Source organism: Collinsella sp. HCP3S3_E5 (assembly GCF_052067635.1).
Taxonomy (GTDB): Bacteria; Actinomycetota; Coriobacteriia; order Coriobacteriales; family Coriobacteriaceae; genus Collinsella.
Genome location: NZ_JBQHQF010000006.1, coordinates 1 through 57,671, shown reverse-complemented (window position 1 = coordinate 57,671; position 57,671 = coordinate 1). Strand labels below are relative to the sequence as shown.

Below are 57,671 nucleotides of genomic sequence, written 5' to 3'. Positions count from 1 at the left end.
CACTGCGGGCGACCCGGCCTATCTGCAAGCGCATCACGAGGAGATGTATGCGCCCTTTACTCAGACGCTTTCGGGTATGTTTACGGCCGACTGGTACTTTGAGTTTACGGCGTCCGGTATCGACAAGGCCCGCGCGCTCGAGGGTGCCCTGCCCAAGCTCGGCATCGATGCCAGCGAGGTCGTCTCTTTTGGCGACGGCCAGAACGACAAGTCCATGATTGAGTGGGCCGGCACCGGTGTTGCCATGGGCAACGCGGTTGACGAGGTTAAGGCCGTGGCTCAGATGGTGACTGCCAATAACAACGAAGACGGCATTGCGGTGGCGCTGGATAAGCTGCTGGGTTAGAATCGCCGATTAATGCATGGTTCGGGCGCCTGCTTACAGGCGCCCTTTTGTTAGGGAGGGTGCCGTGTCCGCATTTCCGTTCGACGCCGTTATCTTTGACATGGACGGAGTCATTGTCGATACCGAGTATTACTACCTGGGCGAGACTGCCGCGTTTGCCAAGGAGCTTGGGCTTAACCTGACTCAAGAGGAGTTGAACGGGCAGGTCGGTACCTCACATCAGTTCTTCCTGCATATGCTGGTCGATTGGTTTGAGCGCGCCGGTAAGGGGCATTTCACTGGCGAGGAAGCGTTGGCCCGTTGGGACGAGTGGGCGCATAAGCGTCCGCGCGACTATCAGGCTTTGATTAACCCAGGCGCCGTGGATACGATTCGAGAGCTGCCGCGCCGCGGCGTTCGCGTGGCGCTTGCCAGCTCGTCTCCCATGGATAGCATCGAGGAAGTGCTCAATGCGTGCGGGCTGTCGGATGCCTTTGAGTATGTGGTGAGCGGCGAGCAGTTTAAGGAGAGCAAGCCCGAGCCCGACATCTACCTGCATGCGCTGGACCTGCTGGGACTGCCCGCGAATCGCTGCTGCTGCGTTGAGGATTCGGTGCCTGGTATCACTGCCGGCAAGCGAGCCGGCCTGACGGTCATTGCCAAGCGCGAGGAACGCTTCGGCTTTAGCCAAGATGCCGCGGACAAGATTATCGACCAGCTGCCGGAGCTGCTGGAGCTTGCGTAGGACTTGGACGGCACGTCTACCGTCATAATGGTATCGTTGTCGTCTTTTTGCCCACAGGGGTTAGCGAAGGCCAAAAATAGAGTGCGCATTTGCTAAAACTGCCGATTCGATGCGCTTTGCGTCACAATTTTTGAGCGAGGCGATGCGCATCGAGGTCCTTGTGAGCGATTTGATGAGCGACTGCGCGCTTGTTTCTGTGTTTGCCTCCGCTGGTGCATCGGTCTCGAGCAGTAAACGATCGAGTGGAATCTGTCGTGCGTATTCGCGTCCTCGTTTAGACGCGAGCATGCGTTCGTTGACGGAAAAATAACAGCCCACATTACGCGCGCGGACGAGTTCGTCCGAAGTACCGCTAAACCAGTGGAAGATGATAGCGGGGGAGTCGGGGTTTGGGATGAGTAGACCATGCGATTCGAGGACGTCCAGTACGGTTCCTGCCGAACGAACGGCGTGAATCGATATTACGCGCCCGGCAAGAGGACACTGCACGAGCGCATCGCAGAGCCGGTCAAGTGCCTGCATTTGAAGCGGTTCGCTTCCGGCAAAGCGCGCGGAAAAATCGAGCCCCACCTCGCCGACGTAGCGCTCTTGGGCAGCAACTTTGCAAAGCAGATTGACTTCGGCAGGACCGCAGCGGCCGTCGGCGAGCCACCAGGGATGAAGGCCGACGCCCGCGATAATGTTTGGGTAACGGCTGGCCCGCTTTTTTGCTGCCGCGAAGTCGCGCGGGTCGACCCCGCAATCAAAGACCTCCAGCCCTATAGCCGCAGTTTCGTCGGCAACAGCATTCGGGTAAGCCATCAAATCAAGATGGCAGTGTGCATCAAATAACCGGGGCTCCATCTCGGCGCACTCCGCTAGTCCAGGCGCTGGCCATCGTCGCGCACGCGCTCGGTGCCGCGCCCACTGATCTGGCGGATAACCTCGCCGGCAATCATCTGACCCATGATGGGCGGCATAAAGCTGGCGGTTCCGAGCTCGGTACGCTCGTGGATATTGGAAGGGTCGCGGGGCTGTGTCTTAACCGATTCCTCGCAGCTAAACAATACATGTAGGCTCTTGATTCCGCGCTTCTTACATTCTTTGCGCATAATGCGGCTCATGGGGTCACGTACCGTATCGAAGATGTCGGCAAAGCGGAGGCACTCGGGATGGAGCTTGTTGGCCCCGCCCATGGAGCTAACCAAACGAATGTCGTGGTCCTGAGCATATTTGGCAATAGTGAGCTTGGCCGAGATGGTGTCGATGGCGTCGACGACGTAGTCGAGCTTGCCGCCCGTCTGCTCAAAAACGCTCGCAAAGAACTCGTCGATGTTGTCGCTCAACAGGTATTCGGTGCGCTTGATAACGGTGGCGGCGGGATTAATATCGCGAATCATGGCTTCCATCACGTCTACCTTGCGCTTGCCGACGGTGCTGTGGAAGGCGATGGCCTGACGATTGATATTGCTGGGTGCGATGATGTCCTTGTCCAGAATGACGAAATGACCGATGCCGCCGCGGGCGAGTGCCTCGCAGCAATTGGAGCCCACACCTCCGCAGCCGAGCACCAGCACCGTAGCATCGGCGAGCTTATCGAGTGCCTCGCGGCCCATGATGATCTCGAGCTTGGTGTCGCGTGTCTCGATGGCGGCTGCGGCAACGGTTTCGGTCATAGATATCCTCCGATGGGGAAGCGAATCGTGTTTTAGCTATCGCCATTATAGGTATTATCACGATTCCATTTGAACCCTTGGGGTTTGTTGAAATGGGATCGGGATTCGCATAAGATTGAAGCAGATGGCGCCCGTTGCCGCGGGTTAGCCAACTCCGAAACACGTTTATGGCGTGAGAAGTGGCCGTCTTCGCATTACGCGGGGCTGCTATTTTTTTGAGTACAAGATTAGATAGTTAGACAAACATCTAAATATCGAGTATAGTGTGCGTGTCATGAGAGTTGCTGAGGGGAGGTCCTATGCCGGGAGAGGGTTTTAAAGCGCTGGCCGATCCTACGCGGCGGCGCATTTTGGAACTACTACGCGAGGGCGACCGCACGGCTGGGGAGCTTGCCGAGCATTTTGACATCAGCAAGCCGTCGTTGAGCCATCATTTGGCGACGCTCAAAAACGCCGGGTTGGTGACCGATGAACGTCATGGCCAAAACATCGTTTACAGCTTAAACACCACCGTCATGCAGGACTTGATCGGTTGGTTTATGGGCTTTACAAACACTGAAGGTGATAAGGATGAATAACGAAAACAAGGGCATTCACGCCACGGGGGTATCGCCACGCGTGTGGATCGCGCTGGTCGCTCTGTGCGTCGCCAATATCGTAGCGCACCTTATGGTGATGCCGAGCTTGCCTGCGCAGATTCCCACGCACTGGGGCGCGAACGGCGTTGACGGTTGGGGTCCCAGCTGGATGGCCTCCGCGCACGGCGTGCTGCCCCTGGTGCTTCTCGCAATGTTCTGCGTGGTGCCGCGCATCGATCCCAAAGGCGAGGCATATCGAACCTCGGGCAAGTTCTATCAGGGCTTCGTAATCACCTTCACCTTGTTCATGTGCGCCATAAGCTGGCTGGGAGAGCTTACGGTCTGGGGCGTGGTGCCGGCGGTCGGTTCGGTCAACGCGCTGATTTCCGGTGCTGTCGGTTTGCTGTTCATTGGCGTAGGCAACTACTTGCCGCGTGTGAAGCAGAACTATACGCTCGGTATCAAGACGCCCTGGGCGCTTGCCGATCCCGAGAACTGGCGCCGTACGCAGAGTTTTGGCGGTGCCTGCTTTATGGTGCTGGGTGTTGGTCTGATTGTGATGGGCGTTGCGGGTAGCGTGCTTTCGAGTGAAGTTGTCGCCGCGGTGATTGCGGTTCTGGCGTTTGGTTCGGTCGGAGTCGTCTACGTCTACTCGTATCTGCTGTGGCGCAAATCGCAGCGAGCCGCTCGTTAAGGTTGCGGAAAACTAGCGTACGCAGTTCATAGTATGTTCCGGGGGACTTTTCCCAGGTAGTATTAGGGGGTGTGGGTAACCGTGCCCCTTTTTCGTTACGTTTTAGAGCTGGTTTTCTCATCTCGTTTCCACTAAAGCGAAACAAGAATAGGGAAACAGCAGGTAGAAAGGATAAAACAGGCAAATGGCAGAGTTTATCTACCAGATGTATCAGGCTCGCAAGGCTCATGGCGACAAGGTGATCCTTGACGACGTGACCCTGAGCTTCTATCCCGGTGCCAAGATCGGCGTCGTGGGCCCTAACGGCATGGGCAAGTCGACCCTGCTCAAGATCATGGCCGGCATCGAGGAAGTCTCCAACGGCGATGCCAGACTTACCCCCGGCTACACCGTGGGTATCCTGCAGCAGGAGCCGCCGCTCGACGACGACAAGACCGTCATCGAGAACGTGCGCATGGCATTTGGCGACATGATCGCCAAGGTCGATCGCTTCAATAAGATCGGCGAGGAGATGTGCGACCCGGACTGCGACATGGATGCCCTCATGGCCGAGATGGGCAAGCTCCAGGACGAAATCGATGCCGCCGACGGCTGGGATATCGATTCCAAGCTCGGCCAGGCTATGGATGCCCTGCAGCTGCCCGATTCCGACATGCCGGTCAATGTGCTTTCCGGCGGAGAGCGCCGTCGCGTGGCCCTGTGCAAGCTGCTGCTCGAAGCTTCCGACCTGCTGCTGCTCGATGAGCCCACCAACCACCTGGACGCCGAGTCGATCCTGTGGCTCGAGCACTTCCTGCACAACTACCAGGGCGCGGTGCTTGCCGTCACACACGATCGCTACTTCCTGGACAACGTTGCCGAGTGGATCTGCGAGGTCGACCGCGGCCACCTCTATCCCTACAAGGGCAACTACTCCACGTATCTGGAGACCAAAGCCGCCCGTATCGAGGCTCAGGGTAACCGCGACGCCAAGCTCGCTAAGCGCATGGAGGCCGAGCTCGAGTGGGTACGCTCCAGCCCCAAGGCCCGTCAGGCCAAGAACAAGGCCCGTCTGGCTCGCTATGAGGAGATGGAGGCCGAGGCCCGCGCAAGCCAGAAGCTCGACTGGACCGACATCCGCATCCCTGTGGGCCCGCGTTTGGGCAACAAGGTGCTCGAGGCCCATCACCTGCACAAGGAGTTCGACGGTCGCGTGCTCATCGACGACCTATCGTTCACCCTGCCGCGCAACGGCATCGTGGGCGTCATCGGTCCCAACGGTGTGGGCAAGACCACGCTGTTCAAGACCATCGTGGGCCTGGAGCCGCTGACTTCGGGCGAGCTCGAGGTGGGCGAGACCGTCAAGATCTCCTATGTCGATCAGAACCGCTCCGGCATCGACCCCGATAAGAACCTGTGGGAGGTCGTCTCGGACGGCCTGGACCACATGATGGTCGGCGAGACCGAGGTCCCCAGCCGCGCGTACGTGGCGAGCTTTGGCTTTAAGGGCCAGGACCAGCAGAAGCGCGCTGGCGTACTTTCCGGTGGCGAGCGCAACCGTCTGAACTTGGCACTTACGCTCAAGCAGGGCGGCAACCTGCTGCTCCTCGACGAGCCCACGAACGACCTCGACGTCGAGACGCTGTCCTCGCTCGAGGCGGCACTGCTCGAGTTCCCGGGCTGCTCGGTGGTCATTAGCCACGACCGTATGTTCCTGGACCGCGTCGCCACGCACATTCTGGCGTGGGAGGGCACCGACGAGAATCCGGGCAACTGGTATTGGTTCGAGGGCAACTTCGAGGCCTATCAGGCCAATCGTATCGAGCGCCTGGGCGAGGACGCAGCCCAGCCGCATCGTATTCACCGCAAGCTGACGCGCGATTAGTCGAGCTCAGGTGACCTAACGAGAAAGGGACGATAACCTTGAGGGTTATCGTCCCTTTTTTACTTGGTAGAAGGCTCGACTTTGTCGATGGTCCAGGTGGCTCCGAGACCGCCGGTGGTGTTGCGGCGGATGCGCACGGTGACTTCGTGGCGCTCGCCGGCCTGCGTGTAGCGCAGGGGGAAGCTTGCGCGGTTTCGCGCGGCCTCGATGGTACCGCGCTCGCGGGCGATCCAGTAGTACTCGCCGACGATGCCGAGCGTGTCGGCGCCGTAGGGGAGATAGGTCGACAGCTGGTGTAGCAATGGGCCGGGACAGAAGACCTCGGTTGTGAAATCGACGGGGAAGTCCTCGGGGATGGCGGGCGCTGCAAGTGCGGGGGTTGGGACCGCCGCGGGTGCCGAAGCCGGTGCCGGTGCGGGAATTTGGCCGCAAGCAGCGGCGGGCACGGACTCGATGACGGGTGCAGGCTTTGGCGTCGCTTCCGGCTTGATCGTAGAATCTGCGGGCTCCACGGTGACGGGCGCGTCTGCGGCTGCGGTTTCAACCTCAACCTGCGTCGCGTTCTCGTTCTCGACGCTCGACTTTGCCTCGGCTGGCGTGGAGGCCATGGTGGTGATGCCAGCGTTTGCGTTCTCGGGGTCATAGACGACCGTGAGCGAGATGGCGGGCTGCGGTGTCTCGGGCTCTGGCGTCGACTCGGTAGCGTCTTGATCCGCGGGCTCGTTGGACTGATCGTCCTCGGCCTCGTCGCCAAAAACATCGCTGTTTTGGAACGCAGACGCCTCGGGTTGGTTGGCGGCTTCTTCGGTTGTCGACTTGGGAGTCTCGTCGAGCTCCGCAGTGGCTTCCTGCTCTGATATGACTTCGGGATCGGTCGTGGCGTCGATTTCGGTTTCGGCTTCTGCCGTTACCTCAATAGCGACTTCGATCTCTGTCTCGGGCTCGGGTTCCGGTACGGCTTCAACCATGGCTTCGGGCTCGGGACGCTTAACATGCTTGGGGCGCACGGCCTTGAGGTCCTTCTCGCCGCGCTTTTTCTTTTTGTAGGACTGCTTGGCGCCCTTGGCAGCCTTGGGCTTGTCCTCGCCTTTGGCAAGGGCGGCATCCCAGGCCTCGTTGGCGATGACGGTGGCATACAGACGGCCGCCCTTAAAGACGGTCAGCTTAATGCAGTCGTCGAGCTCCTCGAGCAGCTCGCGCGTGGACTCGAAGCCCAGGTCATAAGCGGCCATGTCGCCGGCGGCGAGTGCCTCCTCGACCTGCGTCATAAACGTTTGCTTGCCGCATCCAATCGCATCGCGCAGCAGGCGATACAGATAGATGTGGTTGCCCAGCGATAGTGTGGGCTTAACTATTGTCTTGCTCATGGCAAATCTCCTCTATACACACCAAAGCATCTTACCATCGCATGGGGCTTGCCATCTCGTCGCCCATGGCAAACGGGCGCGACCGTTGCCGGTTCGCGCCCGTTATGCAGGTCGGTTATCTGTGAGAGGCAAACGTGCCTAGTTGCCCGATGCCGTGCCTTGGCTCGAGCTGTCAGATGGCGTGCCGGACGCGGATCCGCTCGAACTGTTCGAACTGTTCGAGCTATTGGTGTTGCTGTTGTCGGTGGAGCTTGTGCCCGATGTATTGCCGCTCGTTTGGTCGCCCGTGCTCGGCTGAGAGCTGTCAGTCGTTTGGCTTGAGTCAGTCGTGCCGGATTGCGTGCCGCTGTTGTTCACAGAGGAATCGGCGCTCTGCGATTGATCGGGGGCGTTCGAGGACGAATCGGTGGATGCGGAGGTGTCCTGCGAGTCGTCCTGCTGGCTTTGCGATTGATCTGAGCTATCCGCATTGTGCTCGGTTGTGCGCAACGAAAGGATTGACTCGGGACGCTCGCCCAGACCTTCACCGGCGGTGGTGATAAGGATGGCGCCAGCGCAGGCGATGACCGCGACGATGGCGATGGCGATCGAGAAGACGATGACCTTCTTTTGCGTCTGGCTGCGCTCTGCCGCCGCCTTGGCACGCAGACTGTTGGGGGCGACGCGCGCCGTGGTCGCGCGCCCCGCAACCTGGCGCATCTCCTGCGTAGTCGCGGCGCCGCCCAGGTGCTCCTCGGCATTAAGGTCAACGGGCTCATAGGCGCCGGCAGGGTAGTCGACGGCGGCGTGCGTGCCTTTGAGGGCGTTGGCGCTGGCAGAGATAAAGTGGCGGTAGACCTGCGAGGACACAACGGTGATGACCGAGCTCACGGCGGCACCGATCACCGATCCGGCGATGCCGATCTTGGAAGCAAGTGCGACGCTCGTGGCGGCAGCTGCGGCGCCGGCGATGATTTGGGGAATGGAAATGTCGTCGAACAGGCCCTTTTTGGGCGCGATGGCCATGGTCTGTCCGATGGAATGGTTTTCGTGAACGCCGTTGTTGAGCGATGCCGGTGTCATGACGCGCGTGCGCGGCGCGTCGGTGTACTTGGTTGTCATACGGGGTCCTCCCGGTGTAAATCTGCTTCGTTTCGTGTAGCCATCAGGGTACCCACCAGATGTGAATCGTACGTGACATTTAACAGATACCATCAACTCATCAATAGCTCACCAAATTGGTGGGATGCGGTTACACCCGGCGGTTGAACTACAATAGGGCTTGCTAATTGTTGTGAATGGCGTCTACGCACGGGAGCATTCTTATGAATCTTCACCTTTCTCAGTCTGATGGCTTTTTGCGTGTGGCGGCGGCCTCGCCGCGGATTCGCGTGGCCGATGTCGAGGGCAATGCCGAGGTTGCGCTGGCGGCTGTTCGCGAGGCGGTCGAGCGCGGTGTCCGTGCTCTGGTGCTGCCCGAGCTTAATCTGACTGGCTATACCGCGGCTGATCTGTTCCATAACCGCACGTTACTGCATACCTGCGAGACTGCACTGGCACATATTCTCGATGAAACCCGCGAGCTGCCGATTGTCTTTACCATCGGTCTTCCCGTTGCGGTGGCCGAGAATATCTACAACTGTGCCGCCGTGTGCTGCGCGGGCGAGCTTTTGGGCCTCACGGCCAAGAAGTATCTGCCCAACTATGGCGAGTTCTATGAGCGCCGTTGGTTTGCTCCGGCGCCCGCCGATCCCGTGTGGGTTGAGTTTGCCGGTCAGGGTCCGGTTCCGCTGGGTTCGGGGCTTGTCTACCGCTGCTGTGATGAGGGCGCCGAGGGTTTGGTACTCGGTATTGAGGTCTGCGAGGACCTGTGGGTGCCGGCGCCCCCTTCGACCGAGATGGCGCTTGCCGGTGCGACGGTGATCCTCAATCCGTCGGCCTCGGATGAGATTATCGGTAAGGCAGATTACCGTCGCAGCCTTATCTCTAACCAAAGCGCGCGCCTGTACTGCGCCTATGCCTACGCGGACGCGAGCGAGGGCGAGTCCACGACCGACATGGTCTTTGCAGGGGAGAACCTTGTCTACGAAAACGGTTCGAAGCTCGCCGCCACGAAGCTCCTCACCTGCGATATGGCGGTGGCCGACGTTGACCTCGACCGTCTGGTTGCCGAGCGCCGTCGCTCGACGACGTGGACGCGCGCGGATGATGCGCCGGAGGCCACGACTGTTGAGTTTTCGTTTGAGGGCATGCTGGCCGAAGAACCTGTCCTGCGCGATGCGCTCGACATCGACCGTGTCTTCCCCCGCGCGCCCTTTGTGCCGGCCGACCATGGTGACCTGGCCGGGCGCTGCGAGACGATCCTCAATCTGCAGACTGCCGGCCTCAAGACTCGCCTTGCCCATACGGGTACCAAGGCTGCAGTCATCGGTCTTTCGGGCGGCCTGGATTCCACGCTGGCACTGCTTGTGACCGTGCGTGCCTTCGATGCACTGGGACTGCCGCGCACGGGTATCACAGCCGTGTCCATGCCCGGCTTTGGCACGACACATCGCACCAAGTCGAATGCCGAGTCACTCGCTCGCGACCTGGGTGTGAGCTTCCGCGAGGTTTCGATCCACACGGCCGTGGAGCAGCACTTCAAGGACATTGGGCACGATCCGGCAGTTCAGGACGTGACCTACGAGAACAGCCAGGCCCGCGAGCGTACGCAGATTCTGATGGATCTGGCCAACCAGGCTGGCGGTTTTGTTATCGGCACGGGCGACCTGTCGGAGCTGGCGCTTGGCTGGGCTACCTATAACGGCGACCACATGAGCATGTACGCCGTCAACGCGAGCGTGCCCAAGACGCTTGTGCGCCATCTGGTACGTTATGCCGCTGATGTCTTTGGCGGGCGTATTGCCGAGGTCTTGCTCGATATCCTCGATACGCCGGTATCCCCCGAGCTTCTGCCGCCCACGGGCGACGGTGAGATTGCGCAGAAGACCGAGGATTTGGTGGGCCCGTACGAGCTGCACGATTACTTCCTCTATTACCTGCTGCGTTTTGGCTTTGAGCCGGGCAAGATCTACCGTATGGCGCTCAAGAGCTTTGAGGGTGTCTATGACGCCAAGACCGTCCACACGTGGTTGCGTACGTTCTATCGTCGCTTCTTTGCCCAGCAGTTTAAGCGCAGCTGTCTGCCCGATGGTCCCAAGGTGGGCTCAGTGACGCTCAGCCCGCGCGGCGATTGGCGTATGCCGAGTGACGCCAGCTCGCGTCTGTGGCTTGCGCGGATCGACGCGCTCAATCCAATTGACTAAGGTTGGCTAAATTGAACCAATACGGGGGTTGCAAGCGTTACAATTTTGCAATCTGATGGCCCGTATCGCGCGGCGCTCTTGTCGGAGCGCCGCATTTTTTATATCGAAAGGTGGCACCATGCAGGCATCGCAGCGTCTCGACCGCTTTGGCGCGGAGGTCTTCGCCTCGCTCAACAACAAACTTCTTGCGCTGAAGGCTCAGGGCAAGACCATTTACAACATGAGCGTGGGCACGCCCGACTTTAAGCCGTACGACCACGTGGTCGAGGCGCTCACGCAGGCCGCCCAAAATCCCGAGATGTGGAAGTATTCCCTGCGCGACCTGCCCGAGCTTAAGCAGGCCGTGTGCGATTACTATGAGCGTCGCTTTGGCGTTTCGGGCATTACGCCGTCCATGGTGCAGTCGTGCAACGGCACGCAGGAGGGCGTGGGTCATTTGGGTCTGGCCCTGCTCGATCCGGGTGACACCATTCTGGTTCCCGATCCGTGCTATCCGGTCTTTGAGGCGGGCGCCAAGATCGCCGATGCCAAGCTCGAGTACTATCCGCTGGTGGCGGAGCACAATTACCTGCCCTATGTGGCGGGCATCGATCCCGAGGTGGCCGATCGTGCCAAGTACATGATTGTGTCGTTGCCCGCCAACCCGGTGGGCTCGGTGGGCACGCCCGAGGTCTACGAGGAGATTATCGCCTTCGCCCGCGAGCACGACCTGCTGATCGTCCATGACAACGCGTACTCCGACATCGTGTTTGACGGCGAGCCCGGCGGCAGTTTCTTGCAGTATCCCGGCGCGCTCGAGGTGGGCGTGGAATTCTTCTCGCTTTCCAAGTCGTTTAACGTCACCGGTGCGCGCATCGGCTTTTTGGTCGGCCGTGAGGATGTGGTCTCTGCCTTTGCCAAGCTGCGCAGCCAGATCGACTTTGGCATGTTCTTCCCGATTCAGAAGGCCGCCATCGCCTGCCTCAATGGTCCGCGCGATGAGGTCGAGGCGCAACGTCTGAAGTACCAGGAGCGCCGCGATGCCCTGTGCGACGGTCTTGAGGACCTGGGCTGGGAGCGTCCCAACGCGCATGGCTCTATGTTTGTGTGGGCCAAGCTTCCCGGTGGCCGCACCGATTCCATGGCGTTTTGCGAGGAGCTTATGGAGAAGGCCGGCGTTGTGGTGACGCCGGGCGCGAGCTTTGGCCCTTCGGGCGAGGGGCACGTGCGCATGGCGCTGGTCCTGCCGCCCGATCAGATCGCTTTGGCTGTCGAGGCCATCCGCGAGGCGGGCCTGTATTAGAAGACTATTTGGGCTCGTCAATAGCTCGAAACCGATTTCGTGCAGTTATTTTACGAATCCTGCAAACAATTTCGGTAAACGGTCGATTTTTGGCTGCGTATAGGAGCATAATCAAAGTCCCGATTGGATGTATTGGGATTACGGCAAGCCGCTCGGGTCGTTCCCGGGCGGCTTGTTTGTGGAGAGAGATGGGAGTTTCTAATGGTTAACGAGAAGAAGGTCGCTATTGTCGGCTGCGGTTTCGTCGGTTCGTCTTCGGCGTTCGCGCTGATGCAGAGTGGTCTGTTCTCCGAGATGGTTCTCATCGACGTGGACAAGAACCGCGCCGAGGGCGAGGCCCTGGATATTGCGCACGGCATGACGTTTGCCGAGCCGATGAAGATCTACGCCGGCGATTATTCTGATGTCGCCGACGCCGCCATGATCGTCGTCACCGCTGGCGCTGCTCAGAAGCCCGGTGAGACCCGCCTGGACCTGGTCAACAAGAACGTCAGCATCTTTAAGTCCATTATTCCCGAGATTAAGAAGTCTGGCTTCGACGGTATTCTGCTCATCGTCTCCAACCCGGTCGACGTTCTGACCTACGCCGCCATCAAGATGTCCGGCCTGCCCGAGGGCCATGTCATCGGCTCCGGCACCGTGCTCGACACCGGCCGTCTGCAGCAGATGCTCGGCGCTCACGTCGAGGTTGACCCGCGCGACGTTCAGGCCTACGTCATGGGCGAGCATGGTGACTCCGAGTTTGTCGCCTGGTCCAGCGCTCAGGTTGCCGGCGTGCCGCTGAACACCTTCTGCGAGCTTCACGGCCATCTGGAGCACGAGGCTGCCGAGAAGCGCATCGCCGAGGACGTCAAGAACTCCGCCTACACCATCATCGAGAAGAAGCACGCCACCTACTACGGTGTCGCTATGGCGGTAAAGCGCATCTGCACTGCCGTCATGCGTGACGAGCAGACCGTTCTGCCCGTCTCCTCGCTCATGGTGGGCGAGTACGGCCTGTCCGATCTGGCCATCTCCATGCCGACGGTCGTTGGTCGCGACGGTGTCGTCTGCCGCGTTCCCGTGCCGCTGAACGATGACGAGCAGCATGAGCTCACCGTCTCCGCAAAGGCCCTCAAGGACATTATCGACAGCGTCGACTTTTCCTGCTAAATTCGGCTCGTTTAAGCAACAGGTCTACAACGAAGGCGTCCGGGCCCATGTGACCCGGGCGCTTTTTTATGCAAAAGGGACAGGCTTGTTTGCACCAATCTTCGATGCGCCTGGGGCGGACTCGACCGCTATACTGGTTCGTGCCAAAAGCGATCTAGAACGGAATGCCGTATATGAAAATCAATCACGCGATTCTGCATATCCTGGACTTTGACTCTGCCGTCAACGTCATGAGCCAGCGCGAGCTGGATATCGAAAGCCGTACCGTGCGCAGCTTTGTGACCACGCATCTGCGCCGCGCTCGTACCTCGGCCGACAATAAGCGCGCCACGTTTGCGGAGAACTCTGCGTTTGGCGGCGAGCTCAAGGGCTATTTCTTTGGTGAGCGTGAGTTCGTGGACTTGTCTCAGCAGATTGCGGAGTTCATCTCTTCCGAACTCACCAAGGCCGAGAAAGCCGAGTCCACTGACGTGCTCGTGGCCGATTTTGACGATGATGAAGATGCCCGCTGGTTTGCCGTGATGCTGCTGGGCTCCAAGCAGGCATTCATGCACGAGGTGGGTCGCGAAGAGGGCGAGGTTCGTAACGACATCGCGCGCCACTACGCCATTTTGCCAAACCCCTCGCAAAAGGTGCCGAGCTATGCCATCGTGCGTGCAAGCACCATGGAGATCGGCTACGTGGACAAGAAGCGCAAGATTGCCGGCGAGGATCGCATGCTCATTCCCGACGGCCTGCTGCAGTGCGATACGGGGGTTTCGGGTAAGGAGGTCATCGACACGGTGACGCGCGTGGTCGAGGAAGTCGCCGAGGAGCACGGCGCCAACACGGCCGTAGCGCTCGCCAAGGTCAAAGCCGCCGTTGCCGAGAAGGTTGAAGACGACGAGGAGCTGCCGCCTTGGGATATCGTCGATGAGGTCTTTGAGGACGAGCCGGTCATCAAGGAGAGCGTGCGTGCGGCGCTGACCGAGGAGAAGGTGCCCGAGCGCGTGCCCGTGGAGCGCAAGCAAGTCGAGCGCGCGGCCGTACGCAATCACAAGATTCGTACCGATACGGGCATCGAGATCAGCTTTCCGGCCGAGATGGGTTCGAATTCCGAGTACATCGAGTTTGTCAACGAGCCCAACGGCCTCATCTCCATCGAGCTCAAAAACATCGGCAGCATCGAGAACCGATAAGGCTTTTTGCTTTTGAATAAAAGTCTGGATTATATTTTGAAGTATACTTTGAAATATAATCCAGATTATTTTTTGGAGGTCAAAATGTCCCCATTTGTTCTGGAAAAACCGGTGTTTACAAAAGACCAGGTTGTTTCTGCTACCGAAGCAAGCAAGTCCTTATCCACCATTCGTAAACGCGCAAAACGCGCGCCTCAGTTCATTGCTGATCATAATGATATCGATACCGTGATTATCGACTATGCTGCCTATGAGGAAATGTACGGCGCGCTGCAGTATCTGCGTGAACTTGAGATAAATCGCATCGCTGCGGATCGAGTCAAGCATGGTCCGCATGAGTTTGTTCCGTTTGAGGACGCCTTAACTGCCGAGGAGCTCGCGGAGCTTGAGTCGATGGATCCGGACGCGATTCCCGACGAGGATCTTTTCGAATGAGCGGGCATTTTGTTGTCGGCTTTTTGAATCGAGACGTCGAGAAGGATTATCAAAAACTAGATGGATCCCAGCGCAGGCTCGTCCGTATTGCCGTCGCAAAATTAAAGACGCGCGCTGATGAAATCGGAACGCCGCTTCACGGCGAGCTCGACGGCTGCAAAAAGATTAAATGGCGGAATGCGGGACTCAGAATGGTTTTCCGAATCCGAGAGGACGGAATGGTTGAGATTGCCGAGATTGTGGCAATAGGGCGGCGCGATCGTTTCGAGGTCTATAAGACGGCCGTAGGGCGCCTGTCAAAGCAACTCGCCATGGTTGAATACGACGGCACCCTGAGATAGGGAAGGCCGAAGCCTCGGACGAGGGCTTCGGCCTTTTTACTTGGGGCTTAATCACGTTGCAGGTTGAGCATAAGTCAGCGAAAACGACCCAGAGCGAGCAAGGTGACGTGAAAGAGGAGGGCATTGACCTTCTGGTCATGCCCGACGATTGAACGTCAGATTGCCGCTCTGGGTCGTTTGGAGCGTCGACAAGTTACGCGGTTTGGTAAAACCGCGTAACTATTAGAGCTGGCGCAGGCCTTCCTCGAGACCGGTCTTGCTGTCGGTCTTCTCGTCGCGCATCTTGATAACGCGGGCGGGGACACCGGCGACCACGGCGCCGGCGGGGACGTCCTCGACGCACACGGCGCCGGCGGCAACGACAGCACCCTTGCCCACGCGCACGCCTTCCAGGACCACAGCATTGGCGCCGATCATAACGTCGTCCTCGATGATGACGGGGGTGGCGCTGGCGGGCTCCACGACGCCTGCCAGCACGGTGCCGGCGCCGATGTGGCAGTTCTTGCCCACGGTGGCGCGACCGCCCAGCACGGCGCCCATATCGATCATGGAGCCTTCGCCAATGACGGAGCCGATGTTGATGATGGCGCCCATCATGATGACGGCACGGTCGCCGATCTCGACGCGGTCGCGGATGATCGCACCCGGCTCGATGCGGGCGTTGATGCCCTTGAGGTCGAGCATGGGCACGGCGGAGTTGCGGCAGTCGTTCTCCACATCGTAGTAGTCGATGGAATCGACGTTGGCGTCGAGGATTGCCTTGAGCTCATCCCAGTCGCCAAAGACGGTCTTGCCACGGCGGCCGCCATAGACATGCGCATTGCCCCACTGGACCTTCATGCCCGGCTTTTCGCGCACGTACAGCTTGACGGGCGTCTTCTTGGGCGCGGTAGCGATATAGTTGATAATCTCCTGTGCATCCATTTCGGCTGCGTTACTCATTTGCGGTCTCTCCTTTGGGTGGATCCGGTTGATACCTGGTTAGGCAAACATGACCTGGTCGAACGTATAGAAGCCGTGCTCGCGGGTGATGAGTTTCTGCGCGGCTGCCAAGGCGCCGTTGACAAAGATCTGACGACTCGTGGCGCGATGCGTGAGCGTGACCTCCTCGTCCTGGCCAAAGAAACTCACTTCGTGCACGCCGGCGACAGTGCCGCCGCGCAGCGAGTGCACGCCGATCTCCTTGGGGTCGCGCGCTCCGCACATGCCCTCGCGGCCATAGACGGGGTGGTAGCCTGCCTCGGGCTCGGCTTCGACGACGGCGTCGAGCAGCAACTTGGCAGTGCCGCTGGGGGCGTCGACCTTTTGGTTGTGGTGCGTCTCGACGAGTTCGCAGTCAAAGCCGGGCAGCTCTCGCGTGGCCTGTGCCACCAGATGACGCAGGGCTGCGATACCGATGGAGTAATTGCCGGAGTGCATGACGCAGGCGCTCTGACCCAGCTCGCGCAGGCGATCCATCTGCTCGGGCGTATAGCCTGTGGTGCCCGAGACCAACGCCGCACCCGTGCGCTCGACATAGGCGACGACGGCGTCGAAGGTCGCAACGTTCGAGAAGTCGATGATGACGTCGGCTGCCGGAGCGTTCTCGAGCTCTGACAAGTCGAAGCCGATCTGGGCGACGATGTCAAAAACGGGCTCTCCGGCAGCGTCGACAATACCCTCGGCGGTAGTGCGGATGAGCGAGCCCATGCGGCCCGTTCCCATAATGACGGTCTTAATCAAGCAGACCAGCTCCCTTCAGAGCATCGGTAAGTGTAGCGCGCGTGTCGTCTGCCATGGGGCACAGCGGCATGCGGTAGTTTGCCTCGATCATACCCATCTGGGCGAGCGCTTCCTTGACGGGGATGGGGTTGACCTCACTAAAGAGGGCATTGATGAGCGGCTGGCCGGCAATCTGGATATCGCGGGCACGTGCCACGTCACCGTCCAGATAGGCGCGGCACATGTCATGTACGAGCTGCGGCTGCACGTCGGCCCACACGCTGATGGTGCCCGAAGCACCCAGGCTCATGAGCGGCACGGTGAGCGCGTCCTCGCCCGAGTACATGCGGAAGTCGTCGGACAGCAGGTGGGCGATCTTGGCAGCGTAGGCGACGTTGCCCGAGGCTTCCTTAATACCCATGATGTTGGGGTGCGCGGCCAAGCGCTCCACGTTGCGCTCGCTGATGCCGCAGCCACAGCGGCCGGGGATGTTGTACAGGATGCAGGGGATGTCTACGGCATCGGCGACGGTCTTAAAGTGCTGGTAGATACCCTCTTCGTTAGATTTGTTGTAGTAGGGGGTAATGAGCAGCAGGCCGTCGGCTCCCAAGCCCTGGTAAGTGAGCGACTTGGTGAGCATGGTCTGCGTGGAGTTGGAGCCCGAGCCGGCGATGACGGGGACGCGTCCTGCAACTTGCTTGACCACCGCGGCGACAACGGAGTTGTCCTCGTCGTCGGTCATCGTGGCGCTCTCGCCGGTGGTGCCCAGGGCGAGGATGGCGTCGGTGCCATTTTGCAGGTGGAAATCGATAAGGCGCTCGAGCGCATCAAAGTCGACACTGCCGTCCTTTTTAAACGGCGTAACCAGGGCGACGATTGAGCCCTCGAGATTGCGGATATCCATGTTCTTCTCCTTCGCTTCGGCGATCTGGATGCGCTTGTTCCATTGGGCGGCGACTGCCAGGCGCTCGTCTTGGGCGCGGCGGCGGGCACTTTCGGCGCGCGACTTGGCCAACAGTTCTCGGCCGCACGGCAGCACGTCGAGCGTGGCAAAGTAATCGCCCGGGCGCTCGGCGCGGCGGATGAGGTCGGCCGCGCCATCGGGGCGCAGCAGGACCTCGGCGGAGCGCAGCCGTCCGTTGTAGTTGTAGCCCATGGAGTAGCCATGCGCACCGGTATCGTGGATTACAAGCAGGTCGCCCATGTCGATATGCGGTAGCTCGCGATCGATGGCGAACTTGTCGTTGTTCTCGCACAGATTGCCCGTGATGTCATAGGTGTTCGTGACGGGCGCTGTGCCCTTGTCGGCGCCGCCCGGCTGACCCATCACCGTAATGTGGTGGTAGGCACCATACATGGCGGGGCGGATCAAATCGACGGCGCTTGCATCGACACCGATATAGTCCTTGTAGATCTGCTTCTCGTGGATGGCCTTGGTGACCAGGCAGCCGTAGGGGCCCATCATAAAGCGGCCCATCTCGGTGTAGATTGCCACATCGCCCATGCCTGCGGGGACCAGGATCTCGTCGTATGCCGCGTGCACTCCCTCGCCGATGGCGTGAATGTCGTTGGCCTGCTGCTCGGGCAGGTAGGGGATGCCGACGCCGCCGGATAGATTGATGAAGGCGACGTGTGCGCCGGTCTCGCGCTCCAGGCGCACGGCAAGCTCAAAGAGGATGCGCGCGAGCTTGGGGTAGTAGTCGTTGGTGACGGTGTTGCTGGCAAGGAATGCGTGGATGCCAAAGTCCTCGGCACCCTTGGTCTTGAGCATACGGAAGGCCTCGAAGAGTTGCTCGGTGGTCATGCCGTATTTGGAGTCTCCGGGGTTGTCCATGATGCCGTTGGAGAGCTGGAACAGGCCGCCCGGATTAAAGCGGCAGCTGACCGTCTTGGGGATGGGCCCCGCAACACGCTCAAAGAACTCGATGTGGCTGATGTCGTCAAAGTTGACGATGGCACCCAGCTTGTCGGCGAGCTCAAAGTCCGCAGCCGGCGTGTCGTTGGACGAGAACATGATGTCGTGTCCCGTGATACCCAGCGAGCGGGCGATCATGAGCTCGGTATAGCTCGAGCAATCGCAGCCGCAGCCGTATTCGTTGAGAATGGAGATGAGTGCCGGGTTGGGGTTGGCCTTGACGGCAAAATATTCCTTAAAGCCCGGGTTCCACGCAAAGGCGTCGCGCACCTCTTGCATGTTGCGGCGGATGCCCGCCTCGTCGTATAGATGAAACGGCGTGGGGAATTGCTCGACGATATGCTCGAGCGTCTCCTTGTCCACAAACGGCTGCTTGGCCGCATATGCCTCGTTGGGGGTCAATGCCATGTCCCGTAAACCTCGCTATCCAGACGGCGCCATCTGCGCATCGAATCCGCATAGCGTGGACCCAATGTCCGGATAGCGCTCCCGCATTGCTGCAGACAGTCCTGTGGGTGTTTCCCACAGGCCCACCAGGTTGTTCGTGCCCGAAAACCCAGTTCGGCGGGTTTCGCCTCCCCGCGGGGTCAAAGCCTGCCGGCTCGCCCGCGGCTCTTCGTGCCCGCGCCTCTATCAAGTGGTAAAGACCCTATCACGTTGCACTTTACCAAACAAGAGTATTCGTATATAACGTTTAAAAAATGCAGGGATATGCTGGAAACATGTGCGCCACAATCCTGTATCACAATAAGTTGCAACAGATGTGCCTCACGAAGGGATCCTCTATGACCGAGCTCCAAGAACTCCGTCGCTATCGCCGCGATCTCCATCGCATTCCGGAGCTCGATTTCGATCTTCCGCAAACCATTGCCTATATCGAGGGCGTGCTGGCACCGCTCACCTGCGAAGTGACCCATCCGTGCTCCAGCTGCGTCTGCGCTTTCTTCGACGCCGGCGTTGATGCCGCGCATGCCACGGCGATTCGCGCCGATATGGATGCGCTGCCCATTGAGGAGGCGACAGGGGCGGCCTTTGCCTCGACCCATCCCGGCAAGATGCACGCTTGCGGACATGACGGTCACATGGCCATGGCACTTGCCGCCGCGACGTATGTCGACCGTACGATTCGCGAGCAGCCGGGCGCCATGAGGCGCAACGTGCTCTTTGTGTTCCAGCCGGCCGAGGAAACGACCGGTGGTGCCAAGACGGTATGCGAGAGCGGCGTGTTCGAGCGCTATGGGGTCGACCGCATTTTTGGCTTCCATGTGTGGCCCGATCTGCCTGCCGGCACGTTGGCGAGCTGTTCCGGTCCGCTGTTGGCGCGTTCGAGCGAGACGCATATCTATATTCACGGTACGAGCATCCATATTGCTAAGACCTATGGCGTGCCGGTCGAGGAGTCGCACGATGCCGCGTTGGCGGCAGCGAAGTTTTTGGTTGCCGAGCGCGAGCTGATGGACGAGCTGGGCGGCGACGAGCCCTGCATCGGCAAGTTTGGTCTGCTGCAGGCCGGTACGGTTTGCAACGCGGTGGCGGGGGAGGCCCATGTGGCCGGAAGCCTGCGTGTGTTTACGGACGGCATGTTCGACCGGGCGCGCGAAGGCGTGCGTCGCGTGCTGGACGATGCCTGTGCCGCAACGGGCTGCACGTACGATCTCGACTTTGCCGAGGGCTATCCGCCGGTCGACAACGACCCCGAGTTGTTTGCCAGCGTCGCGCCTGCCTTGCCCGGCCTGCAGCTTGTGGAGGAGCCGCTGTTAATTGCCGAGGACTTTGCGTTCTATCAGCGCCATCTGCCGGGCGTGTTCTTCTTGCTGGGCACGGGCGTGCCAGAGGCGCAAGAAAACCCGATCGACGCAGACGGCTGCCCAGCTTATGCGATGAGCGCCCTTCACACCGATACCATGCTCTTTGACGAGGAAATCCTACTCAAGGGCCTCGATGTCTACAAACGATTGCTTGGCTTGGGGTGACGATGGAACGACGCCGACAGTCTGCCATATATAGTCCTGGTGGGTGCGGGTGCGGGTTGATGCACTGCCAGCAGACGGTCGCGCAAAGTGCGTTTGCCCGGCGTTTGGATAACTGCATTGGCCGTTTACCGCGGCCTTAGCTCTCAGCTAATGAATTCAAGTTTAATCCTTCCTACGATGTGCTGTGTACCGGCGCGGTAGCCGGATCGTAGGAAGGATGCATAATGAAAAAGCTCGAAAACGAAGTGCTGCTGAGCCGTCGCGCTGCACTTGGCGCATTCGCCACCGTCGCCTTGGGGACTGCCGGTCTTCTTGCCGGTTGTGGTAGCGATAAGGCGACCGTCACCGAGGACGCTGGCGATGGCGACAAGAAGGAAGAGGCGAAGAAGGAAGAGCAGCCTACGACTGACCTGGCGGTTGGCACGACGGTGACCACAGCTGCCGGTCTTTCCGTCGTTGTCGATTCCGTCCAGCCCGGCCTTACAAATTATGACGGTTCGACCATGACGGGCATTCACGTCACGTACGTCAACAATGGCGATGAGGGCGCAGATTACAATGTCTACGACTGGAAGGGCGAGGACGCCAACGGCGCCCAACAGAATCAGGGTTACTACAGCGAGGGCTCCGATGAGCTGCAGTCTGGTACCCTTTCCGCCGGTGGCTCCGTGGCGGGCAATATCTACTTTGATGGCGATATCAAGAAGGCACTGTATTTTGCCAACATGTTTGATAAGTCTGCCACTGCAAGCTGGGTGCTGGCCTAGCATGTCGCTACCGTTGCGCCGGATGGGAGGTGAAGTCGTATGCCCGATAAAAAGCTGACCGAGGAGCTGCTCAATGAGCTTCTCGATGCGCCGAACATCGATGGCTATATCAGGGAGCACGACTTTGCCGCCCCGTCGCTTTCGGATTACCTGAAGCAGCTACTGCAGGAAAAGGGCTTGGAGCGCTCGCGCGTGGTTCGTATGGCCGATCTCAATGAGACCTTTGGCTATCAGATCTTTACCGGAGCGCGTCATCCGAGTCGCAATAAGGTGCTGCAGATTGCCTTTGCGATGGCGCTGACGCTCAAAGAGACCAACCGTGCACTGACGGCTGCCGGGGTAAGCGTCCTTAACTGCAAGGACCGCCGCGATGCGATTATCATCTTTTGCATCGATCGCGGGTGCAGCCTCCAAAAGGTCAACGAGGAGCTGTATCGCTTTGGCGAGGAGACGGTGAATTAGCCGCTGATATCTGAGCCGGCGGAGCTGTCGAACAACGATGCAAACGAACGGGGCGCGGATGCCATGGGGTGTCTGCGCCCTGCGCTATGATGGAGGCTATGGATACTCAGACCCCAACATATTCCAATGACGAGCTGACCGCAGCGCTTGCCGAGCACCTGGCGTCGCTCGATCGCGACGACAGCTATCGCGTGGAGCGTGTACTTAAGCGCTCGTCCGTTGAAACAACCGAGCTCGTGTACTTTGAAGGAACCGGCGGTGGTTCGCTCGGTCCCTTTGTCCGTAAACGCATCGATGCTTCGGCTCAAATCGGCGGGGCATACGAGCGTCTGTTTGCCGCTCAGCGGGCAGGCAGGCGTTTTGAGCACCTGCCCAGAATCGTCGATTGTCGTCGTTCGGGCGACGAGCTCAACGTGGTTATGGAATACATAGAAGGGGAGACACTCGGGGCACTGGTGGACCGTCTGGGATCCGCTCCCGATTATGCGCGTGAATTGTATCCTGTCCTTTGCGAAGCCGTTGGCGAGCTCCATGCCGGTTTTGCAATGGCGGGGGAGGCTTCGGCGCCGGTGATCCATCGCGACCTCAAGCCGTCGAATATCATCGTGACAGGTGCCAACTATACGCCTGATGACGGCCTGACGTTTTCATCGCTGGTGATTATCGACTTGGGGATCGCGCGCGTGTGGCGCGATGGCGCCGATGCCGATACTGTCAAGTTTGGGACACGGCCCTATGCGCCGCCCGAGCAGTATGGGTTTGGACAGACGAGCGTGCGAAGCGACGTCTACGCACTTGGCGCCCTGTTGTTCTTCTGTTTGACGGGGACCGACCCCAAGCCGGGTCGGGACATGCGCGAACAATGCGAGGCATGCGGCGTTCCCGGCCCATTGGCCGATGTCGTTTGCATGGCGATGGCGCTCGACCCGGCCAAGCGTTTTGCGAGTGCGGAAGCATTGGGACGGGCGACGCGCGCGGCATACGATCTGAGTCGCCCCGTGCGGCCTCCTGCGCCTGCGCCTGTCCGTACCCCGGCCTCGGAGACGTTGTTGACGCCCCAAGGGCTCCAGAACCCCGCAAGGCTTCCTAGGCCTGCCACCTCCGCTGCATGCGGTCTGCTCTCTCGCGTTCCGGAGTCCCTGGGGCGCATTTGGAATACGCTCGTCTGCTTCTCGCTGCTTGTGTTCTTTGCCGGAAGTCATTTTGCCGTCTTTCAACCCACGGGAGCAAACCAAAGCTACCCGACGTGGCTTCTCATAATCGAGTATTTTTTCTTTGTCGATGGCCTTATGGCGCTTATGCATTTTGCGCTGCTCGATAAGCGCCGTCTACGTCGGCGATTCGCACTGCTCGACAGCTATCGCGGCAAGAAACTCGCGAAACTCTGGCTCAAGGCATTGGGTGTGCTGCTCCTATGCATGATCGTCATAGTCGCGGTTGCCAATGCGACCAGCGTCGTTGATACCTCCGCTACCTAAAAGAAAAGGGCCCCATTGGGGCCCTTTGCAGTTGCATTTAGATGCGGTTCATCTGAGCGGCGACTTTGTTGTACCAGTCCTGCCACGTGGGTGGGCAGTACTTTTTGGCCGCAGCCGGGGTAAGGGTGGAGCCGTAGTTGGCGCCCAGATAGGCAACGTGAGCGAAGATGCCCTCGCTCCAGCTGCCAAAGCTGCGCCAACCGCCGCCACGTGCACTCCAGCCCCAGGCGTTGTAAGAATTGGCGCAATAAGCACCCTTGGTGCTCTCGATGCAAGCGATGGCGGGGGACCAACGGGGGTCGACACCGGTATTCCAAGCGGCGACGGCAAAGTTATAGCCCTGGCCTGCCATAGGGGAGCCGGCGAGGTAATTGTCGATGCGGCTCGTCCACTCATTAATGAACGAATCGTAATCGGAACTACCGGTGTTGGCGTTGTTCACCGTGGTGTCGATGGTGGTGTTGGCGTTGGTGGCCTGGCTGCTGGAATTGCTGCCGCTCACGCCCTCGCCCGAGAGCTTCTCGGCGGCAGCGGCCTTATCGGCCTCAAGCTTGGCAAGCTCGGCGGCATTTTCCTGCTCGGCTTTTGCCTGTGCCTCGCTGCGGAGCTGCTGGGCCTGCGCCAGCGCATCCTCGGCGTTTTTCTGCTCTGCCTCAAGCTGAGACTTGGCCTGCTGGAGCTCGGCCTTGTTCTGCTCGAGTTCGGTTTGCATGTTATTGAGCTCTTCGATCTCGTCGACGCTCGAGCTTGTGATCTGGTTGGTGTATTTGCAGGTCGTGATGAACTCACCCAGGCTCTGTGCGTTGACCAGGAAGCTCACGATGGGGTTGGTGCCCTTCTGGTACTTGTACAGATCGCGCATGGCGGTGCATGCCTTTTCCTGCTGATCGGGAAGCTTCGCCTCGATCTTTTCGATACTTGCCTCGTTGGCGTCAATCTGCTTCTGCAGATCGCCGAGCTTGGTGCGGGCATCGTTGTAGGCGCTCGTGGCGGCTTCGATCTTCTGCTGGGCGGCGGCAAGCTGATCCTGCGTTGCCTGCGAGGCGGCATACGCCGCGACGGGGGAGAGCATCTGCGTGGCCGTCAACGCAACGGCGAGCGCGGCGCTCGTGATGATACGAGCCGGCTTCGACGCGATGAGCGCTGCGGTGCGATGATTCGAATGCTGCATCCAGTCCCTCTGCAATCAATCGTAGGTTATTGTTCCTCAGGTATTCTACTACTGCTTTCTACCTCAACTTGAACCTTAAAGGTTTTAAAGGGTCAAGTTGAACTTGAGACTTTGGCTTTGACCTGCAGTTATATCGAATTGTTGAGAAACCATAGAGTTCAACTTTAACGTTACGGGGGCCTGTTTGGGACGGGCTTTGGACTGTGAAAGCTATCTCAACGTTGGGGTTTGTGGCTATAAGGTTCCATTGCGGCGAGCTTGCCCTACTTCGTTGAGCGCCTGGGCGGGGGTGAACGAACAGGTGCCGTCGCCGAGTTTGATTACCCTGATGTTGTCCCCGGCGTGGGCATCGGAGACGAGGCCAAACTGCTCGATGGCGGTATCGTGTCCGCCGGCGACGGGCGTCTTGCGCGTGCCTTTGTGCGCCGATGTATCGATGGAGGTGATGTAGGCGGCACCGTCGTAAGCGTCGTTTGCGGTGCGCAGAGGAGCAGTCGCTTGCGCGCGCGGCGCCAACTCGCGTTTTGCGGCATCGAGGATGGGGTTATCGGTTGGAAGTTCCTGGAGCACGCGTGCGCCTTTCACTCGGGGGTATCAATATGCTGAACCCTACAACAACGGTGGGTTCATTGCCGTTTGTCATACGGCGGTGAGCGCGGCCTTCATGCTGGATAATTGCGTTGATTGTCATAGATACAGTGGAGCTTTAGGAGGAAACGGTCCGGCACGCTAAAATAAACGGGTTGCATAAAGACCGCCCGTCGTGGGCAGTTCTAGATAGGAAGTTTCCATGGCATTGCAGTTTACAGAGCGCGAGTTTATCCCCGTGCTGCTCGGTGGCGACATCAACGCCTATTCGGTGGCGCGCGCCTTTTACGAGGAGTATCAGGTCAAGAGCCTGGTCTTTGGCAAGTACCAGACCGGTCCTGCGTACCGCAGCCAGATTATCGACTACACGCCCAATGTTGATATCGACACCATGCCGGTCATGATCGAGACCATTAACGGTGTCGCGCAGGCCAATCCCGATAAGAAGATTATTCTCATGGGCTGCGGCGACAACTATGTCGCGCTTGCCGCACAGGCTCAGGATGCCGGCGAGCTTGCCTCAAACGTCATCGCGCCCTATGCGCCCTACAGCATGCTCGAACAGTGCCAGAAGAAGGAAATCTTCTACGAGCTGTGCGAGAAGCACGGTGTTCCCTATCCGCATACGTTTACCTTTACCATGGCCATGCTCAACGCCCGGGGCGAGGCTCCTGCCGAGGTGCTCGACCAGATCGATTTTCCCTTCCCGATGATCCTGAAGCCTTCCGACGGCATCATGTGGTGGGAGCATGAGTTCGAGGGCCAGAAGAAGGCCTACGAGATCGCCGATCGCGCCGAGCTGGAGCAGGTCATTCGCGATGTATATGCGAGTGGCTACACCGATGATCTGATCCTGCAGGATCGCGTGCCCGGCAACGACGAGTACATGCGCGTGCTTACCAGCTATTCCGACCGTAACGGCAAGGTGCGCATGATGTGCCTGGGCCACGTGCTGCTCGAGGAGCACCAGCCCCATGGTGTCGGCAACCACGCCTGCATCATCACCGAGCCCAATGACGAGCTCATGGGCGGCGTGCGCAAGTTGCTCGAGGACCTCAAGTTTACGGGCTTCTCCAACTTTGACGTCAAATACGACAAGCGCGACGGTTCCTTCAAGTTCTTCGACTTCAACACTCGCCAGGGCCGCAGTAACTACTACGTCACCAACAGTGGCTTTAACGTTGCCAAGTACGTAGTGGACGAGTATGTGTACAACCGCCCGTTTGAGCCCGAGTTTGTGACAGCGCAGGACGAGGCGCTGTGGATGGTTGTCCCCATGGGCGTGGTCGATAAATACGTCAAGGATCCCGAGCTGCGCGCTAAGGCGCATCGCCTGGTCAAGGAGGGTAAGGCCGCCGACCCCTCGTTTATGAAGGGCGACTTTGTCTTTAACCGCTGGCTGCGCATGTGGCACACCAAGCTGCGTCACTTTAAGCTGTTTAAGACGTATTACAAATAGGATGAACGTCGCGCCCGCCCGGTTTGTATCGGACGGGCGCGGGTATGATACGCGCAATGGTGCGAGCGTCACCAAGGAGGCGGCGATGGAAAAGCTGGGAGTTATCGGCGGTATGGGCGCCGAGGCCACGTCGTATTACTACGACCAGGTGGTGCGTCACACGGCGGCTGCCCGCGACCAGGAACATATTGACATGGTGGTGCTCTCTAAGTCGACCATGCCCGACCGCACGCTGGCCATTAAGACCGGCGACCATACCGAGCTGCTGGCGACCATGAAGGAATGCGCGCAGGCGCTCGAGACGCTGGGCTGCGCGCACATTGCCATTCCCTGCAACACGTCGCACTACTTTTACGATCAGATTCAGTCGTTTACCTCGGTCCCCATCATCCATATGCCGCGCGAGTCGGTGCGCTATGCGCTTGCCGGCGTGGTGATGGGGGAGTGTGAGTTCGACCCCAACTTGAGCATGCCGGCCGAGCCGGTGCGCAAGATCGGCATCATGGGTACCGATGGCACCGTGGGTGCCGGCGTCTACGGTCGCGAGTGCGAGGCGGCGGGCGTCGAAGTCGTTTATCCCAGCGAGAAGCGCCAGGCCGATGTGATGTCGCTTATTTACGACGATGTGAAGGCGGGACGCGAGCCCGATATGGATAAGTTTGATCGTGTGATGTGGGAGTTTGCCCGCAGCGGCTGCGACCGCGTCATTCTGGCCTGCACGGAGCTTTCGGTGCTGCAAAAGTATCGCGAGATGCCCGAGATCACCCTCGACGCCATGGACGTTTTGGTACGCGAGTCCATCATCCGCAGCGGTGCCCCCTACCGCCTGTAGCCCTCGACCTGCCAAAAAGGGACAGGTTTATTTTGGTAGGTTTTATCTGGGAAAACAGTAAAGGCCTCGGCTCGTTTGTGCGAGCCGGGGCCTTTTGCATTTTGCGGTTGCTGCCAGCGATTGCTAGAACAGGAAGCCGATGGCGATAAGGGCGATGCTGACGATAAGTACGGCAATGTCCAAGCCTTTGATGGGGTAGCGCTTGTACGAGCTCGCACGCGTGCGCAGGTAGAAGCCGCGCTGCTCGGCGGCAAGCGCGGTGGCATCGGTCTTGCCCACGCTCGAGATCAATAGCGGCACGCACAACGGCAGCATGAGCTTGAGCTTCTTGATGGGATTCTTGGTGTCGTATTCGACGCCGCGTGCAGTCTGCGCCTCCATGATGGCATTCATCTCTTGGCCAAACACCGGCACAAAGCGCAGCGCCGTGGTAAAGGTAAAGGCGTAGCGATACGGCACGTGCAGCACCTCCACGCAGGCATTGGCAAGGTCGTTGAGCTTGGTCACCATGAGCATCAGGATGAGTGGCAGCGCTACGCCCAACAGGCGCAGACAGGCCTTCGAGCCGGTGATGAGGCCTTCGTCGGTGACGAAGCCCCACACCACGTTGCCATCGCGCATGAAGGCCAGCTGCAGCGCTAACATGATGAGTGCGAGCGGAATCAGCAGCTTGAGCAGCGAGAACAGGCGGTCGACGACGCCGGCGTAGGCTCCCAGCGCGAGCGTGAGCGCCAGAAACCCCAACAGCGCCACGTAGGTGTCGGACAAAAAGATGCCGATGATGATGGCGGCGGCGAGGCCCAGTTTGATGACGGGATTCAGACGATGCAGCAGCGTGTCGCCCGGCATATAGTCGATGACATTAACCACGGCGGACCATCTCCTCGGTAATGCGAACGATATCGGTGACCTCGCTCACCTGTGCAAAGGCGGGCGAGACGGAAGATGCCAGACGGCGTGAGAGTTCAATAACCTGGGGCGGTTCAACATAGGCACGCTGCATGAGCTCGATGTTCGAGAACAGCTCGTGCGTGCGGCCGCGATCGAGGATGCGACCGTCGGCCATCACCACGATGCGCTCGGCAAAGTCCGAGACAACTTCCATGTCGTGGCAGACTATGATAACGGCGCAGCCGCGCTCGGCCATGGTGCGCACCGTTTCCATCACGGTCATGCACTCGCGGTAGTCCAGGCCACTCGTGGGCTCGTCGAGAACCACGATCTTGGGCTCTACGACCACGACGGAGGCGAGCGCCACCATCTGGCGTTGACCGCGCGAGAGCGAGAAGGGCGCATCGTAGGGCGGCAAGCCAAAGCGGTCGATGACGAGCTGGGCGCGACGCAGCGCCTCGGCGCGGTCGATGCCGGCAAGCTCTAGACCAAAGGCGACCTCGTCGAGCACGGTGTCCTTGCAAATCTGGCGGTCGGGGTTTTGGAAAAGGGTTGCGACTTCGCGGGCGATGCGGCTCGTGGGAACGGCTGCGGTATCCAGTCCCGTGACGCGCACGCTGCCCGAGGTGGGCTTAAGCAGGCCTGTGAGCAGCTTGGTGAGCGTGGTCTTGCCGGCTCCGTTTTGGCCGACAATGCCCACGAGCTCGCCGGGATAGAGCGTCAGGTTGAGGTCGTGGACGGCGGCGCCACCATGGGGGTAGGAAAACTCAACGTGGTCAAACGTGAGCACCGGCTCGGCGTCTTTCGCATGCGGGCGCAGCGATGGTGCGTGCGGGGAGCCTGTGGGCGCCTGGGCGTCGCTTGTCGCGCGGTCGGGGTCGACGATGCCCGCGATCAGGCGTTCGGCCTCGTCGACATCCAGGCAGGGGGTGCCGCTTGCCAAGCCATCGGCCTCGAGGCTGTTGAAAATGCGCGTGACGCGCGGGCAATCGACACCGATGGCGCGGAGCTCGTCGGTGTGCTCAAAGACCTCATGTGGCTCGCCTTGCAGCGCGATCTGGCCGTGATTGAGCACGAGCACGCGGTTGCAATACTCCGAAAGCAGGGCGACCTTTTGCTCAACGACGACGATGGTGATGCCGAGGTTACGGTTTGCCTCGCGCAGCGTTTCGAAAACCAGTGTGGAGCTGACGGGATCGAGTGCCGCGGTTGGCTCATCGAGCACCAGCACGCGCGGGCGCATGGCGAGGATGGCAGCGATGGCCACCTTTTGCTTTTGGCCGCCCGAGAGGGTGGCTATCTCGCGGTCGCGCAGGTCGCTAATGCCGACGGCCTTAAGCGTCTCGCTCACGCGCTGCTCGATCTGGTCATGCGGAACGCCAAAGTTCTCCAGGCCAAAAAGCATCTCGTCCTCAACGACCGAGGCGACCATCTGCGTGTCGATGTCTTGCAGCACGCTGCCGACGATCTGCGATATGTCGGTGAGCGAGACCTCGCAGGTGTCGTGCCCGTCAACGAACACGGAGCCAAAGAAGGTTCCGCTGTAGTGGTGGGGCACGGCGCCCGACAGGCAGGCGGTAAGTGTTGATTTGCCGGCACCCGAAGGCCCGATGATGCCGATGAAATCTCCCTTGTTCACGCTGAGCGAAACGTGGCTAAGCGCCTGCTCGGCCTGCGTGCCATAGGCGAACGAGACATCGTCGACGTTGATGATCGTTTCCATGGATACCTTTCATAGTCATTGGGGATGTTCTTACATGACTAGTCGTTTAAGGACGTCCCCAATAGCTCGTTGTTTGGGACAGTCTTTGCTGGTGAAGCACGTAGACGGCTTTACGAGGTGCCCCAGGTTGGCGCGAAAGAGGAGCGAAGCGTACTTGGGTACGCGAGCGACGAATGAACGCCAATATGGGGTGGCTCGTAAAGCCGAGCGGGTTAGTTAAGCCTAAGGGCCTTCTGGATGGGCAGATAGAGCGCGCCGACCAGAATGGCGTTGAACACAGCGGTCATGGCGACGACGGGCAGCATAGCTGCGGCGAGTTCGCCCACTACGCCGAGCATGGCCATCTTGATGACCATGAAGATGACGCCCGAGACAAAGGTGGTCACGAACGTAGCGACGATGGCGACGGCAGGCTTAACTTGGCCATCCTTGGCGGCAGTGTTGACAATGACGGCCATAAGCATGGCGGCGATGCCCTCGGCGGCAAAATCGACAAACGGCGAGGTAGTGGTGATCTGGATTACGGCCGCCGAGATGAGACCGATGACGAGTGCCTGACCAATGTTGGGACGAACGACCAGGATGGTGAGGCAGAAGGCCGAGATGATGAACTCGGGGCTAATCATGCCGCCGGAGATACCCGAGATTGCCTTGCCGACGGTAAAGTTGAGGATGAAGCCGGCGGCAAGCAGGATGGCGAGCAGGACGAGGGCGCGGATATCGAGTTTGCCGCGGTCGGCGGTCTGGACGGTGCGGGGCTGGGCGCCGGCGGTGGTGTTCTGAGACATGGTGAAGGTCCTTTCAGAAAGGGGAGTGTAAGAGAAAAGCGGAGGCGCGTGATGCGAATGCGATCGGGCTCGAGATAGAAAAAGGCCCCCGGTCGAAACCGGAGGCCTTCCAATCACCTAGAGCGCAAAAACAGGCATGAGGGACTCACCGTCGACCGATCGTATTCGCATCACGCCACCACCAGTTGTTGAGAGACGTCATCGTGTTCTTCATGTTGGTGGCTCCTTTCGTGATGCCATGGCGCGGTCGCACCCAGTTGCTGTTGCGCTGCACTATAGCACAGCGAAGTGTGTGCGGGGAAATCTTTTTTGAAAAGAATTTCGGCGACGTTTCCTCCTATTAAGAAGAGCGGGCGGGGCAGCTTGTGCTGTCCCGCCCGCGCCCTGGGAAGTGTTACTTCCTGCGAGGAGTGTTACTCCTTGTTGCGGCGATAGAGGGCATAGCCGCCAGCGGAGATGACGACGACGCCAGCAGCGGCGAACGCGGCAACCACGCGGCCGTCAAAACGGTCACCGGTGGTGGGCAGGTTGCCCTTGGTGTTCTTCTTGTTGGTGGTCACCGTGGTAGAGGTGCTCGGCTTGGTCGGCTTCTCGGGGGTAGTAGGCTGCTCGGGGGTAGTAGGCTGCTCGGGGGTAGTAGGCTGCTCGGGGGTGCCGGGCTGCTCGGGCTTCTCGGGGGCCTCGGTGGCGAGGGCATCCTTGGCGTAGGTGATGGACACCTTGAGGCCGTTGGTCTCGGTGTTCAGGTCGCTCGGGGTGAAGGGCTGGTCGAAGTTCTCAGCCTTCAGATAGGCGCGCATCTCCTGGAGCAAGGCCTTGCACTTGACGTAGGTGTTCTCGGTGGCAGCATTGCCGGCCTTGTTTGCCAGGGCGGTACGGGCCTCGGTGCCCTCGGTGGCCTGCATGACCTCGTCGACTTCCAAGTTCTGCTCGACGAGCTCGTTCTGGAGGGCGTCGAGGTAGGTGCGGACGTTGACGCCGAGCAGCTCGGGATGCTCGAAGCAGAGGGAGCTGATGTCCATGAGGACGTAGTTGATGGAGTTCTCGGGCTCCTCGTTGTTCACGATGTCCGTCTCTCCGCAGTGATCGAAGGAGACAGTCTGATCGCTGAAGTACGGGCTGACCTCAGTCATCAGAGCGGAATACAACGGGATGGCGACGGAGTACGCGGCACGAGAAAGCATCTCCCACTGGATGGTTGCGACTTCGGGATCAAGGCCGCGACGAATCTGGAAGAGGTGGACCTCGGTGTTGCGCTCGGTGCCGATGGCGTAGGCGCCGTCAGTGTTGGCGTTAAGGCCAGGGACGTTCTCGCCGCGGTTGCCAAAGGCGCGAATCAGCTCAAAGGTACTCCAGCCAGACTTGCCAGGCTTGAAGAACAAGGGCTGGATCTCGCTGACGGCTGCGCCGACGCTGCCGTCGTTGACGATGGTGTAATCGGCGTCCTTAGTAAGCGGGTTCTTGAAGTAATCTCGACCCTGGATATAGCGGGTCCACTGATGCCTGCCAGTCTTATCGAGCCTCTCGCCATACGTTTGGGCGACATCGAATTTGCCGTCAGCGGAGTATTTGGCGATACCCTTTTCTTCGGGCATGGACTGGATTTTCTCAGAGTGGAGGCAATTTTCGGTGTCATCGAGGTCGACGTCGTAGTTAAGGTTGCCGATGTTGGGGTTGACCGAGGCGACGTCGTCAGCGAGCTTCATGGCAATCCACTGATGGCCGGAAAGCGCGGCGAACAGCCAGGTCTCATTGTTGTCGGCGATGACAATCTGGTCGTTGGAGCAGACGCCCTGCTCGTCGATCAGGCTTCCGATAAGCTTGACGCCCTCACGGGCCGTAGCGCTTTCGCCCAAGATAACGCTGGCGTAGCTGTACTCACCCAAGCCATCCGTAAGGGGGTCCACAGCTTTGACATCTGCATTCATGCTGGTGCTTAGCGTGGCGGAACAGGAGACGCCCTTCTCGTTGATGCCTGCCTCGGAGTAGGCGTCCCAACGCTCGTCCCACTGCGAGGGGTGATCGCGCACATAACTGTAGCGATACGTGGTTTTGTTCGAGGTGTATACGAATCCGGACTCATCGGAGCTGTAGGTGAAGCCGGGGGCGTGCGAATCCTCGATGCCAAAGTGCTTGAGGTAACGTTCGCCATAGTCCTCGGCGCGGCCATAATACGTATTGCCGTCGGCCGTAAGGTTCTTGCCCATGTAGATCTGGGTGCAGGCGAGCGCAGAGGTCGGCATGGACATGATAGTTGCAGCTCCAAAGGCGAGGCCTATGCCAAGCTTTTTGAGCGCGTTGACGGGGTGAGTTTTCCTCATAATCCCTCCCAGCGTGCGAAAGCCCTCTGTCGCCAGAGGGCTTCAGCCAATAAAGATACCCCATTAGCATAACGAGCTGGAAACAATATTCATCTATGAAAGGTACTTATTCGATAAGCGTAATGAAATATGCGATGAGCGGTTAATTATACTCAGTTTGTAGCTTTACTTTAATAAAGACGCCCTGCAATTACTGTAGCTCAATAAAGCGTCTGGAAATAACGAAATGAAAATCCCCCGCTGTTTGACAAATGCATAAACAGCGGGGGAGATGATAACCGGATGAATATCATACCAATGTGGAATTACTTCTTCCGGCGGTGGATTACGTTAATCGCGTAGCCCACGAGCATGGCCAGAACGATGACGATAAAGCCAAGGATAGGGTTGTCGTTCACGGGGTTCTCCTATTTTCCGAGTGGTGAGAATTCGTCGACGATGAGGTCGAGGCATTGCGGAAGCGCGCGGGCGCCAAAGACACCGGAGTTGCTGGAGATGATCTCGCCATCGAACTGCATGCCCAGCGACGGCGTGCAGGTAATCTTGGCTTCCTTGGTCTGGATAATCTTAAACTGCGGGCGGCCGAGCACCTTGCCGGCGGGGTCGAGCGCGGCGGTGATCACCGTGGGGAGCAGCTGCACCGTGCGCACGGGTTCAATAACGACGATGTCGACCATGCCGTCGTTCATGCGGCAGCTGGGGAACAGGTTGATGTCGTTTTGGATGACTGAGGTATTGCCCGCCATGCAGCAGATGCCGTCGAGCTCCTCGACCATGCCGTCGTGTTCAATGGTAAAGTGCGCCACCGTGGGGTTGGGCGTGGCGAGCGCGGAGAGGAAGTAGGCGATCTCGCCAATGTCGTTTTTGGTGGGGGCGGCCTTCATCATGATCTCGGCGTCGAAGCCCGAGCCGGCGATGATGATAAAGCCGTGGCGCTTCTCGTTACCGTTCTCGTCGATCCAAAAGAGCTCACCCATGTCCACCTTGACCGTGCGGCCGGCGCGGCAAGCCTTGGCAAGCGCCGCCGCCTCGGGGGCATTACCGATGTTGTTAAAGAACAGGCAGGCTGTGCCGGAGGGGAAGATGAGCGTAGGGACACCGCACCCGCGCATCTGGTCGAGCACGTTGGAGACGGTGCCGTCGCCGCCCGAAACGACTACGCGGTCGAACTCACGAACGTCCGCTACCGCGTCCTCGGGCTCCATGCCATCGCCGATAAAGCGCATTACGACCTCGTCGCCGCCCTGTGCAAGAGCGTGCGTGAATGCGTAGATTTCATCGGAGCTGGGACCCGATGCCGGGTTGTGGATGATAAGGCAGCGCATACTTACGTTCCCGTTCTGTGACTAACCGAGTATAGTTGTAGGGCAATGCCGATATCCTACCCGTGTTTTTCGGGCCTAACCTTATTCGATGGGTTGATATGTACATTTCCACACATCAGGCTCTACTCGACTTTTGTCAGCGCGCTCGTGAGTTCGACGCGATTGCCGTCGATACCGAGTTTTTGCGCGAGCGCACGTTTCATCCGCGCCTGTGCCTGGTTCAGATTGCCACCCCTGCCGAGAGCGTCGCGGTCGATCCTTTGGTGATCGACGACTTATCGCCGCTGGCCGAGCTTATGGCCGACGAGGGCGTGGTCAAGGTCTTCCACGCCTGCTCGCAGGATATGGAGGTCATGCTCCACACCGTGGGTGCGCTGCCGCGACCGATTTTTGACACACAGGTCGCCGCCGCCTTTTTGGGCGAGCGCCAGCAGATTTCCTACGGCGCGCTCGTTCAGACGTTCTGCGGCGTATCGCTGCCCAAGACCGAGTCGCTGACCGATTGGTCGCGCCGCCCGCTGAGCGATAAGCAGATTGAGTACGCGATCGATGACGTCAAGTATCTGATCGTCGCCTATACCGAGATGATGAGCCGTCTGCGTGAGCTGGGCCGTGTGGATTGGGTGCTCGACGAGTTGCGCCCGCTGGCAGACGAGTCGCACTACCGCGCCGACCGCCATGAGGCATTCCGCAAGGTCAAGCGCATCAACTCGTGTAGCCGCCATCAGCTGGGCATTGCGCGCGAGCTTGCCGCCTGGCGCGAGGACCGCGCCGAGCGCCGCAACATCCCGCGCAAGTGGGTCATGTCCGACGATACGCTGCTGGCGCTCGTCAAGCGCAATCCTGTGCGCGTTGAGGAGTTCCGCAGCATCCGCGGCACCGATCAACTGGGGGAGCGCGATGTGGACGGCGCGCTCATGGCCATCAAGCGTGGCGCGAGCTGCCCGCACGATCGCCTGCCGCTCATGGTGCGCGGACATCGCCAGATCTCTCCGGAGCTGGAGAGCGTGACGGATCTCATGTACGCGCTCATTCGCCTGGTTGCCGAGCGTTCGGGCGTGGCGACCTCGGTCATTGCCTCGCGCGATGACCTGGCCGACTATATTGAGCATCCCGAGCAGAGCCCTTTGCGCGAAGGTTGGCGCTTTGAGCTTGTGGGCTCGCGCCTGGACGATCTGCTCTCGGGCAACATGGGGTTGACGGTGAAGGACGGCAAAATCGAGCTCCTGTAGGTATATAGTTACGCGGTTTTACCAAACCGCGTAACAGCTCGACGCTGCAAACGGCCGAGAGCGGCAATCTGACGTTCAATCGTCGCTCGCGTACCAAAGTACGCGTCGCTTCTCTTTCACGTCACCTTGCTCGCTCTCGGCCGTTTTCGCTGACATTGCCAAAACATCGATGCTGTCTCGTTGGCTGGGCGAGTGGGTAGAATGCCTCCAACGTGTAACTCGATTCGGAGGAATTCGCATGCCCTATTACTATGGTTACGGCTTTGGCATCGACCCGCTGTACCTGCTGGTCGTCCTTGTTTGTACGGTGCTCGGTCTTGCCGCGCAGAGCTATATCAACTCGACGTACAAGACGTGGTCTAAGGTGCGCTCGGACGGCGATACGGGTGCCACGGTCGCGCGCCGCATGCTCGATGCAAACGGCTGCAATGCCGTGGGTATCAAGGGCGTCGCCGGTGAGCTCACCGACCATTACAACCCGCAGGATAACAACCTGTATCTCTCGGATGCCAACCGTTCGGGCGGATCGGTCGCAAGCGTTGCCGTCGCCTGCCACGAGGCGGGCCACGCCGCCCAGCGCCAAAGCGGCTATGCCATGATGAAGGTACGCACTGCCCTGGTCCCGGTCGTCAACTTTACCCAGAACACCTGGACCATCGTGTTGCTCTTGGGCCTGTTTATGAACATTGCCGGGCTCACAACCCTCGCGCTGATCTTCTTCTCGTTTAGTGTGTTGTTCCAGCTGGTTACGCTGCCGGTCGAGATTGATGCCAGCCGCCGCGCCGTGGCGTACATCGAGCGGTCGGGCATGAGCTCCAAGCAGGTCAACGGTGCCAAGAAGGTCCTGACGGCAGCCGCGCTTACCTATGTGGCCGCAGCGCTCACCTCGATCATTCAGCTGCTCTACCTGATGGCTCGCTACAACAGAAACTCCAACCGATAACAAATTGGCTTGACAGGCGCCGCGGGGATTTGTGTCCCCGCGGCGCTGTACTATGTGTTGGACTTGAATTTGCGCAGGGCTGGAGCCTTTGTGCACGATAACGAAAGGAGGCTGCGTGGCAGGCTGGAATCTAACCGGCAATGCTGTTTCCGCCGAGTTTGACGGCTCGGACGATCGGGAGCGCAAGGAACTCAGCGTGAGCCAGGCGGTGGAGATCGCCGCCGGTGCACTCGATGCTATTCCGCAGCTGAGTGTCTTGGGCGAGGTCACGGGCTTCCGTGGCCCCAATGCCCGAAGCGGCCACTGCTACTTCCAGATTAAGGACGATTCGGCCGCCGTTGACTGCATCATTTGGAAGGGCGCCTATCTCAAGCGCACGTTCGATCTGCGCGACGGCATGCAGGTGAGCTTTAAGGGTAGCTTCAATCTCTATAAGCCCACGGGCCGCATGAGTTTTGTCGCCCGCTCGTTTTCGCTGGCGGGGGAGGGTCTGCTGCGTCAACAAGTGGCGCAACTGGCCGAAAAGCTGAGCCGCGAGGGCCTGATGGACGAAGCGCGCAAGCGCCGCATCCCGGTGTTCTGCTCGCGTGTGGCGGTCGTCACCTCGCTTTCGGGTGCCGTAATCGATGACGTCAAGCGCACATTGCGTCGTCGCAACCCACTCGTCGAGCTCGTTTGCGTGGGTGCCAAGGTTCAAGGCGAGGGTGCGCCGGCAGAGCTCATTGAGGGTTTGCGTCGCGCCGCTTCCATTACGCCGGCGCCCGATTGCATTTTGCTGGTGCGCGGCGGCGGCTCCTTCGAGGACCTCATGACCTTCAATGACGAGGAGCTTGCCCGCGCGGTGGCGGCTTGTCCTGTGCCCGTGGTGACCGGCATTGGCCATGAGCCCGATACCTCGATCTGCGACATGGTGAGCGATCGCCGCGCCTCCACGCCCACGGCGGCGGCCGAATCGGTGGCGCCGGCTATGACGGAGCTGGCAGATGTGCTCGAGGCGCGCCATCAGCGTCTGGGCGCCGCGATGGCATCGATGATCGGGTCAGATCAGGTCGATCTGGAAATGCTCGATCAGCGTGGTCGCCGCGCTTGGGACACCTATACGGCCCGTCTGGGCGATGCGCTCGATGCCGCCGCACGCCGTCCGTGCCTCAACGACCCCACATTTATGGTCGAGCGTCGCGAGTCTGAGCTTGCCCTGACGGCCGATCGTCTGTCCGGCGCCATAACGCGTTCGGTTGGGGCCTTCCGCTCCGACTTTGAGCGCCTGCCCGAGCGTCTGGTTGCAAGCACCTCGGGGCTCGATGGCAAACGCCATGCGCTCACGCTTGCGAGTTCCCGTCTGGAGCATCAGGGGCGCACGATGCTCAGCAAACCCGCGTCCGACCTGGGCCGAGCTGCTGCCTCGCTCGATGCCCTGTCACCGCTCAAGGTGCTTGCCCGTGGTTATTCCATCGCGTACAGCGATGACGGTGTGGCTACGAGCGCCAAGACCTTTAAGCCGGGCGACACCATCCGCGTGCGCATGGCGGACGGCAACGTGGCAGCAACCGTCAACGCGGTCGAGTAGACCGCGTTTCACAGTGATAGACCCTTAGGAAAGGAAACAGATATGGCAGAGAAGACCCCGGTCGAGCAGCTTACGTACAAGCAGGCCTCGCAGGAGCTGGAGCTCATCATCCGCAGCCTGGAGTCGGGCGACATGGAGCTCGAGGAGTCGCTCGAGAGCTATACCCGCGGCGTCGAGCTCCTCAAGAGCCTGCGTACCCGCTTGTCCGATGCCGAGCAGAAGGTCTCGGTGCTCCTGAAGGACGTCGACGGCAACGACGTGCTCGCCGACGGCGAAGCCGCCAACACCGACGACAACCTCTCGTTCTAACCATCCCGCAGCCCACTTTGGGGTAGTCTTTTTGGGACGGGGCTTTTTTGACTACCCTTGCGCGACGGCTCGCCAGGTGCCTGCGCTTGCGAAAAAGTAGTCAAAAAAGCCCCGTCCCAAAAAGACTACCTTGGTCTGTGAGAAAGGAACCAACCATGTGTGATTGCATCTTCTGCAAAATTGCCAACCACGAGATCCCCTCAACCGTTGTCTATGAGGACGATCAGGTCATCGCGTTCGACGACCTCAACCCCCAGGCGCCGGTCCACACCCTCGTAATCCCCAAGAAGCACTACAGCGACATCGCAGACAACGTACCGGCCGAGACCATGGGCGCCATGGCTCACGCCATCCAGGAGGTCGCTAAGGCCAAGGGCTTGGAGGACGGTTTCCGCGTCATCTCCAACAAGGGCGTCAACGCCGGTCAGACCGTCATGCACTTCCACATGCACGTCCTCGGCGGCAAGAACCTGGGCGAGAACCTCATCTGAGGGCGCTTCTTCCGTGGGATGAGGCGAAAGCTTAGGCACCGATAACTTATATATCAACGCAATAAACCCGAGCGCGAGGGCGTTTGGGTTTATTATTGAAGCGTATGTAACCTGGCGGCGCCACACCGCCTGTTAGTAGGGAGACACATGAACGTTCTGGTCGTCAACGCGGGATCTTCGACCCTTAAGTATCAGGTCATCGATACCAAGTCCCACAAGGTGTCCGCAAAGGGCTCCTGCGAGCGCGTCTGCTTTACCGGCGGTACCTTCACCCACGCTGCCAACGGTTCCAAGAAGGTGACCGAGAACATCGAGTTCCCCGACCACAAGGTCGCCATCGAGGTCGTCCTGAAGGACCTCGAGGCCAACGGCGTCAAGATCGAGGGTATCGGCCACCGTATCGTTCAGGGCGGTTGGTACTTCGGCGATTCCTCCCTCGTCGACGAGGACGTCCTCGCCAAGATCCGCGAGGTCGCTCCGCTCGCCCCGCTGCACAACAACCCCGAGGCCAACGTTATCGAGTACTGCCTCGAGCAGTATCCCGACCTGCCCAACGTCACGGTCTACGACACTGCTTTCCACTTCAATATGCCCGAGGTCGCCAAGACCTACGCCCTGCCCAAGGACGTCTGCGACAAGCTGCACATCCGTAAGTACGGCGCCCACGGCACCAGCTACCGCTACATCTCCAAGAAGGTTGCCGAGATGACCAACGGCGAGGCTCGCAAGGTCGTCGTGTGCCACATCGGTTCCGGCGCTTCCCTGTGCGCTATCGAGGACGGTAAGTGCATGGACACCACCATGGGCTTGACGCCGCTCGACGGTGTCATGATGGGCACCCGCTGCGGCTCCATTGACCCGGCTACCGTGTGCTACCTGCAGCGCGAGGGCGGCTACACCTTCGACGAGGTCGACGAGATGATGAACAAGAAGTCCGGCCTTTTGGCTGTGACCGGCGGCAAGACCAACGACTGCCGCAACGTCGAGGAGCTCGCCGCTGCTGGTGACCCCGAGGCTCAGCTCGCCTTCGATATGTTCGTCTACAAGATTGCCGCCAAGGCTGCCGAGATGGCCACTTCCATGTGCGGTATGGACACCCTGGTCTTTACCGCCGGCATCGGCGAGCACGCTCCGGCTGTCCGCGCTGGCGTGGCCGACCGTCTGGCCTTTATGGGCGTTAAGATGGATCATGCCCGCAACGCCCTGCGTGGCGACGGCGCCTGGTGCCTGTCCGCCAAGGATTCCAAGGTCAAGATCTTCGTCATCCCCACGGACGAGGAGTTCATGATCGCTTCCGACGTCGAGCGCATCGTCAACGGCAAGTAATTGCAAGAGGGGAGGGGCTGGACGACCGAGCGCCGTTCGGCCCCTCTCTTGTGCTCGTTGGGCGATATGCCTGATAGCTATTTATCAAGTTGTGATAACTTCTTATTAACATACGGCCACCTTAAGGGGTCTGCGCCGACCGTATTGCACTGCAAAGGAGTCTCATGAACGTACTTGTTGTCAACGCCGGCAGCTCGAGCCTTAAATATCAGCTTTTGGATACCGATACCCGCGAGGTTTTCGCCAAGGGCAACTGCGAGCGTATCGGATCGGACATGGGCATCTTTGGTCACTCCGAGAACGGTGGCACCAAGCAGACCGAGGAGGTCCCTTTCCCCGATCATCGCTCTGCTATCGCTCGTGTGCTCGAGGAGCTCGAGAAGACCGACTTTACGATTGATGGCATTGGGCATCGTATCGTTCAGGGCGGCTGGCACTTCGATGATTCCGCAGTCGTTGACGACGAGGTTATGGCCAAGATTCTTGAGGTGGCACCGCTCGCCCCGCTGCACAACTACGGCGAGGCCGCGGCAATCGAATATTGCCGCGAGAAGTATCCGGAGCTGCCCAACGTGGCCGTCTTCGACACCTCGTTCCACATGACTATGCCCGAGGTCGCCTACACCTACGCGCTGCCCAAGGACGTGTGCGACAAGTACCACGTGCGCAAGTACGGTGCACACGGTACGAGCCACCGCTACGAGTGGATGATGGCCAAGGAGATCCTGGGCTCGCGCTGCCACCGTCTGCTTTCGTGCCATCTGGGCAACGGTGCTTCGCTCGCCGCCATCGAGGACGGCGTGTGCCGCGACACCACGATGGGCCTCACGCCGCTCGATGGCCTGATGATGGGCACCCGTTGTGGTTCCATCGACCCTGCTACCGTGTGCTACCTGCAGCGTGAGGGCGGCTACAGTTATCAGGAAGTCGATGACATGATGAACAAGCAGTCTGGTCTGCTTGCCATCTCGGGTATCTCCAACGACGCCCGCGACATCCGCACGCGCGCCTCCGAGGGCGATGAGCGCTGCCTGCTCGCCTTCGACATGTTCGCCTACAAGGCCATGCAGCAGGCCGGTTCCATGATTGCATCCATGGCGGGCGTGGACACCATCACCTTTACCGCCGGCATCGGCGAGAACGACTGGTCGATCCGCAAGGCCTTCTGCGACTGCTTTGAGTGGCTGGGTGTGCGTATCGACAACAACAAGAACCGCGAGGCCGTGGGCAACGGCCCGCAGGTCATCAGCGCCGCCGGTTCCGCCGTCACCGTCATGGTCATCCCCACCGACGAGGAATACATGATCGCCCACGACGTCGAGCGTCTGACCAAGAACAACTAACGCGCTCGTTTGCATGTAAACGAAAGGCCTCCTGAGCAACAGCTCGGGAGGCTTTTTTGGAGGGCGGACGGCGGAAACCCCATCCCATTTTGAACGCGGATTTTGGGACACACTTTCCGTTTGGGGCAGGTTGCGGACAATACGACCCACAACAAAGCAAAATTCCGTCCCGCAGTTTCCCAAACAGCCCCCAAGTGGAAGCTACATCCCGCAATCCACCTTCAAACCGGGACACACTTTCCGGTGGGTAAGACATCGAACTGCAGCCAACATTTCGGTCCCAAAGTGATCATCGCCGGCAACGCCTGCGCTCCCAACAACGGCACCAATCTGCTCAAATCTTCAGCCCCAACTCGTAGCCAAGCCGCCGTCCGCCCCAGATTCCCTGAATGCTACGTAGCGGTAGAAGGCCGTACGGGCTAACCCCTGAAAACAATCCGCAGACCAGAAACGCCCCCGTTCGTAGCTCCGGAGGAGCAGAACGGGGGCGTTTCATTGGTCGAGGACGTTTTCAGGGGTTAGCCCGTACGGCCTTCGGGCGAGTGCGTCCGCTACTCAGCCATCTGAGCCTGGACGGCGGTGATGGCTACGACACCCACGATGTCGTCGGCAGAGCAGCCGCGCGAAAGGTCGTTAACCGGCTTGGCGATGCCCTGCAGGATGGGGCCGTAGGCATCGGCGCCGGCGAAGCGCTGGACCAGCTTGTAGCCGATGTTGCCGGCCTCGAGGTCGGGAAACACGAGCACGTTGGCCTTGCCGGCAACGGAGGAGCCGGGAGCCTTGAGCTGGGCCACGTTGGGGACGATGGCGGCGTCGAGCTGCAGGTCGCCATCGATGGCGAGCTCGGGGGCCTTCTCCTTGCAGAACTTCACGGCCTCCTGGACCTTCTTGGCGACCTCGCCGCCGGCGGAACCCATGGTGGAGTAGGAGAGCATGGCCACGTGCGGCTCAACGTTGCCCATGAAGGTGGACCAGGAATGAGCGGAGGCGATGGCGATCTCGGAGAGCTCATCGGAGGATGGGTTGATGTTGAGGCCGCAGTCGGCGAAGATCAGCGTGCCGTCGGTGCCGAACTGCGGGGTGTCGGTGCACATCACAAAGAAGGCCGAGACCAGCTTGGTGCCCGGGGCGGTCTTGAGGATCTGCAGCGCGGGGCGCAGAGTGTCGGCGGTGGAGTGGCAGGCGCCGGAGACCAGGCCATCGGCATCGCCCATCTTGACCATCATGGTGCCAAAGTAGGTGGCGTCCATCACCTGGGCGCGAGCCTGCTCGATGGTGACGCCCTTCTTGGCGCGGAGCTCGGCAAACTTCTGCGCGTACTCCTCGTGCTTCTCGGCATTGCGCGGGTCGATGACGGTAGCGCCGGGAACGTTGATCTCGTCGGGGTTGCCCAAGATGACGATCTTTGCCAAGCCCTCCTCGATGATCTTGGTAGCTGCGATGATGGTGCGCGGATCTTCGCCCTCGGGCAGGACGATCGTCTTAAGGTCGGCCTTGGCGGCAGACTTCATACGGTTTAGGAAATCGCTCATGTTACTCCTTACAAGCGTTTCGCTAAGCTCCAGGCACCCGGCTGTCCACGAATAAACCCGCTGCTAGCGGGTTTACCTTTCAAATATGTACGCCGGGGTGCTTGAGCTTTCCTTGTGTGGCAAGCTCATTATAGGACGCATTAGCGCTATAATCGCTCTGATAAATATGTCTCGAAGAATGTTCGAGAAAAGCCCAGCTAACGAGCCCGTGGCTTTTGACAAGGAGTATCGATGCAGATTACCTCAGGCCTGCCTGAAGGCTTTAACGCCGGCGCATACGACATGATTGTCGTCGGTGCCGGGTATGCCGGTGCCGTTTGTGCCCGCCGTCTTGCCGAGACCATCGGCTATCGCGTTGCCGTTTTGGAGCGCCGTGGCCACATTGCGGGCAATGCTTACGACTGCTTTGATGAGGCCGGGATCCTGGTCCACGAGTATGGTCCGCACATTTACCATACCTTTAACGAGCGCGTCCACAATTTTCTGTCGCGCTTTACCAAGTGGACGGACTACCAGCACAAGGTGCTCGCCAACATCAACGGCACCCTTATGCCCGTGCCCTTTAACCACGCGAGCCTCAAGCTCGCCTTTGGCGATGAGCGCGGCGAGGAGCTGTATCAGAAGCTCGTGGAGACCTTTGGCAAAGACGTCAAGGTGCCCATCATGGAGCTGCGCAAGAAGAACGACCCGGATCTTGCCGAGGTCGCCGATTACGTCTACGAGAACGTCTTTTTGCATTACACCATGAAGCAGTGGGGCCAGACGCCCGACCAGATCGATCCCTCGATCACCGGCCGCGTTCCCGTCTTTGTGGGCGACGATGACCGCTATTTCCCGCAGGCCCCCTTCCAGGGCATGCCGCAGGACGGCTATACCGCGTTGTTCGAGCATATGCTCGACCACGATCTGATTGATGTGTTCTGCGACGTGGACGCCCGCGACCTCTTTGAGATTGACGAGACCACCGTCAAGATCGACGGCAAGGTCTATGGCGGCGAGATCGTCTACACCGGTCCGCTCGACGAGCTGTTCAACCTCGACTTGGGCGCTCTGCCGTACCGTACGCTCGACATGAAGTTCGAGACGCTCGATATGGACCAGTTCCAGCCCGTGGGCACCGTCAACTACACCACGAGCGAGGATTACACGCGCATCACCGAGTTCAAGAACATGACTGGTCAGGTCCTGCCCGGCAAGACCACCATCATGAAGGAGTATTCCAAGGCCTATACGCCCGGCTCGGGCGAGACGCCCTATTACGCCATTCTGGAGCCCGAGAACCGCGAGCTCTATGAGCGCTATCTTGAGCGCGTCCAGAACCTGACGAACTTCCACCCGGTGGGTCGCTTGGCCGAGTATCGTTACTACGATATGGATGCCGTGACCAACTCTGCCCTCGATCTTTCGGATGAGATTATCGCCTGCCATGCATAAAGTCATATCATTCGGTATTCCCTCGTATAACGCCGCCAAGGACATGGACCATTGCATCACCTCCATTCTGGAGGGGAGCGATTACGCCACCGATATCGAGATCATCATCGTCGATGACGGTTCCAAGGACGAGACGGCAGCTAAGGCCGATGAGTGGGAGGCGCGTTACCCCGGTATCATCCGCGCGGTGCATCAGGAGAACGGCGGCCACGGCATGGCCGTCCTCTCGGGCCTGCGCGAGGCGCAGGGCACCTACTACAAGGTCGTCGACTCGGATGACTGGCTCGACGGTGCGGCGCTTTCGACCATGCTTTCGATTCTGCGTGGCTTTGAGGAGCGCGACCAGCGCGTCGATCTGTTTATCTCGAACTATGTGTACGAGAAGGTTTACGAGGGTACGCATACCGCCATTGGTTACAAGTTTGCCCTGCCGCGCAAAAAGATCTTTACCTGGGACCAGATTGGCCATTTCCGTCCGGACCAGAATTTGCTCATGCACAGCCTGTGTTATCGCACGGATGTGCTGCGCGCGTCCAATCTGCCTATGCCGCCGCACACGTTCTATGTAGACAATATCTACGCCTATGTGCCGCTGCCGCGCTGCAAGACCATGTACTACGCCGACATCGACCTCTATCGTTACTTTATCGGTCGCGAGGGCCAGAGCGTCAACGAGGCCACGATGGTCAAACGTCTGGACCAGCAGTTTCGCGTGACGCGCATTATGATGGAGTCGTTCCATCTGTATAGCGATGTCGAGTCGTCGCGTCTGCGCGCGTACATGATGGGCTATTTCACTATGATGATGGCAATTTGTTCGGTGCTAACCAAGCTTTCCGATGAGGATTGCGCCGACGAGCGCCTGACGACATTGTGGAGTGATTTGAAGGCCTACGACGAGCGTATGTATCGTCGTGCACGCTACGGTGTGGTCGGCTTCTTTACCAACCTGCACGGGCGGGCTGGAGACAAAACCACACTCGGCCTCTACCGTCTTGCCTCAAAGATCTTCAAATTCAACTAGTGCATAAACGCTCGGGTAACGGGGACCCCTGGTCCTTAACTTGCTACTTCGAACAGTCCTGCGCAAGACGGAGGCGCCACTGGCGCCTCCTTTGCGTGCGGAACTCGTATCAAGTTAAGGACCAGGGGCCCTCTGCTATGTCCCGCTTTATGTCAGCAAGCTGAATTTGAAGATCTTCGACGCGCGGTACACAGGGGCCTGGGCTGAAAAGGTCTTAGTTGGTAGTCGGTCGGAGACGGGCGGGCGTTACGTTTGTCGCGAGTTCCGCATGCAAAGAAGGCCACTTAATGTGGCCTTCGTCTTGCATAGGACTGTAGAGCAGCAAACGTAACGCCCGCCCGCCTCCGACCGACGGTCGAGTGGATTACTTCGCAACGCCGGGGATGCCGTGGGATGTTTTGGCGGTTTTGGCTCCGTTTACGATGGCGGTTTCCAGGGCCCTTACGGCGAGCATGCCCAGCAGGTCTAGGGGAACGGCGGCGCTTGCCTGGCTGCCCAGCTTGCCGCTGGCAAGGGTGTAGATGGTGTCACCGTCGTTGGTGGTGTGTGTGGGGCGGATGGCGTGTGCATAGGCGTCTGCGGCCATCTGGGAGACCTTGGTGGCCTGGGCCTTAGTGAGCTCCACGTTGGTGACGATGCAGCTGATGGTGGTGTTGGTGCGGTCGAGTGGCATTTTCATAGAGCCGGCGGCGGCAAGGGCGGCGAGCTCCATGTCGACGATCTGGTCGCTATCGGCTGCGGCGCGCATGCCGGCCACCCACTCGCCGGTGGTCGGGTCGACCACGTTGCCACAGGCGTTGACCGAGACCACGGCGCCTACCTTGACGGTGCCGAGTGCCACGGCAGCAGCTCCCAGGCCAGCCTTCATGCAGGTGGCGGGCCCCATGAGCTTGCCTACGGTGGCGCCGGTGCCGGCACCTACATTGCCCTGCTCGAGTGTGGTGGGGGTATGGTCGAGCGCCTCGCGCACGGCGGCGATACCGGCGTCAATGTCGGGACGCACGGTGGGATCGCCAAAGGCGAGGTCGAAGATGCAGCTGGAACACACGATGGGCACCTGCGTGGGGCCGACGGGCAGGCCGATGCCGCGGCTCTCGAGTTCGCGGGCCACGCCGCTTGCCGCTTCGAGACCAAAGGCCGAACCGCCCGAAAGGCAGACGGCGTGGACCTTATCGACGGTGTTCTCGGGACGCAGCAGATCGGTCTCGCGCGAAGCGGGAGCACCACCACGCACGTCAACGCCGCCGGTGGCACCCTCGGGCGCCACGATTACGGTGCAGCCGGTGCCGGCCTCCTCGTCTGTATAGTTGCCAAAGCAAAAGCCATCGACATCGCAAACGTCAATGGCTTCGAGCAGGGTGTCCATGTTTTCTCCTATCGGTTTTCCGCCGGGCCTTATGCTCGGTCGGGATCCGTACGGTACGGCAAAATTGTAGGCGCCGGGGGATACCCAGCGCCAGATGCAATTACGAGAGTTTTTGAATCGCGCGTGCGACGCGAGCGATGGGTAAGCCCACCACGTTGTAGAAGTCGCCCGAAATGTCATGCACGAGCATGCGGCCGCCTGTGCCCTGGATACCGTAGGCTCCGGCCTTGTCCATGGGTTCGCCGGAGGCAACATAGTGCCCGATTTGCTCCTCGGTAAGCTCGTAGAACGTCACGTCGGTCACGTCGACAAACGACAGACTTTCGGCGGCATGCGGAGCTGCAGCGTCGCCGGCTTTAACGATACAGACGCCGGTTGCCACCTGGTGCGTGCGGCCCGAAAGCTCGCGGAGCATGGTGCGTGCCTCGTCCTCGTCTGCCGGCTTGCCCAAAATTTGCCCGTCAAAGGTGACAATGGTATCGGCTGCGACAGTCAGTTCGTTGGGTTCGGCGTGCTCGGAGGCAACGGCAGCGGCTTTGGCGCGTGCCAAGCGTTCGACAAGCGTAAGCGGAGCTTCGCCATCAGAAGGCGTTTCGTCGATATCTGCGGGAATTACGCGAACGTCATAGCCCGCCTCGCGCATCAGCTCTATGCGGCGCGGCGATTGCGAAGCCAAAATCATAGCTGGATGCCCTCGGCAACCTTCTCGACGGCCTTGTCGCCGGCGAGTGTGCGCAGCAGCTCCAAGGCAAAGGGAAGTGACTGTGCCATGCCGCTGGCAGTGATGATGTTGCCGTCTTGCGTGACCTTCTCGCCGGTATAAGCACCCTCGGGGAAGCTCTTCTCAAAGCCGGGGAAGCACGTGGCTCGGCGTCCCTCGAGCAGACCAAGCTCGCCCAGGATAAACGGGGCGGCGCAGATGGCGGCAACATGCTTGGTTGCGGCGAACTCGCAGACTACATCGCAGACACGCTGGTCGGCGCGCAAGTTGGTGGCTCCGGGCAGGCCGCCAGGCAGCACGACGCAGTCGTACTCCTCAAAGTTGATTTCGTCAAAGAGCGCATCGCAGGTCACGGGAATCTGCAGTGAGCTCACGACCTCGCGTGTGGGCATGATCGAGACGAGCGTGGCGCGCACGCCGCCGCGACGCATGACATCGACCATGGTCAGGCATTCAATAGTTTCAAAACCATCGGCGGCGAGAACGGCAACGCTGGGCATGAGAGTTCCTTTCGTAAGGCGGCATACAATTAGCCGTCTTATACCCCGAAGGCCTATGCTTGCCACGCTCGATTTCCCAATGTTTAAAAGGGGACGGGGCTATTTTAGCTACCCTCACCCATCCTCAACAATCTCGATCTGTAACATCTAGGCCCACTTTTGACCCCTAACTGTTACAGATCAAGACAAACGGAAACCGCCCCGACAAAACGTCTAAATCTGTAACATCTACGGACCAAAACCGGGTCTTACTGTTACAGATCGAGACCGTCCCCAACACACCGCCCCGTTCGGGGAACGACCGCCACAGGTACGGCGGGCAGAGACTCATTTTTTTCCTCGGTTTTTCTTGACGGAATCTCACCTGTTGTAGTACTTTGTCCCAGTCTAAAAACGCGTGGACTTTTCTGGGCGCTAGCCACCTTTTTGCCACGCAACCGAGCAGTCGGTTGCGTGGCTTTTTTCGTCTTGGCAGCAGGTGCCACATGCACCGCCAGAAGACCGCACGAGCCCACCTTCCGACTGCAGGGAACAGACGCACGAGACGTGCATCTGCAAGACAGCAGACGGAAGGGAGCCTAATGGCAGGAACAAACACAATCAAGCAACAGGCCGCCGGGGTAGGAGCCACGGGCGCGGGACAGGCCAAGGCGGCGCTCCAGGTCTTTGCGGGCGGCGCCTGCTACGGCGCGATGGCCACGACCTTCAAGCTCGCCTACGCCGCGGGCTTCACCTCGGTGCAGGTGGTGGCGAGCCAGGCGTGGTTCGGCTGCCTCTTCTTCGCCCTCGCCACACTCGCGGGCAACGCACTCGGGCACCGATGGCAGCGCGTGGGCTGGAAGCTCGCCCTCAAGCTCATGGGCCTGGGAGCCCTCACCTGCCTCACCTCAATCCTTTACTGCTACGCCATGAGCGTGCTGCCCGCCCCGGTGGCGCTCACGCTCCTCTTCCAGTTCACGTGGCTGGGGCTCCTGTGGCAGACCGTCATGACGCGCCGACCGCCGAGGGCCCTCCAAGTGGTCTCCGCCTTGGTCATCGTCTTCGGAACGGTGTTCGCCAGCGGCGTTTACAAGACCGGCATCACCGGGTACGACCCCGTGGCCCTGCTCTGCGCGCTGGGGGCGGCCGTGTCCTGCTCCCTCTTTGTCACCCTCTCCGGCAAGGTCGAGGCCCCCTGCTCGTCCGAGCAGCGTGGCGTCATCGTATGCGCGGGCTCCGTGGTCATGTCGCTCACGGTGTGCCCGGACTACGTCGTCTCGGGCGTCCTCGTCCAGGGCATCCTGCCCTTTGCCGTCATCGCCGGCTTCTTTGGCATGCTCTGCCCGGTCCTGCTCTTCGGCATGGGCTCTCCGCACCTGCCCGCGGGCCTCTCCACAGTCATGGCCGCCGCGGAACTCCCCGCCGGCCTGCTCATCGCCATGATCGTCCTCGGCGAGCCGCTCGGCGTCGTCGAGTGGCTGGGCGTCGCCATCATCCTCGCCGGCGTGTGCCTGGCGCAGGTCCCCTCCCTGCTTGGAGGCCGGGAGGCACGTCGCGCCGCCGCAGGACAAGCCATCAGCTAGTCATCCCTTCACAGGCGGCCCGCGCGCATCAGGGAAAGGGCCACGGGCCCGGCGCGTGAGGTCGCAAGGACGTTATTAAAGCGTCCCCCGCAGAGGTGGGGACGCCAGAGAGAAGGAGGCACCATGCCATTTCCAAAAGGGTTCCTTTGGGGAGGAGCCACCGCCGCCAACCAATGCGAGGGAGGTTATGACGAGGGCGGCCGCGGCCTTGCCAATGTCGACGTCATCCCACACGGGCCGGAGCGCAACGACGTGAGTCGCGGCCTGAGGCGCATGCTCGACTTCGAGCCCGGGTACTACTACCCGGCCCAGACGGGCGTCGACTTCTACCACCGCTACCGCGAGGACATAGCCCTCTTCGCGGAGATGGGCTTCAAGGTCTTTCGCCTCTCCATCGCCTGGAGCCGCATCTTTCCCAACGGCGACGAGGAGGAGCCCAACGAGGCCGGGCTCGCCTTCTACGAGGACGTGTTCCGCTGCTGCCGCGAGCACGGGATCGAGCCCCTCGTGACCATCACGCACTTCGACTGCCCCATACACCTCGTCAAGAAGTACGGCGCCTGGCGAAACCGCACCCTCATCGAGCTCTACAAGCGGCTCGTGACGGTGCTCTTCAACCGCTACCGCGGCCTCGTGCGCTGGTGGATCACGTTCAACGAGATGAACATGATCTTGCACCGTCCCTTCATGGGTGCCGGCATCGTCCTCGAGCCCGGGGAGAATGCCCGCGAGGCCGAGTACCGCGCCGCGCACAACGAGCTCGTGGCCAGCGCCTGGGCCACCAAGATCGCCCACGAGGTCGACCCGGAGAACAAGGTGGGCTGCATGCTCGCCGCGGGAAGCTACTACCCCTACTCCTGCCGCCCCGAGGACGTCCGCGCGGCGCAGGTCAAGAACCAGGAGGACCTCTTCTTCGTGGACGTGCAGGCGCGCGGGCACTACCCCGGCTACGCGCTCAAGATGCTCGAGCGCGAGGGCATCGACGTGGGCATGACCGCCGAGGACGAGCGCATCCTTGCGGAGAACACCGTCGACTTCATCTCGTTTAGCTACTACTCCTCGCGCTGCACCGCGGGCGACCCCGATTCCGTGGGCGGCGTCGCCGAGGGCAACGCCTTCGCCGGCGTGGAGAACCCCTACGTGCGCACGAGCGACTGGGGCTGGGTCATCGACCCGCTGGGATTCCGCATCACGATCAACGACCTCTGGGACCGCTACCAAAAGCCGCTCTTTGTGGTGGAGAACGGCCTCGGCGCCTATGACGAGGTGCTTCCCGACGGCACGATCGAGGACGACTACCGTATCGCCTACCTGCGCGAGCACATCGAGGCCATGCGCGACGCCATCGAGCAGGACGGCGTCGAGATGCTCGGCTACACCACCTGGGGGCCGATCGACCTCGTGAGCGCGGGCTCTGGCGAGATGGAGAAGCGCTACGGCTTCATCTACGTGGACCGCGACAACCTGGGCAACGGCACGCTCGAGCGCAGGCGCAAGAAGAGCTTCTACTGGTACCGACAGGCCATCGCCACCAACGGAGGCGACCTGGGCTAGCCGCCCGGGCAATATCACTAAGGAGAAAATAATGGCTGAAAAATACGACGATCTGGCCAGATCCATACTCGAGAACGTAGGCGGCGCCGAGAACGTCGCCAGCGTCGCGCACTGCATCACGCGCGTGCGCTTCAAGCTCAAGGACGAGTCCCGCGCCAACACGGCCAAGATCGAGGCCCTCAAGGGCGTCATCCAGGTCATCCAGGCCAACGGCCAGTACCAGGTGGTCGTGGGTAACATCGTCGAGGACGTCTACGACGCGGTCCTGGAGGCCGGTAACTTCTCGGGCGGCGCAAGCGCCGACGACGAGCCCCAGGGCGATAAGACCGTTGCCTCCGTCATCATCGACCTCATCTCTGGCATCTTCCAGCCCATCTTGGGACCGCTTGCCGCCGCAGGCATCATGAAGGGACTGCTTGCCCTCATCACCTACTTCGTCCCGGCCTTTGCAAACGACGGCCTCTACACGCTGCTCTACACCGTGGCTGACGGCTTCTTCTACTTCCTTCCCGTCGCCCTGGCGTTCAGTGCCGCGCGCAAGTTCCGCATGAACGAGTTCACCGGCGTGGCAATCGGCGTGGCGCTCCTCTACCCGACGATGGTCGCCCTGACCTCGGGCGAGGCGCTCGGCAGCATCGACCTCGGCGTGGCCGGCACGTTCTCGTGGTACGCCACCGCCCTCGGGGTCCCCATCATCATGCCCGTGTCCGGCTACGTGAGCTCGGTGATCCCCGTCCTTCTCATGGTGTGGTTCGGCTCTATCATTGAGCGCTGGCTCAAGAGCTGGATGCCGGCTGCGCTCAAGATGTTCCTCGTCCCGCTCGCCACGATGACGGTCTCCATCGTCTTGGGCTACCTCGTCATCGGCCCGGTGGCCACCCTCATCACCAACCTGCTGAGCGCGGCGTTCTCGTTCATTTTCCAGCTTCCCGTGGTTGGTTCCGTCTTGGGCAGCGCCCTGGTCGGCGGACTGTGGATGTGCCTCGTCATCTTTGGCTTCCACTGGAGCCTCATCCCCATCTCCATCATGAACCTGAACACCCTCGGCCACGACAGCGTGCTCGCCGCCACCGTCGCCCACGGGTTCGCGCTCGGAGCGGTCATCTTTGCCATGTATCTCAGAAACAAGGACGAGCGCTTCCGCGGCATCGCCCTTCCCGCGATGATCTCCGCCTTCTTCTTCGGCGTCACCGAGCCGGGCATCTACGGCATCGCCCTCCCCAACAAGCGCGCGTTCGTCGTGGCATGCCTGAGCTCCGCCGTGGGCGGCGCCATCGTGGGAATGACGGGCGCCCTCATGTACATCTCGGGTGGCCTCGGTGTCTTCAACCTGCTCAACTTCATCGACGGGACCCCTGGTGGCGCCGGAATCTCCCACATGATCTTCGCGATCATCGCCTCGCTCGTCTCTGCCGTCCTGGCCTTCGTCATCGAGTTCATCACCTACCGGCCCAACGACGACGAGGAAGGCGCCTGCTAGCTTGGGCCCTTCTCGACCAGCTCTATGTAGTTGAGGGCAGTTGAGGTGGGTGAGGGCCGAGGGCGATCGAGGCGGCCGCCCTCGGTCCGGGACAACCTGCCAGAAGGCGTTTAGCTTTCTCGGGCGGCAGTTCAATGTCCAAGAAATGGGGGGCGGTTTAATTTCGGGACGGGGATTAAATAATCATTCGGAACAAATTTATTTTTATCCCCGTCCCAGAAAAATCATCGGGTGTGGTCTTGGGCAAACAGTCTAGTTGCGCTTGAGATGGACGACGGTTTCGCAGTGGAAGGTTTGCGGGAACAGGTCGACCGGCGTGATCTTGACGGGGGAGAAGGTGCCTTCCTCGACAAAGCACTTAAGATCGCGTGCCAGAGTCGCCGGATCGCAGCTCACGTAGGCCACGTCGCGGGCGCTCGTGCTGGCGATGAGGTCGATTGCCTCGGGTTCCAGACCTGCACGCGGCGGGTCGACCACCAGGACATCGGCATCCTGGTCGGGGAACTCGCGCACGGCATCGCCGCCGATGACATCGACGTTATCGAGCTTGTTGATCTCGAGGTTGCGGCGCAGGTCGCGCACGGCCGGGCCGTAGGCCTCGACGGCGGCAACAAAATCACAGCGGCGGGCGAGCGGTAGGGTAAAGGTGCCGGCGCCGCAGTACAGGTCCATGGCAAGCTCATCTTCTTGCGGGTCGAGCGCCTCCATGACAAGCTCGATCAAAATCTCGGCGCCCTTGGTGTTGACCTGGAAAAACGATGGGGCCGAAAGGCGCATCTGGCCGTCGGCGATGTTCTCGGTCCAGGAGCCCTCGCCGGCGAGCATCTCCACCTTGGAGACGCGGCGGGCCTTCTTCTCGCCCTTGCTCATGACGCGCACTACGCTCGTGGGGCGAGCGGCGTCTGCCAACACGCGCGAGACCTGCGAGCGCGGGAAGGAGCCCGTGGGCGTCCAAAGTGCGACCTCGAGCGCCTTGGTGCGACGCGAAGCGCGAATGCCCACGCGCTCCAGACCCAGATCGTGACTGCCGCTCAGATAGTTGAGCGCGCCGACGACCGATTTGAGCGCCTTGGGAAAACGCTTATCGAACAGCGGGCACGAATCTACGGTGACGATCTTGCTGGGATCGACGCCGTGCATGCCAAGGCGAACGCGGCCGTTAACGAGGGTGGGCTCCAGCTCAATCTTGTTGCGGTAGCCCCAGTCGTCCTTGGTGTGGCGGATGGGCTGGACAAGATCGTTGACCTGCTCGGGGGCGAACTTGCCAATGCGCTCGAGCGTGGAGCGCAGGTTTTGCTCTTTGGCGGCAAGCTGCGCGATGCGCGAGAGATTGCCCCACGAACAACCGCCGCAGACGCCCACGAAGGGGCAGGGGGGCTGAATGCGATCGGGGCCCGGCTCCAGAATCTCGGTCGTGCGGGCGCGCATAAACGACTTGCCGTCCTGCACGATCTCGGCCTCGACGGTGTCGCCTGCCACGGCGCCCTGCACAAAGACGGCCTTGCCGTTGTCGGCGTGCGCCAGTCCGTCGGCGCCGTAGGTCATCGATTCTATGGTGAGCTTCATGTTCCTGCCTGTCATTCGCGGTATTGTTCGCAACCATGGTAGCAGGGAAAAGCGCCCCGTATTTGGGGTATTCCTCAAATACGGGGCGCTTCTACAAACGTCTATTTCGTCTTGCCGGTAATGAGCGTCTTAAGGCCTAGGCCGATCAGGCCCAGTCCCATGCGCACGCGACCGGGGCGATGGCGCTCGATGGTCTTGGTCTTGCCAGCGGGCTTCTCGCGGCGGGCGCCCTTCTCGGACGCGGGGTTGGCCGTCTGCGGTTGGGGCCGAGGAGCAGGCTCGGACTCAGGCTCTATGACGGTTGCCTGAACCTTCTGGACCTCGGGTGCGGCCGGCTGCGGTTCGAGCTCAGGCTTGGATGCGAGCGTAGGTTCTGCCTTGGCGACGGCCCCGGCGTTGCGATAGGCACGCTCCAGCAGAGCTTCCTGCGAGTTGAAGGGCTTCTCGCCTTCTTTGCGCTCCACGGGAATCCAGGTGCCGTCACTCGTCAGACTGCGTGCCTTCACGTTGTCGCGCAGCTGCATGCCCATGTACTCGTGCACCTGGGCGCGGCAGGTGGGGTCGAGCACGGGGAAGGCGATCTCCACGCGGTGCTCGGTGTTGCGCGTCATCATGTCTGCCGAGCTCAGGTAGATCATATCCGAGTCCACGCCAAAGGCATAGACGCGCGCATGCTCCAAAAAGCGTCCGACGATGGAGCGCACGTGCACGTTCTCGGTCTTGCCCGGAACACCGGGCTTGAGGCACGAGATACCGCGGATGATCATGTCCACGCGCACACCGGCACACGATGCCTCGGCGATCTTGTCGATGACCTCGCGGTCGGTAAGCGAGTTGAGCTTAAAGAACACGCGGGCGGGCTCGCCGACAAGGGCACGCTGAATCTCGCGGTCCAGGCCGCGCATGATGAGCGGCTTGAGGCCCACGGGCGCCACGCCCAGGAAGCGGTAGTCGCCGCGCAGGTTGCCCAGCGACAGGTTGCGGAAGAACAGGTTAGCGTCCTCGCCGATGCCGGGATGCGCGGTCATGAGCATAAAGTCGCTGTAGAGCTTGGCCGTCTTCTCGTTAAAGTTGCCGGTACCCAAAAGCGTCAGACGGGTAAGCGCCATGCCCTCGCGATAGGTGAGCTGGCAGATCTTGGAATGGCATTTAAAGCCCTCGGAGCCGTAGATAACGGTGCAGCCGGCCTCTTCCAGCCGCTCGGCCCATTCGATGTTGTTTTGCTCGTCAAAGCGGGCGCGGAGCTCCATGAGCACTGTAACCTCTTTGCCGTTTTCGGCAGCATCGATGAGCGACTCGCACAGGCGGCTTTGTTTGGCCACGCGGTAGAGCGTGATGCGAAGCGAGATGCACTCGGGGTCGTAGGCTGCTTCGTGCACCAGGTCCAAGAACGGATTCATGGTCTCGTAAGGGTAAAAGAGCAGCTTGTCGTGCTGCAGCACCTGATCGCGGATGGAGCGGGTCATATCGATGGTGGGGTTGGGCTGCGGCCTAAACGGCGTAAAGAGCAACTCGTTTCGTAGATGCTCGGGTATTTTGCCCTCAATGCCAAAGACATAGCCCAGGTTGAGCGGGATATCGCAGGTAAAAACCGAGCGGCGCGAAAGCTCGAGCGCTTTGCGGATGGTCTTGAGCGTTGGCTTTTCGAGCGAGCCCGATACGGCGAGCACCACCGGCTGCAGGCGCAGGCGCTTCTTGAGGATGCGCTTCATGTGCTGGCGGTAATCCTCTTCCTCCTCGACGCCTTCGCCGTCCGGATCGATGTCGGCGTTGCGGGTGACGCGGATGAGCGCGCGGTCGAGCGGCTTATAGGAGCCGAAGCAGCTGTCCAGGCAGGCGAGGATGACGTCCTCGAGCAGAATGTAGGAGTAGGTGCCGGTGGGCGAGGGGATTTCGACCACGCGGTTCATCGAGGCGGGAATCTCGATAAGGCCCAGTAGGCTCTCCTCGTCGGTGATGCCGTCCAGGCCACAAGCCAGATAGAGCGCGCCGTTGCGCAGGTTGGGGAAGGGATGGCGCGGATCGATGACCAGCGGCGAGATGACCGGTGATACGTAGGCCTGGAAGTAGCGGGTTACAAAGGTATGTTCCTCGGGCGTAAGCGAATCGATGCGGGCGCGGTGAACGCCCAAAGCGTCGAGCTTGTCCTCGATGCTCTTAAAGATCGACTCCCAGCGGGTAAGGAGCCCGGGCAGCTCTGCCATGACAGCATCGACCTGTTCGGAGGCGGTCATATTGCTCTTGTTGTCGACGGGCTGTTTTTTGAGCTCTGCCAGATCGGACAAGCCGCCCACGCGCACCATGAGAAACTCGTCGAGGTTTGACTCGAAGATCGAGACGAACTTAAGGCGCTCGAACAGTGGCACAGACTCATCGAAGGCTTCGTCGAGTACGCGGTTATCAAAGCGCAGCCAGCTAAGCTCTCGATTTTGCGTATACGAGAAATCGCGCGGTTTCTTGCGCAGCTTGGCGGCGTTCTGCTTCTTTTCGATTTTGCTCGGCATATGCATCTGTCCGTTCAGTCCCTACAGGGGACGGTAGCCTAACACTGTTTGCTATTGTCTCAATTTAGTCGACCTATGGCGCGGACGTATCGCGCGAACGGTATCTTTACCTACTTATTACGCTGACGACCCGAAGCACTAACGTCCGGTGCTTTGAACAAGCGATCTATATCCTCACTCAACTGCTGAGAATGTATGAATAAGAATGATAGCAAGCTGAATATAATCGAATTTAGGTCGAATCGAGGACAAGCGTCATTTATATGCAGAAAACCGTTTTCGCTATGCAATTTTGAATCATGGATAACTTTGAGTGTTCAATCTTGATTTCCTAGAAAAATAACGTTTACCTAGGAAAATCTGCTTTACGAAACTGAAGTGCATCATGGGAAATCATATGCGATATACCGTTCATCGTACTTTGTTGACCGTTCGGGGGCGAGGTGGAATTTCGGGTGGAAATTGGATATAACTAGAGCTGTCAGCAAGCAGCGCTCCATACGGAGGGGCGCTGATACATTCGGCCCTGACAAGGGCCCGAAAGAAAGGTAGGAGGCCATGACGAAAGGTCTGCACGTGCCTTCCGAGATCGGCAAGCTCAGGAAGGTCTGCCTGCACCGTCCCGGCGACGAGCTCCTCAACCTGCCGCCCGACGAGCTCGAGCGGCTCCTGTTCGACGACGTCCCGTTCCTGGAGGTCGCGCAGCAGGAGCACGACACCTTCGCCCAGATCCTGAGGGACCAGGGCGTCGAGGTGCTCTACCTCGAGAACCTCGTCGCCGAGGTGTTCGACCAGGTCCCCGGCGCCCGCGACGAGTTCACCGACCAGTACATCGCCGAGGCCGGCATCCGCGGGAAGCACATGCCGCAGATCGTCCGCGAGAAGCTGGACTCCATCGAGGACAACCTCGAGTTCGTCAAGAA

50 protein-coding genes and 1 riboswitch (1 of these 51 running past the window's edge) are annotated in these 57,671 nt (G+C 60.1%); of the genes, 30 read left to right on the top strand and 20 right to left on the bottom strand.

The window, feature by feature from the left end:
• Both ACTM82_RS03130 and ACTM82_RS03125 read left to right on the top strand, forming a co-directional pair.
• Positions 1-346: the end of a Cof-type HAD-IIB family hydrolase gene (locus tag ACTM82_RS03130; RefSeq protein WP_441054449.1), read on the top strand. Its footprint begins 497 nt before the window's first position; the window shows 346 of its 843 coding nt (coding positions 498-843); the start codon falls outside the window, past its left edge; its stop codon occupies positions 344-346.
• Between the two features lie 64 nt (positions 347-410).
• On the top strand, positions 411-1,070 hold the full coding sequence (locus tag ACTM82_RS03125) for an HAD family hydrolase (RefSeq protein WP_338404326.1): 660 nt from the start codon (positions 411-413) through the stop codon (positions 1,068-1,070).
• Between the two features lie 60 nt (positions 1,071-1,130).
• On the opposite strand, the gene ACTM82_RS03120 is transcribed toward ACTM82_RS03125, so the two are convergent.
• Complete coding sequence (locus ACTM82_RS03120; RefSeq protein ID WP_441054447.1) at positions 1,131-1,913, bottom strand: TatD family hydrolase; 783 nt, start codon at positions 1,911-1,913, stop codon at positions 1,131-1,133.
• A 14-nt stretch (positions 1,914-1,927) separates the two neighbouring features.
• The gene (locus ACTM82_RS03115) at positions 1,928-2,725 is read right to left on the bottom strand and encodes a tRNA threonylcarbamoyladenosine dehydratase (protein WP_441054445.1); all 798 of its coding nucleotides are present in this window, start codon (positions 2,723-2,725) and stop codon (positions 1,928-1,930) included.
• A 299-nt stretch (positions 2,726-3,024) separates the two neighbouring features.
• Between ACTM82_RS03115 and ACTM82_RS03110 the strand changes: the two genes are divergently transcribed.
• The 3 genes from ACTM82_RS03110 to ettA all read left to right on the top strand — a co-directional run bounded on the left by ACTM82_RS03110 (position 3,025) and on the right by ettA (position 5,861).
• Positions 3,025-3,303, top strand: a complete 279-nt coding sequence (locus tag ACTM82_RS03110) for an autorepressor SdpR family transcription factor (protein WP_154517353.1) — start codon at positions 3,025-3,027, stop codon at positions 3,301-3,303.
• Entirely contained in the window at positions 3,296-3,997 is a 702-nt protein-coding gene (locus tag ACTM82_RS03105) for an SdpI family protein (RefSeq protein WP_441054443.1), read from the top strand. Before ACTM82_RS03110 ends, ACTM82_RS03105 begins: the two co-directional genes overlap by 8 nt.
• Before the next feature lie 184 nt (positions 3,998-4,181).
• Positions 4,182-5,861, top strand: coding sequence for an energy-dependent translational throttle protein EttA (gene ettA, locus ACTM82_RS03100; RefSeq protein ID WP_441054441.1), 1,680 nt, complete (start codon positions 4,182-4,184; stop codon positions 5,859-5,861).
• 59 nt (positions 5,862-5,920) lie between these two features.
• On the opposite strand, the gene ACTM82_RS03095 is transcribed toward ettA, so the two are convergent.
• Positions 5,921-7,228, bottom strand: a complete 1,308-nt coding sequence (locus ACTM82_RS03095; RefSeq protein ID WP_441054439.1) for a hypothetical protein — start codon at positions 7,226-7,228, stop codon at positions 5,921-5,923.
• Between the two features lie 138 nt (positions 7,229-7,366).
• The gene (locus ACTM82_RS03090) at positions 7,367-8,329 is read right to left on the bottom strand and encodes a hypothetical protein (protein ID WP_441054437.1); all 963 of its coding nucleotides are present in this window, start codon (positions 8,327-8,329) and stop codon (positions 7,367-7,369) included.
• A 203-nt stretch (positions 8,330-8,532) separates the two neighbouring features.
• Between ACTM82_RS03090 and ACTM82_RS03085 the strand changes: the two genes are divergently transcribed.
• The 6 genes from ACTM82_RS03085 to ACTM82_RS03060 all read left to right on the top strand — a co-directional run bounded on the left by ACTM82_RS03085 (position 8,533) and on the right by ACTM82_RS03060 (position 14,900).
• Complete coding sequence (locus ACTM82_RS03085) at positions 8,533-10,512, top strand: NAD(+) synthase (protein WP_441054435.1); 1,980 nt, start codon at positions 8,533-8,535, stop codon at positions 10,510-10,512.
• Between the two features lie 118 nt (positions 10,513-10,630).
• Positions 10,631-11,794: a pyridoxal phosphate-dependent aminotransferase gene (locus tag ACTM82_RS03080; protein ID WP_154517336.1), complete on the top strand. Its 1,164-nt coding sequence runs from the start codon at positions 10,631-10,633 to the stop codon at positions 11,792-11,794.
• 201 nt (positions 11,795-11,995) lie between these two features.
• Positions 11,996-12,946, top strand: coding sequence for an L-lactate dehydrogenase (locus ACTM82_RS03075; protein WP_022094138.1), 951 nt, complete (start codon positions 11,996-11,998; stop codon positions 12,944-12,946).
• A 173-nt stretch (positions 12,947-13,119) separates the two neighbouring features.
• Positions 13,120-14,124 (top strand): nucleoid-associated protein, encoded by a 1,005-nt coding sequence (locus tag ACTM82_RS03070; RefSeq protein WP_118377194.1) that lies wholly within the window; start codon positions 13,120-13,122, stop codon positions 14,122-14,124.
• A 6-nt stretch (positions 14,125-14,130) separates the two neighbouring features.
• Positions 14,131-14,559, top strand: a complete 429-nt coding sequence (locus tag ACTM82_RS03065) for a hypothetical protein (RefSeq protein ID WP_441054432.1) — start codon at positions 14,131-14,133, stop codon at positions 14,557-14,559.
• On the top strand, positions 14,556-14,900 hold the full coding sequence (locus ACTM82_RS03060; protein WP_441054430.1) for a type II toxin-antitoxin system RelE family toxin: 345 nt from the start codon (positions 14,556-14,558) through the stop codon (positions 14,898-14,900). Before ACTM82_RS03065 ends, ACTM82_RS03060 begins: the two co-directional genes overlap by 4 nt.
• 222 nt (positions 14,901-15,122) lie before the next feature.
• On the opposite strand, the gene dapD is transcribed toward ACTM82_RS03060, so the two are convergent.
• Genes dapD through dapA form a run of 3 tightly spaced genes read right to left on the bottom strand, consistent with a single transcriptional unit; the run spans position 15,123 to position 18,924 of the window.
• Entirely contained in the window at positions 15,123-15,842 is a 720-nt protein-coding gene (dapD, locus tag ACTM82_RS03055) for a 2,3,4,5-tetrahydropyridine-2,6-dicarboxylate N-acetyltransferase (RefSeq protein WP_154517324.1), read from the bottom strand.
• Positions 15,843-15,881: 39 nt separating this feature from the next.
• Positions 15,882-16,622 carry a 4-hydroxy-tetrahydrodipicolinate reductase gene (dapB, locus tag ACTM82_RS03050; RefSeq protein WP_441054428.1) on the bottom strand — a complete coding sequence of 247 codons (741 nt, stop codon included), beginning with the start codon at positions 16,620-16,622 and terminating at the stop codon, positions 15,882-15,884.
• On the bottom strand, positions 16,615-18,924 hold the full coding sequence (gene dapA, locus ACTM82_RS03045; RefSeq protein ID WP_441054426.1) for a 4-hydroxy-tetrahydrodipicolinate synthase: 2,310 nt from the start codon (positions 18,922-18,924) through the stop codon (positions 16,615-16,617). Before dapA ends, dapB begins: the two co-directional genes overlap by 8 nt.
• A gap of 65 nt (positions 18,925-18,989) precedes the next feature.
• Positions 18,990-19,157, bottom strand: a riboswitch (Lysine riboswitch).
• A 144-nt stretch (positions 19,158-19,301) separates the two neighbouring features.
• Here dapA and ACTM82_RS03040 point away from each other — a divergent pair.
• The 4 genes from ACTM82_RS03040 to ACTM82_RS03025 all read left to right on the top strand — a co-directional run bounded on the left by ACTM82_RS03040 (position 19,302) and on the right by ACTM82_RS03025 (position 23,196).
• On the top strand, positions 19,302-20,489 hold the full coding sequence (locus ACTM82_RS03040) for an N-acetyldiaminopimelate deacetylase (protein WP_441054424.1): 1,188 nt from the start codon (positions 19,302-19,304) through the stop codon (positions 20,487-20,489).
• Positions 20,490-20,713: 224 nt separating this feature from the next.
• The gene (locus tag ACTM82_RS03035) at positions 20,714-21,256 is read left to right on the top strand and encodes a DUF4352 domain-containing protein (RefSeq protein ID WP_427795827.1); all 543 of its coding nucleotides are present in this window, start codon (positions 20,714-20,716) and stop codon (positions 21,254-21,256) included.
• Positions 21,257-21,295: 39 nt separating this feature from the next.
• Positions 21,296-21,718 carry an XRE family transcriptional regulator gene (locus ACTM82_RS03030; protein ID WP_154517313.1) on the top strand — a complete coding sequence of 141 codons (423 nt, stop codon included), beginning with the start codon at positions 21,296-21,298 and terminating at the stop codon, positions 21,716-21,718.
• 98 nt (positions 21,719-21,816) lie between these two features.
• Complete coding sequence (locus ACTM82_RS03025; RefSeq protein ID WP_441054422.1) at positions 21,817-23,196, top strand: serine/threonine protein kinase; 1,380 nt, start codon at positions 21,817-21,819, stop codon at positions 23,194-23,196.
• Positions 23,197-23,233: 37 nt separating this feature from the next.
• On the opposite strand, the gene ACTM82_RS03020 is transcribed toward ACTM82_RS03025, so the two are convergent.
• Together ACTM82_RS03020 and ACTM82_RS03015 are read right to left on the bottom strand one after the other, a co-directional pair.
• Entirely contained in the window at positions 23,234-24,367 is a 1,134-nt protein-coding gene (locus ACTM82_RS03020; protein WP_441054420.1) for a coiled-coil domain-containing protein, read from the bottom strand.
• Positions 24,368-24,601: 234 nt separating this feature from the next.
• The gene (locus tag ACTM82_RS03015; protein ID WP_441054418.1) at positions 24,602-24,937 is read right to left on the bottom strand and encodes a hypothetical protein; all 336 of its coding nucleotides are present in this window, start codon (positions 24,935-24,937) and stop codon (positions 24,602-24,604) included.
• 220 nt (positions 24,938-25,157) lie between these two features.
• Between ACTM82_RS03015 and ACTM82_RS03010 the strand changes: the two genes are divergently transcribed.
• Entirely contained in the window at positions 25,158-26,414 is a 1,257-nt protein-coding gene (locus ACTM82_RS03010; protein ID WP_441054416.1) for a carboxylate--amine ligase, read from the top strand.
• Positions 26,415-26,499: 85 nt separating this feature from the next.
• Positions 26,500-27,246 (top strand): aspartate/glutamate racemase family protein, encoded by a 747-nt coding sequence (locus ACTM82_RS03005; protein WP_229770678.1) that lies wholly within the window; start codon positions 26,500-26,502, stop codon positions 27,244-27,246.
• A gap of 123 nt (positions 27,247-27,369) precedes the next feature.
• Here the strand turns inward: ACTM82_RS03005 and ACTM82_RS03000 are convergent, their stop codons facing one another.
• The 5 genes from ACTM82_RS03000 to ACTM82_RS02980 form a co-directional block, all read right to left on the bottom strand.
• Complete coding sequence (locus tag ACTM82_RS03000; protein WP_427718466.1) at positions 27,370-28,116, bottom strand: energy-coupling factor transporter transmembrane component T family protein; 747 nt, start codon at positions 28,114-28,116, stop codon at positions 27,370-27,372.
• Positions 28,109-29,860 carry an ABC transporter ATP-binding protein gene (locus ACTM82_RS02995; protein ID WP_441054413.1) on the bottom strand — a complete coding sequence of 584 codons (1,752 nt, stop codon included), beginning with the start codon at positions 29,858-29,860 and terminating at the stop codon, positions 28,109-28,111. Before ACTM82_RS02995 ends, ACTM82_RS03000 begins: the two co-directional genes overlap by 8 nt.
• A gap of 212 nt (positions 29,861-30,072) precedes the next feature.
• Complete coding sequence (locus tag ACTM82_RS02990; protein WP_441054411.1) at positions 30,073-30,648, bottom strand: hypothetical protein; 576 nt, start codon at positions 30,646-30,648, stop codon at positions 30,073-30,075.
• Positions 30,649-31,061: 413 nt separating this feature from the next.
• Positions 31,062-32,969, bottom strand: coding sequence for a C69 family dipeptidase (locus tag ACTM82_RS02985; RefSeq protein WP_441054409.1), 1,908 nt, complete (start codon positions 32,967-32,969; stop codon positions 31,062-31,064).
• Positions 32,970-33,376: 407 nt separating this feature from the next.
• Positions 33,377-34,294, bottom strand: coding sequence for a diacylglycerol/lipid kinase family protein (locus ACTM82_RS02980; RefSeq protein WP_441048604.1), 918 nt, complete (start codon positions 34,292-34,294; stop codon positions 33,377-33,379).
• A 98-nt stretch (positions 34,295-34,392) separates the two neighbouring features.
• Between ACTM82_RS02980 and rnd the strand changes: the two genes are divergently transcribed.
• From rnd to ACTM82_RS02945, 7 genes are all read left to right on the top strand, one after another.
• Positions 34,393-35,526: a ribonuclease D gene (gene rnd / locus ACTM82_RS02975; RefSeq protein ID WP_138375271.1), complete on the top strand. Its 1,134-nt coding sequence runs from the start codon at positions 34,393-34,395 to the stop codon at positions 35,524-35,526.
• Between the two features lie 238 nt (positions 35,527-35,764).
• A complete protein-coding gene (locus tag ACTM82_RS02970; RefSeq protein WP_441054407.1) occupies positions 35,765-36,469 on the top strand; it encodes a zinc metallopeptidase in 705 nt (234 codons plus the stop codon).
• A 115-nt stretch (positions 36,470-36,584) separates the two neighbouring features.
• On the top strand, positions 36,585-38,036 hold the full coding sequence (gene xseA, locus ACTM82_RS02965; RefSeq protein ID WP_441054405.1) for an exodeoxyribonuclease VII large subunit: 1,452 nt from the start codon (positions 36,585-36,587) through the stop codon (positions 38,034-38,036).
• Between the two features lie 42 nt (positions 38,037-38,078).
• The gene (gene xseB / locus ACTM82_RS02960) at positions 38,079-38,345 is read left to right on the top strand and encodes an exodeoxyribonuclease VII small subunit (RefSeq protein WP_006234311.1); all 267 of its coding nucleotides are present in this window, start codon (positions 38,079-38,081) and stop codon (positions 38,343-38,345) included.
• 155 nt (positions 38,346-38,500) lie between these two features.
• Entirely contained in the window at positions 38,501-38,836 is a 336-nt protein-coding gene (locus ACTM82_RS02955) for a histidine triad nucleotide-binding protein (protein ID WP_035137921.1), read from the top strand.
• A 147-nt stretch (positions 38,837-38,983) separates the two neighbouring features.
• The gene (locus tag ACTM82_RS02950) at positions 38,984-40,162 is read left to right on the top strand and encodes an acetate/propionate family kinase (protein WP_006234305.1); all 1,179 of its coding nucleotides are present in this window, start codon (positions 38,984-38,986) and stop codon (positions 40,160-40,162) included.
• Between the two features lie 164 nt (positions 40,163-40,326).
• The gene (locus tag ACTM82_RS02945; protein WP_441054403.1) at positions 40,327-41,505 is read left to right on the top strand and encodes an acetate/propionate family kinase; all 1,179 of its coding nucleotides are present in this window, start codon (positions 40,327-40,329) and stop codon (positions 41,503-41,505) included.
• Between the two features lie 551 nt (positions 41,506-42,056).
• On the opposite strand, the gene pta is transcribed toward ACTM82_RS02945, so the two are convergent.
• Positions 42,057-43,037 (bottom strand): phosphate acetyltransferase, encoded by a 981-nt coding sequence (gene pta / locus ACTM82_RS02940; protein ID WP_427718446.1) that lies wholly within the window; start codon positions 43,035-43,037, stop codon positions 42,057-42,059.
• A 231-nt stretch (positions 43,038-43,268) separates the two neighbouring features.
• Here pta and glf point away from each other — a divergent pair, with 231 nt between their 5' ends.
• Both glf and ACTM82_RS02930 read left to right on the top strand, forming a co-directional pair.
• Entirely contained in the window at positions 43,269-44,471 is a 1,203-nt protein-coding gene (gene glf / locus ACTM82_RS02935; protein ID WP_427729079.1) for a UDP-galactopyranose mutase, read from the top strand.
• Complete coding sequence (locus tag ACTM82_RS02930; RefSeq protein WP_427718441.1) at positions 44,464-45,495, top strand: glycosyltransferase family 2 protein; 1,032 nt, start codon at positions 44,464-44,466, stop codon at positions 45,493-45,495. The genes glf and ACTM82_RS02930 overlap by 8 nt, the downstream gene beginning before the upstream one ends.
• 364 nt (positions 45,496-45,859) lie before the next feature.
• On the opposite strand, the gene ACTM82_RS02925 is transcribed toward ACTM82_RS02930, so the two are convergent.
• The 3 genes from ACTM82_RS02925 to ACTM82_RS02915 form a co-directional block, all read right to left on the bottom strand.
• Entirely contained in the window at positions 45,860-46,861 is a 1,002-nt protein-coding gene (locus ACTM82_RS02925; protein ID WP_427795817.1) for a P1 family peptidase, read from the bottom strand.
• A 100-nt stretch (positions 46,862-46,961) separates the two neighbouring features.
• On the bottom strand, positions 46,962-47,543 hold the full coding sequence (locus ACTM82_RS02920) for a Maf family protein (protein ID WP_427795816.1): 582 nt from the start codon (positions 47,541-47,543) through the stop codon (positions 46,962-46,964).
• A complete protein-coding gene (locus ACTM82_RS02915) occupies positions 47,540-48,082 on the bottom strand; it encodes a DJ-1 family glyoxalase III (protein ID WP_154517253.1) in 543 nt (180 codons plus the stop codon). Before ACTM82_RS02915 ends, ACTM82_RS02920 begins: the two co-directional genes overlap by 4 nt.
• A gap of 581 nt (positions 48,083-48,663) precedes the next feature.
• Here ACTM82_RS02915 and ACTM82_RS02910 point away from each other — a divergent pair.
• From ACTM82_RS02910 to ACTM82_RS02900, 3 genes are all read left to right on the top strand, one after another.
• Complete coding sequence (locus ACTM82_RS02910; RefSeq protein WP_441054399.1) at positions 48,664-49,644, top strand: EamA/RhaT family transporter; 981 nt, start codon at positions 48,664-48,666, stop codon at positions 49,642-49,644.
• Positions 49,645-49,767: 123 nt separating this feature from the next.
• Positions 49,768-51,198 (top strand): 6-phospho-beta-glucosidase, encoded by a 1,431-nt coding sequence (locus tag ACTM82_RS02905; RefSeq protein WP_441054397.1) that lies wholly within the window; start codon positions 49,768-49,770, stop codon positions 51,196-51,198.
• A 31-nt stretch (positions 51,199-51,229) separates the two neighbouring features.
• On the top strand, positions 51,230-52,678 hold the full coding sequence (locus ACTM82_RS02900) for a PTS transporter subunit EIIC (protein ID WP_441054395.1): 1,449 nt from the start codon (positions 51,230-51,232) through the stop codon (positions 52,676-52,678).
• Positions 52,679-52,930: 252 nt separating this feature from the next.
• Here the strand turns inward: ACTM82_RS02900 and rlmD are convergent, their stop codons facing one another.
• The gene (rlmD, locus tag ACTM82_RS02895) at positions 52,931-54,259 is read right to left on the bottom strand and encodes a 23S rRNA (uracil(1939)-C(5))-methyltransferase RlmD (RefSeq protein ID WP_441054393.1); all 1,329 of its coding nucleotides are present in this window, start codon (positions 54,257-54,259) and stop codon (positions 52,931-52,933) included.
• 86 nt (positions 54,260-54,345) lie between these two features.
• Positions 54,346-56,754 (bottom strand): polyphosphate kinase 1, encoded by a 2,409-nt coding sequence (gene ppk1 / locus ACTM82_RS02890; protein WP_441054391.1) that lies wholly within the window; start codon positions 56,752-56,754, stop codon positions 54,346-54,348.
• A 552-nt stretch (positions 56,755-57,306) separates the two neighbouring features.
• Between ppk1 and ACTM82_RS02885 the strand changes: the two genes are divergently transcribed.
• Positions 57,307-57,671: arginine deiminase family protein (locus ACTM82_RS02885; RefSeq protein ID WP_441057918.1), on the top strand; the 365-nt coding region annotated here is incomplete at its 3' end.

Coding starts and splice junctions, on each gene's coding strand:
- ACTM82_RS03010 (WP_441054416.1), top strand. CDS start 25,158: ATGGCATTGCAGTTTACAGAGCGCGAGTTTATCCCCGTGCTGCTCGGT.
- ACTM82_RS02970 (WP_441054407.1), top strand. CDS start 35,765: ATGCCCTATTACTATGGTTACGGCTTTGGCATCGACCCGCTGTACCTG.
- ACTM82_RS03020 (WP_441054420.1), bottom strand. CDS start 24,367: ATGCAGCATTCGAATCATCGCACCGCAGCGCTCATCGCGTCGAAGCCG.
- ACTM82_RS02910 (WP_441054399.1), top strand. CDS start 48,664: ATGGCAGGAACAAACACAATCAAGCAACAGGCCGCCGGGGTAGGAGCC.
- rlmD (WP_441054393.1), bottom strand. CDS start 54,259: ATGACAGGCAGGAACATGAAGCTCACCATAGAATCGATGACCTACGGC.
- ACTM82_RS03070 (WP_118377194.1), top strand. CDS start 13,120: ATGAAAATCAATCACGCGATTCTGCATATCCTGGACTTTGACTCTGCC.
- ACTM82_RS03035 (WP_427795827.1), top strand. CDS start 20,714: ATGAAAAAGCTCGAAAACGAAGTGCTGCTGAGCCGTCGCGCTGCACTT.
- ettA (WP_441054441.1), top strand. CDS start 4,182: ATGGCAGAGTTTATCTACCAGATGTATCAGGCTCGCAAGGCTCATGGC.
- ACTM82_RS03040 (WP_441054424.1), top strand. CDS start 19,302: ATGACCGAGCTCCAAGAACTCCGTCGCTATCGCCGCGATCTCCATCGC.
- ACTM82_RS02990 (WP_441054411.1), bottom strand. CDS start 30,648: ATGTCTCAGAACACCACCGCCGGCGCCCAGCCCCGCACCGTCCAGACC.
- ACTM82_RS03085 (WP_441054435.1), top strand. CDS start 8,533: ATGAATCTTCACCTTTCTCAGTCTGATGGCTTTTTGCGTGTGGCGGCG.
- ACTM82_RS03090 (WP_441054437.1), bottom strand. CDS start 8,329: ATGACAACCAAGTACACCGACGCGCCGCGCACGCGCGTCATGACACCG.
- pta (WP_427718446.1), bottom strand. CDS start 43,037: ATGAGCGATTTCCTAAACCGTATGAAGTCTGCCGCCAAGGCCGACCTT.
- ACTM82_RS02955 (WP_035137921.1), top strand. CDS start 38,501: ATGTGTGATTGCATCTTCTGCAAAATTGCCAACCACGAGATCCCCTCA.
- ACTM82_RS02920 (WP_427795816.1), bottom strand. CDS start 47,543: ATGATTTTGGCTTCGCAATCGCCGCGCCGCATAGAGCTGATGCGCGAG.
- dapD (WP_154517324.1), bottom strand. CDS start 15,842: ATGAGTAACGCAGCCGAAATGGATGCACAGGAGATTATCAACTATATC.
- ACTM82_RS03115 (WP_441054445.1), bottom strand. CDS start 2,725: ATGACCGAAACCGTTGCCGCAGCCGCCATCGAGACACGCGACACCAAG.
- ACTM82_RS02980 (WP_441048604.1), bottom strand. CDS start 34,294: ATGCGCTGCCTTATCATCCACAACCCGGCATCGGGTCCCAGCTCCGAT.
- ACTM82_RS02905 (WP_441054397.1), top strand. CDS start 49,768: ATGCCATTTCCAAAAGGGTTCCTTTGGGGAGGAGCCACCGCCGCCAAC.
- rnd (WP_138375271.1), top strand. CDS start 34,393: ATGTACATTTCCACACATCAGGCTCTACTCGACTTTTGTCAGCGCGCT.
- ACTM82_RS03080 (WP_154517336.1), top strand. CDS start 10,631: ATGCAGGCATCGCAGCGTCTCGACCGCTTTGGCGCGGAGGTCTTCGCC.
- xseB (WP_006234311.1), top strand. CDS start 38,079: ATGGCAGAGAAGACCCCGGTCGAGCAGCTTACGTACAAGCAGGCCTCG.
- ACTM82_RS03075 (WP_022094138.1), top strand. CDS start 11,996: ATGGTTAACGAGAAGAAGGTCGCTATTGTCGGCTGCGGTTTCGTCGGT.
- ACTM82_RS03060 (WP_441054430.1), top strand. CDS start 14,556: ATGAGCGGGCATTTTGTTGTCGGCTTTTTGAATCGAGACGTCGAGAAG.
- ACTM82_RS02930 (WP_427718441.1), top strand. CDS start 44,464: ATGCATAAAGTCATATCATTCGGTATTCCCTCGTATAACGCCGCCAAG.
- ACTM82_RS02900 (WP_441054395.1), top strand. CDS start 51,230: ATGGCTGAAAAATACGACGATCTGGCCAGATCCATACTCGAGAACGTA.
- ACTM82_RS02995 (WP_441054413.1), bottom strand. CDS start 29,860: ATGGAAACGATCATCAACGTCGACGATGTCTCGTTCGCCTATGGCACG.
- ACTM82_RS03030 (WP_154517313.1), top strand. CDS start 21,296: ATGCCCGATAAAAAGCTGACCGAGGAGCTGCTCAATGAGCTTCTCGAT.
- ACTM82_RS02945 (WP_441054403.1), top strand. CDS start 40,327: ATGAACGTACTTGTTGTCAACGCCGGCAGCTCGAGCCTTAAATATCAG.
- ACTM82_RS02915 (WP_154517253.1), bottom strand. CDS start 48,082: ATGCCCAGCGTTGCCGTTCTCGCCGCCGATGGTTTTGAAACTATTGAA.
- dapA (WP_441054426.1), bottom strand. CDS start 18,924: ATGGCATTGACCCCCAACGAGGCATATGCGGCCAAGCAGCCGTTTGTG.
- ACTM82_RS03110 (WP_154517353.1), top strand. CDS start 3,025: ATGCCGGGAGAGGGTTTTAAAGCGCTGGCCGATCCTACGCGGCGGCGC.
- ACTM82_RS02950 (WP_006234305.1), top strand. CDS start 38,984: ATGAACGTTCTGGTCGTCAACGCGGGATCTTCGACCCTTAAGTATCAG.
- ACTM82_RS02985 (WP_441054409.1), bottom strand. CDS start 32,969: ATGAGGAAAACTCACCCCGTCAACGCGCTCAAAAAGCTTGGCATAGGC.
- ACTM82_RS03005 (WP_229770678.1), top strand. CDS start 26,500: ATGGAAAAGCTGGGAGTTATCGGCGGTATGGGCGCCGAGGCCACGTCG.
- ACTM82_RS03095 (WP_441054439.1), bottom strand. CDS start 7,228: ATGAGCAAGACAATAGTTAAGCCCACACTATCGCTGGGCAACCACATC.
- ppk1 (WP_441054391.1), bottom strand. CDS start 56,754: ATGCATATGCCGAGCAAAATCGAAAAGAAGCAGAACGCCGCCAAGCTG.
- ACTM82_RS03120 (WP_441054447.1), bottom strand. CDS start 1,913: ATGGAGCCCCGGTTATTTGATGCACACTGCCATCTTGATTTGATGGCT.
- ACTM82_RS03025 (WP_441054422.1), top strand. CDS start 21,817: ATGGATACTCAGACCCCAACATATTCCAATGACGAGCTGACCGCAGCG.
- ACTM82_RS02925 (WP_427795817.1), bottom strand. CDS start 46,861: ATGGACACCCTGCTCGAAGCCATTGACGTTTGCGATGTCGATGGCTTT.
- ACTM82_RS03105 (WP_441054443.1), top strand. CDS start 3,296: ATGAATAACGAAAACAAGGGCATTCACGCCACGGGGGTATCGCCACGC.
- glf (WP_427729079.1), top strand. CDS start 43,269: ATGCAGATTACCTCAGGCCTGCCTGAAGGCTTTAACGCCGGCGCATAC.